This is a genomic window from Parashewanella sp. 2210YD4-3 (assembly GCF_056591735.1).
Genome location: NZ_JBWQOG010000004.1, coordinates 1 through 57,671, shown reverse-complemented (window position 1 = coordinate 57,671; position 57,671 = coordinate 1). Strand labels below are relative to the sequence as shown.

General features: G+C 39.7%; 43 protein-coding genes, 1 other RNA gene and 1 pseudogene (1 of these 45 running past the window's edge). 29 read left to right on the top strand and 16 right to left on the bottom strand.

Features of this window, described 5'->3' with window-relative positions; genetic code table 11:
• Nucleotides 1-61: the 3' end of a fatty acid oxidation complex subunit alpha FadJ gene (gene fadJ, locus AC1EU0_RS07415; protein ID WP_480301646.1), read on the top strand. It extends 2,060 nt beyond the left edge of the window; 61 of the gene's 2,121 nt are visible here — the last part of the coding sequence; its start codon lies off the left edge, out of view; its stop codon occupies nt 59-61.
• Nucleotides 62-612: 551 nt separating this feature from the next.
• Here fadJ and AC1EU0_RS07410 read toward each other — a convergent pair.
• The 3 genes from AC1EU0_RS07410 to AC1EU0_RS07400 form a co-directional block, all read right to left on the bottom strand.
• Nucleotides 613-1,176 (bottom strand): hypothetical protein, encoded by a 564-nt coding sequence (locus AC1EU0_RS07410; RefSeq protein ID WP_480301644.1) that lies wholly within the window; start codon nt 1,174-1,176, stop codon nt 613-615.
• Nucleotides 1,177-1,275: 99 nt separating this feature from the next.
• Entirely contained in the window at nt 1,276-5,553 is a 4,278-nt protein-coding gene (locus AC1EU0_RS07405; RefSeq protein ID WP_480301642.1) for an EAL domain-containing protein, read from the bottom strand.
• A 197-nt stretch (nt 5,554-5,750) separates the two neighbouring features.
• Nucleotides 5,751-8,543, bottom strand: coding sequence for an insulinase family protein (locus tag AC1EU0_RS07400; protein ID WP_480301640.1), 2,793 nt, complete (start codon nt 8,541-8,543; stop codon nt 5,751-5,753).
• 300 nt (nt 8,544-8,843) lie between these two features.
• On the opposite strand from AC1EU0_RS07400, the gene sixA reads away from it, so the two are divergent.
• A complete protein-coding gene (gene sixA / locus AC1EU0_RS07395; protein ID WP_480301638.1) occupies nt 8,844-9,338 on the top strand; it encodes a phosphohistidine phosphatase SixA in 495 nt (164 codons plus the stop codon).
• A 5-nt stretch (nt 9,339-9,343) separates the two neighbouring features.
• Here the strand turns inward: sixA and AC1EU0_RS07390 are convergent, their stop codons facing one another.
• Complete coding sequence (locus AC1EU0_RS07390; RefSeq protein ID WP_480301636.1) at nt 9,344-9,736, bottom strand: VOC family protein; 393 nt, start codon at nt 9,734-9,736, stop codon at nt 9,344-9,346.
• Nucleotides 9,737-9,749: 13 nt separating this feature from the next.
• Nucleotides 9,750-10,262, bottom strand: coding sequence for an endonuclease SmrB (smrB, locus tag AC1EU0_RS07385; protein ID WP_480301635.1), 513 nt, complete (start codon nt 10,260-10,262; stop codon nt 9,750-9,752).
• A 93-nt stretch (nt 10,263-10,355) separates the two neighbouring features.
• On the opposite strand from smrB, the gene prmB reads away from it, so the two are divergent.
• From prmB to AC1EU0_RS07365, 4 genes are read left to right on the top strand one after another with little or no spacing between them, the layout of a single operon-like run.
• Nucleotides 10,356-11,300 (top strand): 50S ribosomal protein L3 N(5)-glutamine methyltransferase, encoded by a 945-nt coding sequence (gene prmB / locus AC1EU0_RS07380; RefSeq protein ID WP_480301633.1) that lies wholly within the window; start codon nt 10,356-10,358, stop codon nt 11,298-11,300.
• A gap of 16 nt (nt 11,301-11,316) precedes the next feature.
• Entirely contained in the window at nt 11,317-12,411 is a 1,095-nt protein-coding gene (gene aroC / locus AC1EU0_RS07375; RefSeq protein WP_480301631.1) for a chorismate synthase, read from the top strand.
• 6 nt (nt 12,412-12,417) lie between these two features.
• Nucleotides 12,418-13,554 carry an ATP-NAD kinase family protein gene (locus tag AC1EU0_RS07370; RefSeq protein WP_480301629.1) on the top strand — a complete coding sequence of 379 codons (1,137 nt, stop codon included), beginning with the start codon at nt 12,418-12,420 and terminating at the stop codon, nt 13,552-13,554.
• A complete protein-coding gene (locus tag AC1EU0_RS07365) occupies nt 13,548-13,823 on the top strand; it encodes a YfcL family protein (protein WP_480301627.1) in 276 nt (91 codons plus the stop codon). Before AC1EU0_RS07370 ends, AC1EU0_RS07365 begins: the two co-directional genes overlap by 7 nt.
• A gap of 33 nt (nt 13,824-13,856) precedes the next feature.
• Here AC1EU0_RS07365 and AC1EU0_RS07360 read toward each other — a convergent pair whose 3' ends face one another.
• Together AC1EU0_RS07360 and mnmC1 are read right to left on the bottom strand one after the other, a co-directional pair.
• The gene (locus AC1EU0_RS07360) at nt 13,857-16,301 is read right to left on the bottom strand and encodes an ankyrin repeat domain-containing protein (RefSeq protein ID WP_480301626.1); all 2,445 of its coding nucleotides are present in this window, start codon (nt 16,299-16,301) and stop codon (nt 13,857-13,859) included.
• Between the two features lie 98 nt (nt 16,302-16,399).
• Nucleotides 16,400-18,334: an FAD-dependent 5-carboxymethylaminomethyl-2-thiouridine(34) oxidoreductase MnmC1 gene (gene mnmC1, locus AC1EU0_RS07355; protein ID WP_480301624.1), complete on the bottom strand. Its 1,935-nt coding sequence runs from the start codon at nt 18,332-18,334 to the stop codon at nt 16,400-16,402.
• Nucleotides 18,335-18,479: 145 nt separating this feature from the next.
• Between mnmC1 and fabB the strand changes: the two genes are divergently transcribed.
• The 5 genes from fabB (at nt 18,480) to AC1EU0_RS07330 (ending at nt 24,969) form a co-directional block, all read left to right on the top strand.
• Nucleotides 18,480-19,691, top strand: coding sequence for a beta-ketoacyl-ACP synthase I (gene fabB / locus AC1EU0_RS07350; RefSeq protein ID WP_480301622.1), 1,212 nt, complete (start codon nt 18,480-18,482; stop codon nt 19,689-19,691).
• A 199-nt stretch (nt 19,692-19,890) separates the two neighbouring features.
• An RNA gene (gene ffs / locus AC1EU0_RS07345) (signal recognition particle sRNA small type) lies at nt 19,891-19,988 on the top strand.
• Nucleotides 19,989-20,229: 241 nt separating this feature from the next.
• A complete protein-coding gene (locus tag AC1EU0_RS07340; RefSeq protein WP_480301620.1) occupies nt 20,230-22,161 on the top strand; it encodes a hypothetical protein in 1,932 nt (643 codons plus the stop codon).
• A 264-nt stretch (nt 22,162-22,425) separates the two neighbouring features.
• Complete coding sequence (locus AC1EU0_RS07335) at nt 22,426-24,579, top strand: hypothetical protein (RefSeq protein WP_480301619.1); 2,154 nt, start codon at nt 22,426-22,428, stop codon at nt 24,577-24,579.
• 27 nt (nt 24,580-24,606) lie between these two features.
• On the top strand, nt 24,607-24,969 hold the full coding sequence (locus tag AC1EU0_RS07330; RefSeq protein WP_480301617.1) for a hypothetical protein: 363 nt from the start codon (nt 24,607-24,609) through the stop codon (nt 24,967-24,969).
• 16 nt (nt 24,970-24,985) lie between these two features.
• Here AC1EU0_RS07330 and AC1EU0_RS07325 read toward each other — a convergent pair whose 3' ends face one another.
• The 4 genes from AC1EU0_RS07325 to dinG are packed head-to-tail and all read right to left on the bottom strand — an operon-like array spanning nt 24,986 to nt 29,409.
• Nucleotides 24,986-25,900, bottom strand: coding sequence for a histone deacetylase family protein (locus AC1EU0_RS07325; RefSeq protein WP_480301616.1), 915 nt, complete (start codon nt 25,898-25,900; stop codon nt 24,986-24,988).
• 9 nt (nt 25,901-25,909) lie between these two features.
• The gene (locus AC1EU0_RS07320) at nt 25,910-26,572 is read right to left on the bottom strand and encodes a primosomal replication protein (RefSeq protein ID WP_480301614.1); all 663 of its coding nucleotides are present in this window, start codon (nt 26,570-26,572) and stop codon (nt 25,910-25,912) included.
• Nucleotides 26,569-27,336, bottom strand: coding sequence for a sulfite exporter TauE/SafE family protein (locus tag AC1EU0_RS07315; RefSeq protein ID WP_480301612.1), 768 nt, complete (start codon nt 27,334-27,336; stop codon nt 26,569-26,571). The genes AC1EU0_RS07320 and AC1EU0_RS07315 overlap by 4 nt, the downstream gene beginning before the upstream one ends.
• Complete coding sequence (dinG, locus tag AC1EU0_RS07310) at nt 27,337-29,409, bottom strand: ATP-dependent DNA helicase DinG (RefSeq protein ID WP_480301611.1); 2,073 nt, start codon at nt 29,407-29,409, stop codon at nt 27,337-27,339.
• Nucleotides 29,410-29,830: 421 nt separating this feature from the next.
• Between dinG and AC1EU0_RS07305 the strand changes: the two genes are divergently transcribed.
• The 9 genes from AC1EU0_RS07305 to AC1EU0_RS07265 all read left to right on the top strand — a co-directional run bounded on the left by AC1EU0_RS07305 (nt 29,831) and on the right by AC1EU0_RS07265 (nt 42,034).
• Nucleotides 29,831-32,182 carry a DNA polymerase II gene (locus AC1EU0_RS07305; RefSeq protein ID WP_480301609.1) on the top strand — a complete coding sequence of 784 codons (2,352 nt, stop codon included), beginning with the start codon at nt 29,831-29,833 and terminating at the stop codon, nt 32,180-32,182.
• A gap of 187 nt (nt 32,183-32,369) precedes the next feature.
• Nucleotides 32,370-33,545 (top strand): porin, encoded by a 1,176-nt coding sequence (locus AC1EU0_RS07300; RefSeq protein ID WP_480301608.1) that lies wholly within the window; start codon nt 32,370-32,372, stop codon nt 33,543-33,545.
• Nucleotides 33,546-33,892: 347 nt separating this feature from the next.
• On the top strand, nt 33,893-36,748 hold the full coding sequence (locus AC1EU0_RS07295) for a TonB-dependent receptor domain-containing protein (protein WP_480301607.1): 2,856 nt from the start codon (nt 33,893-33,895) through the stop codon (nt 36,746-36,748).
• Between the two features lie 338 nt (nt 36,749-37,086).
• Nucleotides 37,087-37,869, top strand: coding sequence for a DUF3450 domain-containing protein (locus AC1EU0_RS07290; RefSeq protein WP_480301605.1), 783 nt, complete (start codon nt 37,087-37,089; stop codon nt 37,867-37,869).
• Nucleotides 37,869-39,224 (top strand): MotA/TolQ/ExbB proton channel family protein, encoded by a 1,356-nt coding sequence (locus AC1EU0_RS07285; RefSeq protein ID WP_480301603.1) that lies wholly within the window; start codon nt 37,869-37,871, stop codon nt 39,222-39,224. Before AC1EU0_RS07290 ends, AC1EU0_RS07285 begins: the two co-directional genes overlap by 1 nt.
• Nucleotides 39,224-39,751 carry a MotA/TolQ/ExbB proton channel family protein gene (locus AC1EU0_RS07280; RefSeq protein ID WP_480301601.1) on the top strand — a complete coding sequence of 176 codons (528 nt, stop codon included), beginning with the start codon at nt 39,224-39,226 and terminating at the stop codon, nt 39,749-39,751. Before AC1EU0_RS07285 ends, AC1EU0_RS07280 begins: the two co-directional genes overlap by 1 nt.
• A 13-nt stretch (nt 39,752-39,764) precedes the next feature.
• Complete coding sequence (locus AC1EU0_RS07275; RefSeq protein WP_121838358.1) at nt 39,765-40,169, top strand: ExbD/TolR family protein; 405 nt, start codon at nt 39,765-39,767, stop codon at nt 40,167-40,169.
• A 1-nt stretch (nt 40,170) separates the two neighbouring features.
• Nucleotides 40,171-40,785: an energy transducer TonB gene (locus AC1EU0_RS07270; RefSeq protein WP_480301599.1), complete on the top strand. Its 615-nt coding sequence runs from the start codon at nt 40,171-40,173 to the stop codon at nt 40,783-40,785.
• Nucleotides 40,786-40,789: 4 nt separating this feature from the next.
• Nucleotides 40,790-42,034, top strand: a complete 1,245-nt coding sequence (locus tag AC1EU0_RS07265; RefSeq protein ID WP_480301598.1) for a tetratricopeptide repeat protein — start codon at nt 40,790-40,792, stop codon at nt 42,032-42,034.
• Nucleotides 42,035-42,081: 47 nt separating this feature from the next.
• Here AC1EU0_RS07265 and AC1EU0_RS07260 read toward each other — a convergent pair whose 3' ends face one another.
• Nucleotides 42,082-42,591: a nucleotidyl cyclase domain-containing protein gene (locus tag AC1EU0_RS07260; RefSeq protein ID WP_480301596.1), complete on the bottom strand. Its 510-nt coding sequence runs from the start codon at nt 42,589-42,591 to the stop codon at nt 42,082-42,084.
• Nucleotides 42,592-42,699: 108 nt separating this feature from the next.
• Between AC1EU0_RS07260 and AC1EU0_RS07255 the strand changes: the two genes are divergently transcribed.
• The 4 genes and pseudogenes from AC1EU0_RS07255 to AC1EU0_RS07240 all read left to right on the top strand — a co-directional run bounded on the left by AC1EU0_RS07255 (nt 42,700) and on the right by AC1EU0_RS07240 (nt 45,781).
• Nucleotides 42,700-44,529 carry a DUF885 domain-containing protein gene (locus AC1EU0_RS07255; protein ID WP_480301594.1) on the top strand — a complete coding sequence of 610 codons (1,830 nt, stop codon included), beginning with the start codon at nt 42,700-42,702 and terminating at the stop codon, nt 44,527-44,529.
• 60 nt (nt 44,530-44,589) lie between these two features.
• On the top strand, nt 44,590-45,123 hold the full coding sequence (locus tag AC1EU0_RS07250; RefSeq protein WP_480301593.1) for a GNAT family N-acetyltransferase: 534 nt from the start codon (nt 44,590-44,592) through the stop codon (nt 45,121-45,123).
• Nucleotides 45,124-45,160: 37 nt separating this feature from the next.
• A pseudogene (locus AC1EU0_RS07245) lies at nt 45,161-45,388 on the top strand (RNA-binding S4 domain-containing protein); the annotation flags it as partial.
• 6 nt (nt 45,389-45,394) lie between these two features.
• The gene (locus AC1EU0_RS07240) at nt 45,395-45,781 is read left to right on the top strand and encodes a ribonuclease E inhibitor RraB (RefSeq protein ID WP_480302042.1); all 387 of its coding nucleotides are present in this window, start codon (nt 45,395-45,397) and stop codon (nt 45,779-45,781) included.
• A gap of 64 nt (nt 45,782-45,845) precedes the next feature.
• On the opposite strand, the gene AC1EU0_RS07235 is transcribed toward AC1EU0_RS07240, so the two are convergent.
• Entirely contained in the window at nt 45,846-46,004 is a 159-nt protein-coding gene (locus tag AC1EU0_RS07235; RefSeq protein WP_480301591.1) for a hypothetical protein, read from the bottom strand.
• A 151-nt stretch (nt 46,005-46,155) separates the two neighbouring features.
• On the opposite strand from AC1EU0_RS07235, the gene AC1EU0_RS07230 reads away from it, so the two are divergent.
• From AC1EU0_RS07230 to AC1EU0_RS07220, 3 genes are read left to right on the top strand one after another with little or no spacing between them, the layout of a single operon-like run.
• Nucleotides 46,156-46,923: a TSUP family transporter gene (locus AC1EU0_RS07230; protein ID WP_480301589.1), complete on the top strand. Its 768-nt coding sequence runs from the start codon at nt 46,156-46,158 to the stop codon at nt 46,921-46,923.
• 9 nt (nt 46,924-46,932) lie between these two features.
• Nucleotides 46,933-48,075 carry an exonuclease SbcCD subunit D gene (locus AC1EU0_RS07225; protein ID WP_480301587.1) on the top strand — a complete coding sequence of 381 codons (1,143 nt, stop codon included), beginning with the start codon at nt 46,933-46,935 and terminating at the stop codon, nt 48,073-48,075.
• Complete coding sequence (locus AC1EU0_RS07220; RefSeq protein WP_480301586.1) at nt 48,075-51,131, top strand: AAA family ATPase; 3,057 nt, start codon at nt 48,075-48,077, stop codon at nt 51,129-51,131. The genes AC1EU0_RS07225 and AC1EU0_RS07220 overlap by 1 nt, the downstream gene beginning before the upstream one ends.
• On the opposite strand, the gene AC1EU0_RS07215 is transcribed toward AC1EU0_RS07220, so the two are convergent.
• The gene (locus AC1EU0_RS07215; protein WP_480301584.1) at nt 51,096-51,521 is read right to left on the bottom strand and encodes a hypothetical protein; all 426 of its coding nucleotides are present in this window, start codon (nt 51,519-51,521) and stop codon (nt 51,096-51,098) included. The two genes, AC1EU0_RS07220 and AC1EU0_RS07215, sit on opposite strands and share 36 nt — an antisense overlap.
• A 160-nt stretch (nt 51,522-51,681) precedes the next feature.
• Here AC1EU0_RS07215 and AC1EU0_RS07210 point away from each other — a divergent pair, with 160 nt between their 5' ends.
• Complete coding sequence (locus AC1EU0_RS07210) at nt 51,682-53,334, top strand: phosphoethanolamine transferase (protein ID WP_480301582.1); 1,653 nt, start codon at nt 51,682-51,684, stop codon at nt 53,332-53,334.
• 21 nt (nt 53,335-53,355) lie between these two features.
• Here AC1EU0_RS07210 and AC1EU0_RS07205 read toward each other — a convergent pair whose 3' ends face one another.
• Together AC1EU0_RS07205 and AC1EU0_RS07200 are read right to left on the bottom strand one after the other, a co-directional pair.
• The gene (locus AC1EU0_RS07205) at nt 53,356-53,790 is read right to left on the bottom strand and encodes a DUF3010 family protein (protein WP_480301580.1); all 435 of its coding nucleotides are present in this window, start codon (nt 53,788-53,790) and stop codon (nt 53,356-53,358) included.
• Nucleotides 53,791-53,805: 15 nt separating this feature from the next.
• Complete coding sequence (locus tag AC1EU0_RS07200) at nt 53,806-55,146, bottom strand: DEAD/DEAH box helicase (protein WP_480301578.1); 1,341 nt, start codon at nt 55,144-55,146, stop codon at nt 53,806-53,808.
• Between the two features lie 230 nt (nt 55,147-55,376).
• Here AC1EU0_RS07200 and AC1EU0_RS07195 point away from each other — a divergent pair.
• Nucleotides 55,377-57,671 (top strand): retention module-containing protein (locus AC1EU0_RS07195; RefSeq protein ID WP_480301576.1); only part of this gene is annotated, 2,295 nt, incomplete at its 3' end.

Genomic DNA, 57,671 nt, shown 5'->3' with positions numbered 1-57,671 from the left:
ATTCGAACCTTGTGAATTGTTAGTAAAAATGGCGGAAGAGGGTAAAAAGTTTTACGCCTAATTTTTATAGTCAAGAGATCTGCGTCAAAGAATTGACAAAAAGCGGCAATAATAAGCCGCTTTTTTATTGCCTGCCGGAAAATTGTCGTTATTAATCAATTTGATATAAGTGATAACAATATAGATAGTTAACTCTGCCATTACTGGTGGTAACTCTGTTTTCCGTCATACCTGCGAAGGCAGGTATCCAGCGACTTTACGATCAAAGGAAAATAGGTGGTCAAAGTACACTTTCTCTGAAGGCTTGTTTGAGTTACTTGTTTTAGGGCAGAGAAGGGTAGTGATGTGTCTACTTAAAGGGGTTGCTATAACGAGGTTAGGATTTGATGGTATAGAGAGTGTAGATGAGCTGTTAAAAGAGCAGCTACGCTGAGGGTTGATACCTCAGCGAATGCTGATGCTTTCATATTGATTCCAGTTCGGAATTAGCTCCACCAAGCTTTTGCAGAAACAACTTCAAGTTCTCTCAAGCTCTTAGGAAGCTTCACCTTATGAGTTTTTGGCTTAGCTAAACCCATAGAGATAAGGATATTTCTTAGCATAGTGAGCTCCTTAGGCGGTTTGAGAATGTTTAAGGCGCATACCTGGGTGAGCAGCCGTTTCGATGGCTTTAAGGCGCATGCCTGGGTGAGCAGCCGTTTCGATGGCTTTAAGGCGCATGCCTGGGTGAGCAGCCGTTTCGATGGCTTTAAGGCGCATGCCTGGGTGAGCTGCTGTTTCTATGTCTTTAAGGCGCATACCTGGGTGAGCAGCCGTTTCGATGGCTTTAAGGCGCATGCCTGGGTGAGCAGCCGTTTCGATGGCTTTAAGGCGCATGCCTGGGTGAGCTGCTGTTTCTATGCCTTTAAGGCGCATACCTGGGTGAGCTGCTGTTTCGATGGCTTTAAGGCGCATACCTGGGTGAGCAGCCGTTTCGATGGCTTTAAGGCGCATGCCTGGGTGAGCTGCTGTTTCGATGGCTTTAAGGCGCATACCTGGGTGAGCAGCCGTTTCGATGGCTTTAAGGCGCATGCCTGGGTGAGCTGTAATTAAAGCTTCTTCACTGCTAGTTGTACTTGATGGTGCAGCCAAATTTGCTGCTGCAATAGCTGCTAATATGATGATTTTTTTTAACATAATTTTCCCAAAGCTGTAAATATAAATTCATATTTATTTAGCACATGTCGTGCCAATAAATGCGTCAATTTATTGTTTGGAAATTTATGCTGTTATATTCTAACTAGTAGTTTTTTGTTTCAAAAATTTAGTGAGTTTATCCTTTGGCAACGGCTTACTAAAAATGTAACCCTGTATCTCTTCACACTTTAAAGCGCGAAGTGCAGTTAATTGATTTTGCTCCTCAACACCTTCAGCAACCACTTTAAGATCCATGTTATGGGCAATAGTGATAATTGAATCTACCATTTTAAGATCACGATCGGATTTATCAATGTCATCGATAAATGATTTGTCTATTTTAATTGAAGATATCGGGAAATCCTTGAGATAAGTTAGGGAGGAGTAACCTGTACCAAAATCATCTAAGGCTAAGCTTATTCCCATACTGCGTAGTTTAGTCATTACTTTAATGGCTTGCTCAGGATCTTGAATTACAGTACTTTCAGTGATTTCAATCTCAAGATGTTTAGATTCAAGTTCAGAATAATTCAGAACTTGGGTGATTCTTTTTTCAAGATCAGGCAGGGCAAATTGTCGAGAAGATAAGTTAACGGCCACTCGACCTTCAAAGCCATGTTCAATAACCAACTTTCTAGTCGTTTGGCAAGCTTTGCTAAGTACAATTTCGCCAATTTCTACAATAAGCCCTGTTTCTTCAGCAATCGGAATAAATTCTGCTGGAGAAATAAATCCGTGAACTGGGTGTATTAAGCGTACCAAGGCTTCCATCCCAGACAATTTATTGGAACTTAATGAAATTTTGGGTTGGTAATAAACCTCAAAATAATCATTTTTTAATGCTTCTCGAATTTGATTTTCAATTTCTAGTTGACGAACTGCACCAGCATTTTCGGACTCTTTATAGAAGTTGAAACTATTACCACCACTAGACTTTGCTGAATACATGGCGATTTCTGCTGATTTTAATAAATTATGTTCGTTGGTTTCATCATCTGGATACAGCACAATGCCAATACTGGCACCAACAACTGCTTGATGAGATTTTAAAGCTACGGGCTGAACAAAAGTTTCAATAATTCGATTTGCAATAGCTGCAATATGGTTAATATCTGTCAGCTTTTCAATTACAATCGCAAACTCATCTCCGCCAAGGCGATACAAGGTGGCATCATTATCCAATGCCTGTTTCATTCGACTTGAAACCTGTTGTAGCAATTCATCACCAAGTGCATGACCCAATGAATCGTTGATCTTCTTAAAATTATCAATATCCAAAACCAACAGTGAATGGTTTGCTTTACGAGTTACTAAGTTGGTTAATGTGAGTTGTAAACTGTCGCGGTTAGGCAAGCCTGTTAGATTATCGGTAGAGGCGATGTGGCGCATCTCTTGTTCTTGAGCTTTTTTGATTGTGACATCAGAGAATATCGCCACAAAATGGCTGGCATTATCCTGATGATCGTAGATAGTATCGATACTGACATCCATTTTAAACAGGCTATCATCGTCGCGTTTGGCATCAATTTCACTGGTCCAGCGACCATAATTAGTAAGCATATGCTTTACTTGGTGAGTAAAACTCTCTGGGTATTGAGTGAATTTAAGTTTTTTGCCAATTAAATCATCGCTGGAACAACGAGTGATTTTACAACAAGCTGAATTGACTTCGATAAACTCAAAGTTTGCATCAAGAATAAACACACCTTCAGAAATATTTTCGATTGCGGTACCAAACAATTTCAATTGTTCTTCATTGCGTTTGAAGTCATTGATGTTTTTAATGGTTCCCGTCATACGAATAGGTGAGCCGTCATCTTCGCGCTCAACGACTCTGGCTCGGTCTAAAATCCAAATCCAGTCACCGTTTCTGTCTCTTACTCGATAAGGCACTTCAAAAATATCAGTTGAAGCATTTAGGTGCTCACTGAGCATCTTATTCACATGCTTTCTATCCATTGGGTGAATATTATGACCTTGCTGTTCATTTTCCGAGCGCTGGCCTATTTCAGGGAAGTTAAGGTTTTGCCATACATTGGAACGAAAAATTTGCCCTGAACGAATATCCCAGTCCCACATTTCGTCACCACTCCCCCATAAAGAAAGCATTAATCGTTCTTCACTGAGAGCGATTTTTTTCTGAATCTCACGACGTTTTTTGAGTAAAATCACTATTAATATTAGTATGATAAAGAACAAAATGAAGTACCCTATCTTAGCAGCTTTACTAAGCCACCAAGGCGGGGTGATTTGTATTCGAATATGTTTAACATTGCTTTCGATGTTAGTAATTGAATCAATCGCTTTTATATTAAAAACATATTCACCTGGAGATAGGTTCGTATAAGTTGCAGAGTGTTCCTCGTTTGCAGTTATCCAGTTAGGGTCTATACCTTGCATTTTATATAAATATTTAGCTTGAATATTTGGTGATGAAAATCTAAAAGTGAAAGGGTAATCTGAATGAGAAAATATAAACTCTTTAGCTTGGCTTATATTTCCTGAAAAATGATTTTTAAAAACTTTTTTATTAAAAACCATTAGTGAAGATATAGAGATGGTTGGCTTTTTCTGGTTTTTTACATAAAAATCAAAGTCTGAAGGAGTGAAGTAACTTACTCCACTAGTTCCACCTATTAATAAACTATTATTGCTTACTTTAATTATTTTAGAAGAGTTATATTCTTTTTGTGAGCCAGAATTAGTGTTGAATACATATGGTTTTAAATTGTTTTTTATATATATCACTTCACCTTGTGAAGCTGCCACGACAAAATCAGCACCACAGAAAACACTATAGATGTTTTTGTTATTTTCATAGATACTTGAGATTTTCATTGAATTCAAATCTATTTTTTTCAATGAAGTGGTAGTGCCAAAGTATAGGTTCGATTTGATATCACAACTCGAAAATACCAACTCGTTATCAATTCTTTCGTTGTTTTTATATAGGCCTTTGCTAGTCGATATAAAAAAATCTTCATTTACTTTATTTATACTTAAAATCGTTTGATTGTTAAAATTTATTTCTTTAAGTAATGTTCCCTTTAATTTTTTATAGACATATACTGAACCATCGTCAGTGCCATAATAAATTTGTTTGCTGTCTTCATTTTTTGATGTTATTTTTTTATTTAATAATAATTTTTCAGGTTTATTTTTTTCTACTAAGAAAAGCCCTGATTCAGTAGCAATTAAATATTTGTTATCTACTATGGATATATATTTGTACCCATGCTGTTTTGTGATAACTCTTTGAGATATATTAAAATTCTTGTCAAGTTTTAATATTTTTTTTTCATTGGTTGAGATAATTATACTGTCATTGTTTTGCTTAGTTATATTCCAAACTGGATTAGTTATGTTAGATATTTTTTTTAAAAGATTTTTGTGTTTGTTAATCGAAAGATAACCATTACCAATAGTTCCAATGTGAAAATTATTATTTTTAAAATAAGCTGTTATTATTGGGACGTCAAAAGAGAATGAACCTATTGTTTTTCTTTGTGTTAGGTTTTTTATTCCCTTACTGTTTATACCAAATAGTTCATTGTCAGCAAAAATTATTTCTTCATAATAATCTTCACTGATTTTTTTTACTACTTCTCTGTCTATAGTATAAGTACCAGAATTTGAAGAATAAGTTAACTTATTATTGTTTTTTGCTATTGATAAAACTTTCTTACTTATGAGCTCAAATTTGCCTTTTGTATAGAGTGATAAATCTCTTGAGTAAGTTAAGATGGCTGTATAGTCTTGGAAAATAAAATAATCCCTTACTCCTACTTCGGAGTTATAATCAAATAGAACTTGCAGATGGCCTTGATCTTTTGAGTAGATATACCTATCAGTAGAAAGTGTGAGGCTATCATTTTGTTCTTTGATTGCCCAAATTGGCTGGTCTCCTACAATATTAGAAAAAACTTCATCAAAAGTATCACTTTTTTTCTTATATTTAGCTAAACCACTATCAGTTCCAACCCAAAGTGTACCATCATCATCTACAAACAAACTGCGAATAAACGGACTAGGTAATCCACTATCGCCCGCGAAGTAATGGGTAAATTCAGTACCATCAAAACGGTTTAATCCATTGACTGTGCCTACCCACAAAAAGCCATCTTTATCTTCCACAATCGAGGTAACAGTACTTTGCGATAACCCCTCTGCAACCCCATAAGTTTCAGTGTTGAGAATAATGTGCGAATCAGGAATTTCGATTAGATCTGTTTCTTCAGTTTTAGATATTGAAGTGTCTGATTTTTGTTCAGTTGATGGTTCTGATTTTTCAAATGAAGCTTCTGCGATGTTATCCGAAGCATGGGTGATCCCTGAGAGGACAAGTAAAAACAAGGCACAGATGTGTCTGAAATGCATAGTTATCTTTTTAGTTATTGTTATTGGCTAAACGAGTACGGTAAAACACAACACTTTTTCAGATTATTATGTATTTGTCAAAGCTATTGTATCCAATTGACAACATTTGTTACGACCTTGAAATATTGTGTCAAAAAATGGCTAAACAACAGGATTTTGACACGACTTCTCTATGGCTAAATTATGTTTAACATTCGTTACAAGCTGAAGCGTGTCGAGAGATGCTTAAATGATATAAGATCTTCAGGAATGGGTTTAGTTGCGGGGACTTGCTGGTCTTGATGCTCTTCTCCACATGAGTAAAGCACTATTCTATCTTTGTAATTTGTCTTCATTTTTTCGACTAGAAAACGGATCAATTCTGCTCTTGTTAAGTGATTTATTTCATTCACCACCTGTTCACGCTGATTAAATTGATAATCTTTGTTGCCAATACTGGTCCAGTATCTTTGGCTGCGAGTTTTTAGGTTTGGATCGTGCTCCATGATTTGATTGATTAATCCCTCTTTTGTTTTCAACCATGACTCATTGGTTAGTTGCATAACTGTGTATGAAAAATCGCTTATAAAGCTGTCTATCTCTTCTAGTAATATTTTAGGGCCACTGTTAGGGGACTGGATATAAAAAATCATTCCGGGATGACGATTTAAGGGGAGGTAATTTGTTCCTACCATATATCCTAATTGTTTTTGGGTTCTCAGCTCATGGAAAAACGGTGATGACATGGTGTGATTGAGGAGACTAAAAAGTGCCATATTCAAGGTGTTCGTATGCTCTGACTGAAAGTAAACTAAAATGGCGCTATCCTGATGTTCAGTACTCACTTTACTCACCAACGTGCCTTGGCCTTTTAAATTTACTAATTCCCGCTCACTTTCTGGGCTTGGTGCAGAGACTAAATGCAATACTTCGCTTAAGTGATCGCAAACGTCTTTAGCTTCTTCTTGTAAATAGTCACCGTATAGAAACCCTTCTAAATAAGTGGCTCGATAAAACCGCTCTACATGTTGATGAAGTTTATCTAAAGTCGCGCACTCAATTTCATCAGCTAGCTTCAATGGCTCATAACTTCTCAACTGTACGGTTGAAGTTAATGCTGAAAATAGCTGAGAAATAGGACGAGTATTACTGATGTTTCTCCAATTTCTTATTAATTGCTTAGTGACTCGTTCAAAACGTGTTTGGCAAAAATTTCGTTCTCTGGCTTTTTCAATAATCAACTTGAGTAAATCTAGCTGCTTAATCGTAAAACCGCTGATATGGAGTGTTAAGCCTGCTTGATGTGGATATATATGATAGTGAATACCAGCTACTTCGGCATCATAGGTAAACTCAGAGAGATAATCCAACACCATTTCTATATATAAACGTGTATAAGCGGCATGAGTTTGTGTATCGCAAGCATGTAAGGAGTCAATTGCTAGATAAATATGGCCTTTAGGTACATTGAATTGCTGATCTTTCTGGTACCAAAGCCTGAACCCTTTACCGTCTTTTAAAATACTCGGGGTTGTGAGTGGATAATCCGTTAACCTTGGTCGAGCCTTTTCGATAATAAAAGGGTTTTTGGGTGGTAGGACTAATTCAGCTCTAACTTGAAGGTTATTACATTTTTTTATTAGCCATTGGCTTACTTCATCAATTCGGTATTCAGCCTTATACCATTTGCTACAGATTTGAGCTTGAACTTCAGGAGCGATAACTTGTAATCGCATATTTTCTGGCTTGAGAAAGTCCAGCAGCGTTTTGGCTTCTGAGACATTTAGCCCATCCATACGATAATCACCATAGATGACATCTTCTACAGGGTAATGCTGTAAATTGATACTGAGGTGACTCACCAACTCAATCGCTTTTACAGGTTCTTGGTAATCAAACGCTTGTTGGAGTATGTTTGCTCGTTCTTGGTAGCGCCATTTTTCTAACCCATGTTGTTTAATGAGTTCTAGGTATTCGAAAGTGGTTATAACTATGTCATCAATATGATCTAACCCTTTTGCTGTTAGCTGAAAAAGCAGTGAGAAATCTTTGAAGTTATAGCCGGAAGCTCCACCACCAGCTGACAAATTGTTCACCCATCCTTTTGATTTCAGGTATGAGAGTAGGCTGCCTTTTGTTTCGTTACCGAGCAGGTGGCTGATAAAGGTGAGTGGCTTACGAGGGTAATGTTCTTCAATGTTTGGTAATAGAAAGCTAATGGTTAATCGTCGCTGGCTTTTAATTGGAACAACACTGATTTTGTTTTGTAATTGTAACTGATCGTATAAAGGTACTTTAGGATAGTGCTTGACGATAAATGTATTTTTGATTCCTGAGAAATATTTTTGTGCTAACGCTTCAATTTCATCCAAACTGTTGGGCGAAATTAGGCACAAGGTCATAATGTTTGCGCTGTATTTAGTGCGGTAGAAGTCAAGAAGCTCTTGTCTTAATTCATTTTCGTCACCACCCAAAGTCACTAAGTTTCCAACCGAAAACTGAGTGAAAGGGTGTTCATGGTTGCAGGTTTCTTTTTCAACCTCATAGACGCGGCGAACATCATCTTTGAGTTTTAAACTGAACTCAGATTCGATGGCATGTCGTTCTCGGTCTACGTATTCAGGATCAAACAATGGCGAGATAAAAAATTGACTGAAGCGATCTAGCAAAGCTTCAAAATAATTAGGAACGATTGAAGATAGGAAGTTTGTATGTTCACTGCCAGTCCATGCATTGTTGCTGCCACCATAGTGGTTTACAAATTCATTGAATTCACCACTTTTTGGGTATTTTTCAGTTCCTAGGAATAACATGTGTTCCAGAAAATGAGCCATACCTTCGCGATCAACAGGGTCGTCGAAATGACCAACATTCACAGCCATAGATACGGCGGACTGATTGGTGTTGTCATCTTGTATCAAAAGTACCTTGAGTTCATTGTCGAGAGTGATAAAGCGATACTGACGATGATCATTGGGACTGGTAATGATTGAACGATGTTCAGTGGTCAATGATTATTCCTGTTAGTGTAAAAGCGCAAAAGAGAGTTCAACCACAATATATAGTGGTTCCAGTTTGTCTATTTCGCAAATTATGGCGGAAATATTTTTGTGCGATGAGCTCGTCGTTAAGGTTGGTTATGAAAATTATAATGAGCTGACTTTAGACGTTACTGTGATAGAGTCCGGATTTCAACCAAATAGTTATTTGGTTTTTTAATTTCACATTTTTATAACTTATTCGACTTTTGCCAATCTCTTTTTTGAAGTTACAATTGGGTTAATAATTTATAGAATGGGGTAACACTAACTATGGTGCTACGCCATTTTGAAGACGAGATGTTTATGCAATTTTATTTGATGCGCCATGGTGAGGCGAGCTTTGAAGCTAAAACCGATGAAGCGCGTGTCTTAACTTCAAATGGGAAAGCTCAAGTTGCCCAAATGGGGCATTGGCTTAATGAGCAAGTTGAACAATTTGATTTAATTTTAGTTAGCCCATTCTTAAGAGCCCAGCAAACTTGGGACGTGATAAAAGCGTCACTTGGCTGCAACCCTCGCAGCGAGACGCTTACTGAGTTGACCCCTGATGCAGATCCTAAGCGTTGTGCTTTAGCTGTTGAAGCTTATGCCCAGCATTACCAAGCCAAAAATACTTTAGTAATTGCACACATGCCGTTACTTGGTTACTTAGTCAGTGAGTTGGTTTCTGAGCTAGAACCACCTTTATTTTCGACAGCTGGTGTTGCTGTAGTTGAAGTCAGTGATACAAGGTCAAAATTAGTATCTAAACAAAGCCCAAATTAATCTGACTATTCAATTTTTCCTTCAGGTGGCTGCCAAAGTTCGACTTTGTTGCCATCTGGATCAATTACCCAACCGAATTTACCAAACTCAGAGACTTCGGTTTCTTCCATCACATTGCAGCCTTCTGATTTCAAAACGTCGAGTAAGGTAAATAAATCATCAACACGATAATTTACCATAAATCCAGCTTGGCTTGGCTCAAAGTATTTTGATGTGCTATCAAATACACTCCATACGGTAGCGCCGTCAGGTGTTGGGTTCTTTTCATCATGCCACTGAAAGCTCGTTCCGCCCCAGCTTTGTATATCAATACCCAAGTGCTTTTGATACCAAGCTCTCAATTGTTCCGGGTTACCAGATTTTATGAATACACCGCCAATTCCTGTTACACGTTTCATTTAATAATCCTTTTTATTCGATATCAATTAAGACCAAAAGAGCAGCATCACTTCCCCATTCCTTTGGCGCTTGATGAAAAGCTAACACTTTCGGGTGTTGAGCTAACCACATTGGGAGTTGCTGTTTTAAAATACCAGAACCATAGCCGTGCATTACGCTGCAACATTCAACCCTCTGTTTGATACAAGCGCGAATCAATGCGGCTATTTCAAGTTTGGCTTCGGTTTGTCTCATACCATGTAAATCAAGCAATAAATCAGGCACAAAGTCACCACGACGTAACCGTTTTAATAAGTGATTATCTACGCCACTTTGTTTCCAACGCATTGGCCCTTCATGTGGAAGCAAAGGCTGATAGCTGTCAGAGAAAAAGCTGTCAGCATCAATTTTTTGCTCACGTTGAATCGTCACATTCTTTGATTTAGTTGCTTCTCGAAAGTGTCGCTTATCTTGTTTGAGGGGCTTTACTCCTTTCATCAGATCAGCAAAACTTTCCATATCATTAAGTTTGTCTTTGTTTTTCATTGCTTGGTTCTATGAGATAAGTGACGATATTTTACTGAATCCTAAGCCAAGTTGACATAGAATATCTGCAATCGTGCCAACTAGGAGTGAGTTTTGGACAGAATTTATGTGGAAGAAGCGGTAAATGAACTGCAAACCGTAGGTGATATGCTTAGATGGGCTGTCAGCCGTTTTAACGATGCCAATATCTATTATGGCCACGGAACAGATAATGCTTGGGACGAAGCCATTGCTTTGGTTTTCCACGCTCTACATTTGCCTCACGACATTGGGCAGCAGGTCATTAATACTAATTTGCTGACCTCAGAAAAACATAAAATCGTTGATTTGATCATTCGTCGTGTCAATGAGCGCATTCCTGTCCCATATCTAACTAACAAAGCTTGGTTTTCGGATTTAGAATTTTATGTTGATGAGCGTGTCTTAGTACCGAGATCACCGATTGCAGAAATGATCAGCAATCGTTTTGGGCCTTGGTTATACAATAAGCCTGTTAACCGAGTATTAGATCTATGTACAGGCAGTGCTTGTATTGCCATTGCATGTGCTTACGAATTTTCTGAGGCCGAAGTTGATGCGTTGGATATTAGCGACGATGCTTTAGAAGTTGCTCAAATCAATGTTGAATCTCATCACTTGATGGACAGGGTATTTCCGATGCAATCGGACGTATTTTCGTCAATTCCTAAAGGTCCACAATACGACTTAATCGTATCTAATCCTCCTTATGTGGATGCCGAAGATTTATCCGATATGCCTGACGAATATCATCATGAGCCTGAAATTGGCTTAGGCTCAGGGCGTGACGGCTTAGATCTCACTAAACGGATTTTGGCTAATGCGGCTGATTATCTAACCGAAAATGGCGTATTAGTGGTAGAGGTTGGTAACTCAATGGTTCACTTGATGGAACAGTTCCCTGAAGTACCATTTACTTGGGTTAACTTTGAACATGGCGGCGACGGTGTGTTTGTACTTACACGAGATCAACTGATTGAGAGTGAATCGCTATTCACCATTTATAAAGACGAAAATTAAAACATCAAGGAAAACCATGTCAGGAAACAACATTGGAAAGAATTTTGTCGTAACGACGTTTGGTGAGAGTCACGGTATCGCGTTGGGATGCATCATTGATGGTTGTCCTCCAGGTCTTGAAATCTGCGAGCAAGACATCCAATTGGAGCTTGAACGTCGCCGCCCTGGAACATCACGATACACCACGGCACGTCGAGAGCCCGATGAAGTTAAAATTCTTTCTGGTGTGTTTGAGGGCAAAACCACAGGTACATCGATAGGCTTGTTGATTGAAAATACCGATCAGCGTAGTAAAGATTACTCCAACATCAAAGATAGTTTTCGCCCCGGACACGCGGATTACACTTACCAACAAAAGTATGGTTTACGTGATTATCGAGGTGGTGGTCGTTCTTCGGCAAGAGAAACCGCCATGCGGGTTGCTGCTGGCGCAATAGCCAAAAAATACCTCAAAGAAACACTGGGTATTGAAATCCAAGGTTACTTATCTCAGTTGGGGCCAATTACAGCTGATGTCATCGATATTGAGCAGACCTCGCAAAACCCATTCTTTTTTCCTGATGAAAGCAAAATAAAGCAGCTTGAAGATTATTTAAAAGATCTCAAAAAGCAGGGAGATAGTATTGGCGCAAAAGTCAGCGTAGTGGCGACGAATGTTCCTGTGGGGTTGGGTGAGCCTGTATTTGATCGACTTGATGCTGACATTGCACATGCATTAATGAGCATTAATGCGGTAAAAGGTGTGGAGATTGGTGATGGTTTTGGTGTTGTAAATCAGAAAGGCTCTGAAGGTCGCGATTTAATGTCGGCTAAAGGGTTCCAATCTAATCATGCCGGTGGTGTGTTAGGAGGCATTTCTTCAGGCCAACCTATTATTGCCCATATTGCGCTTAAACCGACTTCAAGTATTAGTGTTTCTGGTGAAACCATGGACATTAATGGTAATGATGTCGATATTGTCACCAAAGGCCGTCATGACCCTTGTGTAGGTATTCGAGCTGTGCCAATCGCTGAAGCCATGTTAGCAATAACACTAATGGATCATTTTCTGCGTCATCGTGCTCAAAATAGTGATGTTTCAACACGAACACCAATTCTAGGAATGGAATAAGCAAATATGAAATTTCGACTTGGGATGCTTGTTAATCCCTTCGCCGGACTAGGTGGTAGTGTTGCTTTAAAAGGAAGTGACGGAGTTGCGGACCAAGCTATAGCTCTTGGAGCTATCCCTAAAGCGCATTTGCGAATGGCAGAAGCGTTAAAAATATTATTACCTCATCAAGATAGAATCCAAATTCTCACCGCCAGTGGTGAAATGGGAGAGTTGGTAGCCAAAGAGCTTGGATTTGATGTAGAGCTTATTTACCAAACTTCTCAAACGCCAACCTCGGCCGATACCCATCAGGTTGTTGAAATACTCAATCAAACAGAAATTGATTTACTCCTGTTTGCTGGTGGTGATGGAACCGCACGAGATGTGTATTCAGTTGTTGATGATACCAAACCTGTATTGGGTGTCCCAGCTGGAGTAAAAATACACTCTGGAGTATATGGTGTAACACCAAAAGCCTCTGGTTTAGTTGTTAAAATGCTACTCGAGGGCGAGCTGGTTAGCTTAATGCATGCCGATGTTATGGATATTGATGAACTGGCTTTTCGAGAAGGTAAAGTTAAAGCCAAACGCTATGGCGAAATGCTAGTACCTGCCGAGCCTAGATATGTGCAAGCGGTAAAAATGGGCGGTAAAGAGGTCGATGAGCTGGTATTAGCCGATATTGCCGCTGATGTGATAGAGAATATGGAAGATGAGCTTTTCATTATGGGCTCGGGTTCGACCGTGGCTTCTGTTATGGAAACCTTGGGAGTTGAGAACACTTTACTTGGTGTTGATCTAATTCAAAATGAATCCCTACTAGCTTCAGATTTAACCGCGCAGCAACTGCTCAATCTTACCGAAAACCAACCGACTAAATTAGTTATAACTTTGATTGGTGGGCAAGGACATATTTTGGGGCGAGGGAATCAGCAACTTTCTTCTGAGTTGATTCAGCGCATAGGTAAGGAAAATATTATAATCCTAGCCACTAAAACTAAGCTAAAAGCACTTGAAGGACGACCGTTAATCGTAGATAGTGGCGACCCAAAATTAGATAAAGAACTCAGTGGCTACTACCCAATTACCACTGGTTACCACGATAGCGTGATGTACCAAGTAGCTGCACCAGATGAATTGGAGAATGAAATTCGATGTTAGAACAATATGAAATGGCTTTAGATAACTGGATTGAAAATGTCGTTTCTAACGGTGACGATGATGCCTTATTTGCCAGTGGCTATTTACAAGGTCATATTGCAGTTGTGCTTTCAGAGTTAGAAGTCGAAGGTGACAGCTCTTTGCCTGCATTGGATTCAAAAATTGAAGTATGTATGGAACTTGCAAAAGATGAATTGGAAGAGAGTGACTTGCAATTGGTCAAGTCTGCATGGTCTGAGTTGAGATCAGGCTTAGAGCGACTAAAGTGAAGCACGAGGAGCAGCTTTAAATGTTGCTGCTCCTTACTGCATTAATGCTTTTTGGGGATTCATCTTTTGTTGACGACATTTATAATAGCTTGCCCACTTTGCTACAAGTTCTTCTGGTTCATTGTGAAGTAGATGTAAACTCCTATCAAATGCTGATTCTTTAGTAACAAGTGTGGCAAACCAACTTTTACTTGCAGCGGATAGAGCGCTTTTGACTTCTTTCTTAATCTTATCTGGTTGCAAGCTGCTAGGCTGATAGGTGATTGCTAGCTTTGATGAATTTTCTGAAGGGCTAAATAATCTACCACTAGCATTTGCGCTAGTAGTGACTAGAGTATCAAATCTCCTTCTTTCTTCCTCACTTTGTATTGCAAGTTTTACGTTATAGCCGATGCGAGAAATACCCACAAATTGTTTCAGCGTTGCCGTTAATTCTTCATCCAACAGGTTCGTTGCTTTTACCACGGCAGTGCTCTTGTCAAACTTATAATAGCTGTCAGACAATTCCCCTCTTAAAAAGAGGCCGAGTTCATCAAGCCCTTTCATAACTTTAGTGTCTGTAAGCCATTGTTCAGAGATTTCATCTGATGGAATCGTAAGTAAATGGTGAAGTTGGTCGGATAATGACTCTTTATCTCCTGTGTGCACTTTATCTAGCATCCATCGAACTTGACGTAATTGAGCAAATTTTTCGCTGTCAGAACCGTGTGAACGAGTAGTTTTTGCCAAAGCCCCTAGAAAAACAGTTTGATAAACATTTAAGCCGTTTTTGGGACATATTTCATTAATCGAAAATCCCGCACTTAAAAATAGTGCAAAGATATCAGAGTTTCCGCTTTTTGCTGCGGCAAACAGTGGGGTTATTCCCGATTGGTTTGGCTGCTTAAAAAGAGGGTTGTCTTTAACATTCTCTTTGATTGCATGTAATGCGACAAAATTGACTTGCTCGACTTGGTCTTTATCCGCAATATCAGTCCGTTGCTGTGGAGCTAACATTAGGTCTGTAACTAATGCTAAATTTCCTCTTAAACAGGCAATGTGTAAAGGAGTATTCCCATCTTTATCTTGAATATTAACTAATGCACCTGCATCAAGTAAGGCATCTACAATCCCAGACTGTGCAAGATTAATGTTTCTGTGAACAAGGTTATTGCGGTCGTATGATTCTGCAGTTAAAAGATGTAAAAAAGTTTGTCCATTATGATCTTGGCAATTGACATTAACGCCATATAAAAGAAGCAGCTCAAGCATCGCAAGTGAGCCAACCAAATGTATAGCAGATTGCTGTTTAAAAAGTGTATTTGACTTTAGCCTTATATCAGCACCGTTATGCAGTAATAGTTTGACTACATCGAAATTGTTTAATAATACAGCCCACATGAGTGGGCTGTATTCATTTGTCAACCCTCCACAAGATTCTTGCTCAACCCTGTATGCCCATGTATTTACTTTACCGGGGAAACAGTTTAATAATCTAAGTAAGATATGATTTTGTCGAGTAGCAATAGACCAATGAATTAAAAAGCTAATTTCATCGTCAAATGCATGAACCACCCCAACCATAAGCTGACCACTTATTAATTTTTTAGTTCTCATCAAATCAGCAAAATGGTGTTGATTGTATTTGTTTATATCAGTTTCGAGTAACAAGCCTTTCTGCAAGTAAGCTTTAATATGCGGTTCTTGTTTTATATCATGTTTATACTTTTCATAGGGATCATTTTTAGAATGAGTAGATGAATAAGAAAAATGCCATGCAAGTGAAGTGTCTTCTCGTTTCGAGGGGCGATGTGCACGTAAAAAGATATCTACAATTTCGACTTCTTGTAGTTCGAATTCTTCAACTTTAGATTGTGCGTCACGCTTTTCTGTTAATGTTATATATAACTTAAATGATTCCTCAGCAATTTTTTGGTCAATGGCATTGTCAGGGTATTTATCTGGGTGCAATAAAAAGCAGAGTTGTTTACGAAATGCTCGTTTTGTTTGTGAGGCCTCTGAGTTCAACCATACTATATTTTTTATTTCTAGAGTAACTGCCTCAGGGAAAGCTCCACTTTCTTTGAGTTCTAACAGCTTTTGATAAACTTGATTTAACTTTTTATTAGTTGCAGTTTTTGGGGGACATGGATTTGTTTGTATGTCTTTGGCGTGGTGCTTTATCTCTGCCACTTCTACTTCTAGTGTTACTTGGTTTGTACTATCGCCTAGTTTAGCGTTCGTAATTTCTTGCTCACTAATGGTGTTTGCTTCTGGTTTTACATCGACCAAAGTCCAGTCGGAAAGCTCATCGGCTTTTTGGGTTGCTTGATGAGCTGAGTGAGAATGAAACTCGCTAACTTCGGGGCAACTGGCTGCAGGTGCAAAATTGGAAACAGGTGATAGGGAATCACCTGAATCATTGAGATTGACTTCTGTGAACTCAAATAATAATGCAGTTTTTGCTTTATTTTCTGTTTCGGTGATTGCAGTGGCCATTGTGTATACAAAAATATATAGGTAACACTGAATCTAGCACTTAATGGGCTATACCGTAATAAAGCTAAACAAACCTTAATTCGGTGACCTTCACGGTATTAATTTAAAGGCCGTCCTTTGATTAATTTTCGCTTCCATAAGCGATTAGGATTTACTTTTTCAAATAGCGTTGGGCTAACAGGTGGTAGCTCATTACATAATACGGCAGCTAGCGCCTCTGCAGCCAAAGGGCCTGAACATAATCCTCTAGAACCTAATGCTCCCAAAATGTATAGGCCATCAAATACTGGCAGTGACATTTTTTGCCAATAGTCAGCAACTTGTTGTTTTCTCTTAAATGGCTGCTCAGTTTCTAGTTGTTGTATAGCCTCAAAGTTAGGGGCTAGCCCGAGCATGGGAAAGTGATCTCGTGTTACTAAGCGAACACCAACCCTTGCATCCTGTTCAGTAACATCAATGTTATTTACCCATTTTCTATTCGGGTAGCTATCTTCCATTCGTTGTTTATTTTGTTGCTGCTCAAACTCGGAGTAATGAGTGTTCTCAGCGCCTTTTACATAGCTAGCACCTAAGCAGTGATGCTGATTATGAGCGGGTGTCAAATAGCCATGGGCACAAATAACTGTTTTCAATTTTGAGAGTTCATTAGTGGATGGAATATGGCTTACTTGTCCTCGAAAAAGGCTGGCTGGCAAATGACGCGTTTGCTCAAAATCAGTTAAACCGTAACCTGATGCGTTGATGACTTTTTGGTAGGGACCGTAGCTTTCATTATCTGAATGCAATATCCAGCCTTGAGGTGTTTGCTCTAGCTTAATAACCTGAGTGTTAAAGTGAGTGTTCACCTCGGTCAGAGCGCTAGCTTTGTTTAAGGCAGCTCTAGCAAAGTCGGCTGGACAAACCCATCCTGCTAAAGGGTAATATAAACTGTCTTTATCAAGTGAAACACCTGAAATTTCGTTGGCCTTGTGGGCCGAAATGGATTGTAAAATCTCTTGAGGCCAATCACTGCCATTTACAATTTTTTGTAAGCGAGTAGTAGAACGTTCATCGTGACCTGATTGCACCACACCACAAAAATTATGGGCAATGCTAAACCCTTGCTGATGCAGTGACGATATTCTTTGGCGACAGAACAGAAATGCTTGCTGGAAATATTGACTGAGTAGATCATTTTCTGGTGTTAAAAGAGGGTAGAGCCCTCCCTGTTTGTTGCCAGAAGCCCCTTGGGCTACAGAGTCATCTTTACAGAAAAATTCAATAGACTTTCCTCGCTCAGCCAGTGATAAGGCTAAGTTAACACTCGCTAGACCGCCACCAATGATGGCAATTGAAGATTCAATATCTGAGTTTTGTTTGAGTGTTCGAGCGTTGTTTTCGTTGACAGAATTACCCGCCATAAATTGCAAATAACGGGATTGCAGTAGCGTCTTGTCAGCTTGATTTGGCAAGAATATGTTAGCATATGGCTGGCAGCTACTTACCATTAGTTGAGCAAATTCAGCGTTTATCTCAGAAACATTTACATCGGACGAAAGTTGCCAACCATCAATTTTTGTAGCGCTTAGTCTACTCAGCTCAATAAAATCATTCGTTGACTCGTGGGCATAGCGATCTAATAGCAGCTTTCCGTCATCAAACTTTAATCGTTGGCAACCTAAAATATCAATCCATTGAATAGAGTTCAGATCATCGAGAACCTGCTGAAAGTGTGGGGGGAAAAGCTCGAATTCTGTTTCAAGTTTCAGTGATAAGTGCTCAAAACCCAACAAAACCATTTGGATTGACTGTTCTGGGTAGTAGGTTCTTCGAATATACTCTAAGCAAGCTATTTCGAGTGAACACTGGTTACCAATATGAGCAATAGTGAGCAAAGTGTGTGGGGCTGCATTGTCAAATAAGCTTTGTTGAAACTCCAATAATTGTTCAGAATACTGGGGATATTCTGGGTAGTTAGCTTGAAAAAACTTGATTATCTCAGCAGGATAGCGCTTAATTGTGGTCATTTCACCAGCTGTTGTTTGGTGTGTCACAGAACTTACCTATATTCAATGAGTAGCCAGATTCTAGGCGGTATTTTACCCTCGATTATGGAAAGCTGACCACTTATTAGTGACAAAACGGATATTATTGTCGCAGAAATTAGGTACTGGTACGTACAAATTGGATAGTTAACACATGAAAAGAGTCGTCATTAGTGGATTAGGTGTTGTTTCAAGTATTGGTAACAACAAGCAAGAAGTCACTGAATCATTAAAAGCTGGTAAGAGTGGTATTACTTACTCAGAGCAGTTTGAAGAAATGAACCTACGCAGTCGCGTATGGGGTGATATCAAATTAGATCCAAGTGAGCATATCGATCGTAAAGCGCTTCGCTTTATGGGTAATGCTGCAGCATACGCTTATATCGCAATGCAACAAGCGATTGAAGATGCGCAATTGACTGAAGATCAAGTGAGCAATTTTAGAACTGGTATTGTTGCAGGTACTGGTGGTGCTTCTTCATCAAACCAAGTTCAAGCTGCTGATACTCTTCGTAATCGTGGTGTTAAACGTGTTGGTCCTTATGTTGTACCACGTATTATGTCTAGTACTGCATCAGCTTGTTTGGCTACACCATTCAAAATTAAAGGTGTGAACTACTCCATCAGTTCAGCTTGTGCTACCAGTGCCCACTGTATTGGTCATGCAGTAGAGCTTATTCAACTTGGTAAGCAAGACATCGTATTTGCAGGTGGTTCAGAAGAAGTTGATTGGACTCTGACCATGGGCTTTGATGCAATGGGTGCGTTATCTACTCAAAATAACGAAAATCCAGAAAAAGCTTCTCGTACTTATGATGCTGACCGTGACGGTTTTGTTATCTCTGGTGGTGGCGGTATCGTAGTAGTTGAAGAGCTTGAACACGCTCTTGCTCGTGGTGCGAAAATTTATGCTGAAATTGTAGGTTACGGCGCAACTTCTGACGGTTACGACATGGTTGCTCCATCTGGTGAAGGTGCAGTACGTTGTATGCAAATGGCTATGGCTGATGTTGATACACCAATTGATTACGTGAATACTCACGGTACATCAACACCAGTAGGTGATGTTCGTGAACTTGAAGCCATTAAAGAAGTCTTCGGTAATGAATGCCCAACTATTGCATCGACTAAGTCTTTAACTGGTCACGCACTAGGCGCAGCAGGTGTTCACGAAACTATTTATAGCTTGATTATGCAAGAGCAAGGCTTTGTTGCTCCAAGCATTAATATTGATAACTTAGATGAAGCAGCAGAAGGCTTACCAATTGCTACTGAGTATCAAGAAAAAGAGCTTAGCACTGTAATGACCAATAGCTTCGGCTTTGGTGGTACTAACGCAACTTTAGTTTTGAAAAAGTACAAATAGGCTAGATTGAAATTTAGCTTAAAAAAGCCCATCTTGAATGGGCTTTTTTATACCTTTAACTTTTTATTAGGCGATAAAACACGCATTTAACTCTAATTTTATTGTTTTTATTGGTTCTACTCTTGAACCGAATTTAGGGATAAGAGATAATTCGCCCGTCTTCAAAAACACCTTATCTTTGAAGAATTCAATGGTGACCCTAGGGTCCCCCCGCAATGATACCTTGTGGATTCGGTCAGGCCTGGAAGGGAGCAGCCGCAGCAAGCGACTCATGTGCCGGGGTGTTGGCTCTAGGGAAGCCTCCAAATATCTCAATTATATTTGGAGGCTATTTTTAGTTATCTATTAATCATTTCTCATTTCAATATCTATCTTCAAACTCTTCTTAACGAATAATACAAAGCTCAACACATATCTAGCTTTAAGCTAACATCTAAACTCTAAGTTAATCTTTGTTAAATTGAGCCCTAAGCTTTCTAATGTCAGCTAAAGTTTAGTCACAAATCCTCCAACCTTTTTATCGGTAGAGTATTGCCTTATGTCAACATTATTCGCCTCTTCATTAAGTGATATTTCTATCACAAGTTCATTTCAGAGTGATTGCTGCTTTGACGTTGAAGGAATGCCTGCAGAGGGGACTGATAAATATCATTGGGCAAGGTTTGAAAATGAAAACTTAGCTAAAAAAAGAAAAATGAGAGCGTTTTTTCAACTCTGCCAACCTCAAAGAAACGCAGTCTCAAGAGTGCAAATACCCACGTCTGAACCGCTTGGGTTCGCCGATGAAGAATTACTTATGTTTGACTATGAGGTTAAATCGCAAAGTATTCCAAGAGCAAACTGTAAAAGGGCATTTCAAGAGCGTGCGTTGATGATGTTAGAAGCTGAGCGTCAGCTTATGATGGAGGAATTTGAGCACGAGAGACGTAGTTTTCCTGCTATTCATGGTCCATCAGAATTAAGTTTTATACCAATCCACCAACCCAAAAAGTTATCAACAGACACCGCTTTTGAAAAAGCTGCAGAATTAATGGGAGGGGATAATCCCGCACTTTGGGAACCTGAGAAATTTGTTAACAAAATTATCGAACGTACTGAAGATGATTTGTCATGGCAAATTGGTCAAGTATTCCTTGAAAAACTCAAATCTGGAGAGCCGCTTCCTGTTATCGGCTTTAAGCGTACTTGTGCTGAAATGAGATCAGATATAAACCGATTTTTAAAATTAAAAGAAGTTTCGGATAAAAATAAAGATGGGTTAAGACAATTTTTGGTACAGCTATCCGAAATCGAAAAGAATGGATATTCCTATCACGATTCATTGAAAGCTTGCTTGGTGTTCCCATTATTACAAGCTCTTGTATATAACGATTGTAAAGATAAAGATTGCTGGAAGAAAGATATTGAGGCTTGTGGTATCGCGAGGCTGGATGCTCGATATAGAGAGCAGGGATTTATTGAAACTGCCTCAACTCTTGATATTTTAAACTTACCTTTTGATTTACTTTTTTCAGAAAATCACACTGACATTGAACAAACCCAATTGGATGTTATTGCCAGACATCTTTCTGCTACAACAGGAATACCTAACACATGCTATTATTCAACAAAATTACTAGTAAAAGATTTCTCAAAAAATTGGCAAAAGAAGATTTATTTTCCTTCTTTTGCCCCTTTAAATGACGTTAATTTATCACTCTGCGCTCATACTCCCTTTGTGCCTTTGGGATTCATAAAAACAGTTAAAATTGATCATGATAATGGGAATATGTCTTGTGCCTTTTTTCCTTATCACGACTTACTTCATGAGTCTGATATAAAATCAGGGGCTTGTCAGTATTCTCAATACTATACTGTATTGGAATTATATAAATGCGGATTGCCAATATTACCTAAATCAATAAGTTACTGTATAAGAGGATTTGCTTTTTTATGGTGGCATGAAGAGAAGGATGATTTTACTCGTCATAAACCCACTGCTAATCTGAATCACCGTATATTATGTCAATCAGCATGCCAAATCGGTAGCTATGCAAATACTCGCTGGAAAGACTGGAGTCGTAGTCACTTAACGGCTTTGAAAAATGATGCGTTAATTAAAACAATGCTTTTTTTAAATAAAGGAGGACTGACTAGAGTTAATGAACGAGAAAGCCTATTAAAGCTATCAGAGTCCGAGTATCAAACCCTTAGAAAAAGGTTCAAATTTTGTCACTCCAGTCATTTACTATCAGCGGAAAATAAAAGAAAAAGACAGAAGTTACGTGATGATTTAAAACAACATGCTCAAAGTGTCTATAGAGAGAAAAGGTTCAATAATCATGGTTGGGATACCCCAAAAAGCTCTAACTGTATTGCTACCCTGTTTGACAGAGATTGGTCTAAGAACGCTCTCATAGAAAAAATAGAGTTGATTAATGTTTTCATGTTCAATAGTGCAGAACATATATGGAAAAAATATGGACTTTAGGCTTTATAACTGACTTGGTTTAAACAAGCTTGGTACTGTTTATATGCCAAGAGTTCGCTTCATATCTTTTATTAATAAAAATTTTGTTAAACAATGACGTTACTAACGTTTGGTTCGTCAGCATCTACTATTGTGTTTTTTCGGTTTCTAAACAAATTTCAGGTGAATATTAACCTTTGCTGACAATGTCTAGATTATATTTGTCTTAAAATTTATCAAGAATATATCCTACAAGTCGTTGTATATTGGCATTGTTGAGGATGTATGTCAGCAGACGCTTCAGGGGTTAGTGTCAGTCCAGTTTCTACTGCTTTTCAAGCCGAAATAGTTACCGCAGATCACCCGTCTGTCAACGGTAACCAGTCGGTTGATTCCAATGAAAGAACACCTTTTTTACATGGAGTTCTGCCTGTAGGCTCTGTTCAAAGGACTCGCTCACACAATGAGATTGCACGGGCACGTTGGCAAAACGCGGTATTTGATATCCAGCAAGTCCCTTTACCTGAATTGCTTGAGCAAGCATTTACAGATCTTCAAAGAGAAGAACTTGAAGCCATTGATGCCGCTAGGAAAGTGCTAGAGGGCGAAGTGGCTTTAGGACGAAAAGAGTTTTTTTTAAACTTACTCAAATCTATTGTAGTGGCTGCAGGTTGCTCAGTTGCGTTTTATTACGCTTTTGCGAATGGAGATATAGAACTAATGGTAGCTGCAGGGCTACTGACTGCGGTTTTTACCTTGGCGGCGTTAGACAGTATTAGTGCATTAATCAATTGGCGCCGTCTCGCGTCAAGTGGTAGAGGTTTACCTTTGGGGGCTGATGCAATTGGTAATCTGACATATCCTGTTGCGGCTTGTCTAACTTCTGATGAAAAAGTTCGCCAGACCATTGCTCGTTTAACCTCTTTAGTCGTCAATGGAACCTTACGCTTAGGTACTGGTATTGTGGGGGGGGCCGCACCATCTAATTTACTTTCTGCCAAAAATATCATTGATAAAGGCAACACGCTAATTACTAAGGGTGAACAATATATTGGAAAGCATATAAATGGTCTTGATATCACTATCTCAAAATTAACAGAATTGAAAAGAGTGGCTAGAAAGGAAAGGAAAGAGGCTGAAATATTCAGAAATCGCCTTGAGACTTTATATGCTCAATACAAGCATCAAAAACAAAGTTTACAAAATTTCCGCAGTGAATTAGTAAAAATACTGAATGATGTAAAAGCTCAGGTACGTGAATTACGTTTACAGGTCAGGGATGACTTTGAGCTGGCTAAAGCTTGGATGGATTGTTGGAGAAGTTTTCCTAAACATACTCAGCAATTATTTCCTGAACTTCTGAAAATAAGCCAGAGCACTTTAGAAGTGTTACACCCTCAACTAACTGAAGATTCTGATGAAAGCACGTACTTGCTAGGAATTGACCCTAATAGCTTGAATTTTCAACCGGACGGAAGTCAACCTTTTGTTGAGCATGCAGGTAGAGAACTCGAATTGGCTGAAGAGGAAGTACAAGCTGCTCATAAAGCATTAGAAGATGCGAGTGTTCATTTTGCGGGGAAGAATATTTGTTTCAAAGCATTTAAAATGCCGTTTGCAATAGGCGGATTTTTAGGTTTAGGTGCTGCTGCGGCTCTTACTGTTGGTTGGGCAGGCACTCCAGTTGTTGCTTTTATGTTGGGCAATTGTGTTATATCAGTAATGGATTTAGACAAAGCGATTGCAAATTATCGTCAGATAAAAAAAGAAGGACAACCTTTGCCAATTGGAGATGACAGTATTGGGTTTGGTTTTTTTGAGTCCTTAAAGGCTATAGGTGTTGAAGAAAAAAAAGCTGAAAATTGGGCAAAAAAAACCTCGACATTGGTGCGATTTTTATTCAGCTCTGGTGCATCAGCTACACAAAGCGATGTCATGGAAAAAGTCAAACAATTTGAAAACGTTACCGATAATGCTAAACCCATTCTTGAAGAAATCACCGATCTTGAAGAGCAACAAAAAAAACTTGATAAAGAAGAGTTAAAGTTACAAATAAAACTTAACGAGCTTGAACGAGATTTAAAAAAGGCATCAAAAATTGAGCTTGAAGCTTCAAGTAAAGCACATTTAGCACGTCTTGAGAATATTCAACGAGTGGCAAAAATAAAGGTTAATGTCCAGATCGCCCTGCTGTTTTATTACTCAGAACTAAAAGCGTTATTACCAAATGAAAATCTCGCTTTCTTACAGCAGTTTATTCTACAAATAAGTAAAGTTTCATCAAGTACCGAGCCAGAGGTAACGCATGTTTTAAAAACGATATTTGATTCACTTCCTGTAGAAGTTCAGAATGACATTAGACTGCAAGTTAATGTCGAGGCACTGCTTGAGAACCCTAAACACATGGCTCTTGAACAAGATGCGAATATGCTCGTTTAAAGTCCAATAATTAGCTTAGGGGTGAAGATGGCAACATCTGGTGTAATTGGAACTGTATGCTGGAAGCATCAGGTTGGTAAAGAAAAGTTTTATGATTTATCCCAAATAACTTTAGATGAGGCAAGCCATTGTATTGATAGAGGCTCGCCAGAGCTGATAGAGTTTATGTTACTTGAAACCAAAACGTGGAAAACGGTTAAGCATTCAATGCTTTTTGCAGTAAAGGAAGAAGCGAACAATCAAGGTGAATCATTTAAAGTGATCTTAATATCGCGAGATAAATCAATAACAAAATTTATGACTAAAAACGCACAACATGAATTAAGCTGCTATTTATCCGAAAGCCTGAAAGAATATCGAAAAACCAAGAGGGGTAAAAAGCATACATAATGCCCCAATAACATTTTTATAAAGTAGAAGCGCACAATTTTGTAGCTTGCTCAATAAGATGTAAATGCCGCTTTATCAATGCTTGCTTATCTCGACTATAGCCACCGCCAATTACCGCTGCTACAGGAATGCCATGTTGACCTGCTGTAGTGAATACTAACTCATCTCTTTTGGCTATACCTTTATCGCAAATGTTCAGATAGCCCAAATCATCATTTTGATGGATATCAACGCCAGCGTCATACAAAATAAGATCAGGCCGGTGAAGTCTGATAAGTAAACTTAATGTTTCCTCCACAGTTGTTAGATACTCATTACTTGAGGTGCCTTTTTCAAGTTCAATATCATAGTTAGATTGCGCTTTTATAGCGGGAAAATTCTTTGCACAATGCAAGGAGCAAGTAATGATTTTTTCGTTATCTTGCGCCATTGTTGCTGTGCCGTCTCCTTGATGTACATCACAATCAAAGATAAGTACTTTGTCTATATTTGGCTCAGTTAAGGCTTGAGTGGCAGCATAAATCAAATCATTGAACACACAAAAGCCACTACCGAAGTTGTAATGAGCATGATGATAACCTCCCGTAAGATGTATCGCTTTGCCATGCTTAATGGCTAATTTGGCTGTTAGGGCTGTTCCTGCAAGAGAGTGGCGACTTCGAATCATCAGTTTTTCACTCCAAGGAAAGCCGATACGCCTCATGGCTTTTGGATCTATAGTATTTGTGAATAACTGGTCGACATAATCAGGACAGTGAATGGTTTTAATATCGTCAATGTTTACTGGTGTTGGCGAGTGAAATTGCGTGGGCACTGCTAACTTATTATCAAGCAAATGCCGATAAATATCTCTGTATTTGCTGGTGGGGAAACGGTGATTATTAGGTAAATCCAAGTCGGAATATGAAGAGTGATAAATCAGGGGGAGCATAATAAAAAATTAGTAACCTTTTTTAGCATTCGGTCGTTCAAATAGCGCAATGCGTTCTTCAATGTAGCTAATGGCTTGACGGCACTTACCTAAGCGCTTTTGTGTTTCTAAAATTTCGTGCTGTAATTTGAGCTTTTCTCTGCTTGAACATGTCGACAATTGTAAATTGAGCGCATGAATTTTTTGTTCAATTCGTGACGCCCAGTTTAGGTGTTTGTTTAGTTCATCATACAGTTTGTGAGAGTTTTGCATGACATTATTGGCAATCCACTCAAAGCCGCTGTTTTGATGTTCTCTTTGTTGCTTATTGATATATCTAGCTCTAGATGAAGCTTTAGTCTGACGAGCTGCTTTTAGGTTGATGTTTGTCGTCGCTAGAGCACGTTTTACCGCAGAAAATTGGTCGTGTATTTGCTGGCAACTTATCTCAATCGTTTCTTTATTTAAACCCACTCGAAGACGCTTTTCTAATTGCTGAATTTGGGAACGAATTTGTTGAATACAGGGCTGAAGTTTTGCTCCTGTCTGCAAGAAAAGTTGGGTGTTAAATCTGTCGGTATTTTGTAAAAGCTTACATTCGCCTTGAGCTAGTCTGGCATCATGTTGCAGTACTTCTTGCTCTAGTTTATCTAGTTGCTGTGCTAACTTGCTGATCAAAGCTAATGAATTCACAACCAATTGCTCCATGCTAGGTGAATGGACATGATGATGACAACACTGATAAATAGTGGCTTGATCAAAGTGGAACCAAACTGAATGGCAAAACGTGCACCTATAAATGAGCCAAGCATCATAAATAAGCCCATTGCTAGCCCAATGTCGTACATTACATCAGACTGTAGCATAAATACTACTAAGGCCGTGATATTACTCACTAATGTCATGGCTCTCGCAAGCCCACAGCAATTTAAAGTGGGAAGTGAATACAGTCTTGATACTGTAATTGTCCAAAAGGCACCAATTCCGGGGCCAGCAAAACCATCATAGCCTCCTAGAAAAAAACCGCTCAGCCATTGTTTGATTTTGTTGGGTGAAGTTTTAGGTGAAGCTTCGTTTTTACAACCAATCGCATTAGGGCTGAATAAGGTATAAAGTGCAACGGCGATAATGATGGCTGGCAGAATAAGTTCAAGCCAATAATTATTGATGGCCAGTACTAATAAACTCCCACACACAGCACCAATAAATGTCGCAATTGCAGTGTGATACCAAAGTGATGGAGTAAAAAACTGCTGCTTAAAGTAAGTCATTGCCGATGTGAACGAGCCAAAACAAGCGGCGAGCTTATTGGTGCCTAAAGCAACATGAGGCGGTAAGCCTACAGATAGTAAAGCTGGTATCGTTAGCAAGCCACCGCCACCAACGACTGCATCAATAAAACCTGCTGCAACACTTACGCCAGATAAAATCAGCCAATGACTGGTTTCTAATAACATTTACTCAATCACTCTACGAAAAGGTGGCAGCGCATCTAACAGTGATTTGCCATAGCGCTTGGTTAATAAGCGTTTGTCAAGAATGGTGACACGTCCATAATCTTGTTCTTTTCTTAATAGGCGACCACAACTTTGAATAAGCTTTCGAGAAGCATCGGGTACGGTTAACTGTAAAAACGGGTTACCACCTTTGAGCTTTATGTACTCAGCATGGGCTTGTTCAACAGGCGAAGTTGGTACTGCAAAAGGTAATTTGGTGACAATTAAATTAGTTAAGTAGTCGCCGGGTAAGTCTAGCCCTTCTGAGAAACTACCAGTACCAAAAATAATGCTGGGTTTGTTGTTATCACAGCGTTGTAAATGTTGCTTTAAAAGCTCTTGTCTTGGAGAAGAACCTTGGATCAATAGCGGTACTTTTAGTTTTGATTCTAATAGTTCACTGACTTTATCCATCTGCCAATAGGACGCAAATAAAACCAAAGTTGCGGTTTCGTCTTCTACCAGTTCTAAGATTTTATTGGCTAACTCTTGAGTAAAGTGATCATCAGTTGGTTCACATTCCATCTTAGGAATGTACAAAGTGGCATTGTTTTCATAATCAAAAGGCGATTGTAAAGCCAAGTAGCGGCTTCCATCATTTAAGGTTAAGCCAACTTGATGACAAAAATGATCGAACTTATTTAACGCGCGAAGCGTTGCACTACATAGCACAACCCCAGCGGCTTTTTGCCACAATAGGTTTTCAAGCATAAAGCCGACTTCAATAGGGGAAGCTTGTAGTAAGTAATCACCTTGTTTAGCGGATAGTAACTCAGCCCAGCGAGCAGATGGAGCACCTTTGGCTGAATCTTCCTTTGCCATGGCCCTCCAAAGCTTACTCACGCCTTCTAATCGCTGCATCATAAATCCAGTTTCGGTGAGTAAAGCTTCGGCTTGATGCTTTGGGATTTCGCCATCTTTTATTGCTTCGTTTAAAACGCTTTGTATCTTGGCAAATTGCTTAACGGCTGATTTTGACACAGTAGCTAAATTCTCGGCTGGTATTTTGAGTTGCTCAGGTATTTTTCCGTGTTCAAATCGCCAGCGAGATTCTTGGTTATTAAACAGCTTTAAATGAGTGTCAAAAAACTGTGCAATAAGTTTCGATCCTGACATCATCTCAGCAATGTGATCTTGTAAATTTTGCGCGGGTGAAATGACGGAATCACTTTTTATTTGATTTTGTAGCTTGGAAACCGTTTTCATCAACTTTTCTAGCCAATCGGCCGTTGCTTTTACGGTAGATTGCGCACTACTAAAATCACGGGCAACAGAGGGCAAGTGGTGTGCTTCGTCAATCACGTAATAGCTATCTTCTGGATCAGGCAATATTACGCCACCGCCAAGTTCAAGATCTGCAAACAGTAGGCTATGGTTAACGATCAGCACATCCCATGTATCCATTTCATCGCGTGCCGAATGGAACGGGCAAAGTCGGTGATTAGGCTGCATGCGATGACAAGAATGTTTATCAGAAGATATTTGTTGCCAAAGGTGATCAGGAATAGGGCGCTTTAAGGTGTCAATTTCACCGTTCCATTTTCCCTCATGGAAATCTTTTAATAACTGTCCAAGCAATTTGATTTGCGACTGATCAGGTTTAGTCTGCCACATCGCAACTTGACCACCAGACTCAGAGCCAATCATCATTTCTAGCTTTGACAAACACACATAACGTTGACGCCCTTTAACCAAGCCAAACTTAAAGCCTAACTCAGCTTGTTGGTGGAAAAATGGAATATCCTTATGAAGTAGTTGTTCTTGCAGAGCTACGGTTGCTGTTGCAATGATGACTTTCTTTTTTTGTTCTAAGGCTAGGGGGATTGTGCCCAATAAATAAGAAAGGGATTTACCTATTCCTGTTCCCGCCTCAACCACAACAATTCGGCGGTGCTTATCATATTCGCCGGCAAGGGTTTTAGATATTTCCGCTACCATGTAGTTTTGCTCACGACGAGATACAAAGTTCGGTAACGCGGCAGCAATGTCTTTGTATATAGCTCGAATACGAGTTTTAATTTTGGTTGTGAGCATAAGTAAGTAGCAGTATTGTCCGTTATTGGTTCAGCAGTTTCAGTTTTATCTAAAAACTACATTCCATTACTTGAAAAGTATATATAGCTAAATCAATATAAAATGACATTCTCAGAGCTTTCTGTGGGGGCACAATTTGAGGCGCATCAATGCAATAATGTAGATACCTTATAAATTGATGTAACAAAAAAGTGTGCCTCCACAGAAGCTCCTTACAGGCTGGTTTAAAAGAAATTTATTCTGCGTTAAATTGATTCAACGTAGAGCAACTATGTCCTCATCAATTTGCCTTGCCTAAATTTCTTTTAATTCCAGCTGAGTGCGTCATTTTATATTGATTTAGCTATAGCTGTATATATTAACAGGTTTAGTGCAAAATGCTTATTAGAATTTTTTGGTTTGCACTTTGGTGACCGTACAAATGCCCCAGCAAATTATCACAGGTAAAGTATTAACTCGTCGATTGAAAAATCACGATAAACAGAACTTTTTGGAATACTTTATAGCAACTGAGCAAGGCTGTGTTCAGGTCGATGTTGCTTCGGCTGATTGGGTTTGCTTTTGCCATCAAAGTGATTTGCTTGAACTAAAGAAAGTCGCATCTTCTGTTCATTTTCAGTCTCAAACTGTCGAGCTTAGAAGTTTCGCACTTCAACCTGTATGTGCACTGTATGTTAAGTCTAGCCGAGATATGACCTTGCTGAGGCGCATTGCAACTGAATATAACATTGCGTTATTTGAAGCGGATATTCGGCCCGAACATCGTTTTCTTATCGAGCGCTTTATTGCATTTGATGTCGACTTTGTTGGTCAATTTGAACCCTCAAATGATGATACGGCTAGATTTATTGCTGAAAAAGCAAGGAAAGCGATAGAGAAGACGGACGTTAAGTTAAAAAGCGTATCGCTGGATTTTGAATGTGCAATGGATGGTGAATTGTATTCAGTTGGACTTTATAGTGAAACGCATCAATCCATTTTTATGGTGGGGGAAGAAGTTGAAGGCAGCCCAGAATATTTACATTTTGTAGACGATGAGCGGCAGTTAATCTTCGCATTATTGGATTGGTTTACTGAGCATGACCCTGACATCATTATTGGTTGGGCTGTGGTGACATTCGACTTAAGCTTATTATATCGTCGAGCTAAGCTTCACGGTATCCCTCTCACATTAGGACGAAATCGCAGCCTGCTAACTTGGAAAGTCGAAAATAAGCATCGCCCAGAAACTTTGTCGCTACCCGGAAGAGTCGTTTTAGATGGTATTGACTGGCTAAAAGCGGCGTTTTATCAATTCGATAGTTTCTCTTTAGAGTTTGTATCTCAGCAATTGCTAGGAGAAGGCAAAGCAATAGATGAAGTAAAAAATCGTGGCAACCGAATTACTGAATTATTTCATCATGATAAGTTAGCACTGGCACACTACAACCTTACTGATTGTCGGTTAGTTTGGGAGATCTTCGAAAATACTCAGCTATGGCAATTTGCTATTGCCCGAAGTGAGTTAACAGGCTTAGAGCTTGGTCGAGTTGGGGCATCTGTTGCTGCATTTAATAATTTGTATCTCCCTCACTTACATCGTAACGGTTATGTTGCACCTCAGTTTCCAGCAAGTCAGGGCTTAGAGAGCCCCGGCGGATATGTGATGGATTCAGTTCCTGGTTTATATAAAAATGTGCTGGTTTTGGACTTTAAAAGCTTATATCCATCCATTATTCGCACTTTCTTAATCGATCCCAAAGGATTGATTGAAGGGCTGCAGGCTGAACCGAAAGATAAAGTGTCAGGTTTTTTAGGAGCCGAATTTCATCGACATAACTCCATTCTACCGAGTCTAATTGCCAACCTTGATGCGCAACGTGATTTAGCCAAAAAAGAGCAGAATCAACCACTATCTCAAGCCATCAAAATTATCATGAACTCAATGTATGGGGTGCTTGGCTCGACTGGCTGTGTTTTCCATGATGCAAAATTAGCAAGCTCAATCACCATGCGTGGTCATGAGATTATGAAGCAAACAAAAGTGTGGATAGAAGAGCTAGGTTACAAGGTGATATACGGGGACACCGACTCTACATTTGTCTGGATTGAAGATATTAACGCTAACTTTGCAGCGATAGGGAATGATTTAGTAAAAAACATAAACCATAAGTGGAAGAAAATACTACAGAAAGAATACGAACTTGACAGTTTTTTAGTGCTTGAGTTCGAAAAACATTATGAACAATTTTTCATGCCGACATTACGAGGTTCAGAGCAAGGAAGTAAAAAGCGATATGTGGGGCAATATAGAGATAAAAATAAGCAACTTACGCTGTCGTTTAAAGGCATGGAAAACGTCAGGCACGATTGGACTAAAGTCGCAAGAAGAATTCAATTCGAATTGTTTGAACGACTATTCACTAGAAAGCCATTGAGTCAATATTTGAGTGACCAATTAGTAAAGTTGAAAACAGGTGAGCTAGATAACGAGCTAATTTTTAAGAGAAAACTGACTCGGCCTCTGGTGGATTACACTGCTAAATCATCGCCTCATGTAAAAGTAGCCCAGCAACTGCTAGCGTTAACTGGAGATGAGAAATACAGTAAACGTGGCTGTAAAATCGAATACATCAATACATTATCAGGCTCAGAATCAATACATCATAAGACTGCACCTATCGATTATGATTACTACATTGAAAAACAAATCAAACCGATTGCAGAGCCCATTTTTGCAGTAACAAGCGAAAGTTTGGGGCAAGTGTTAAGTAATCAATTAAGCTTGATTTGAATCTTTCCTTAACTTAGGCCTTTAGGCAATAGTACTGTACTTAGCCAAACATAAATTAATGAAAATGGTGGTTTATATATACCGCATAATGCGTCATTTAAATTAATAAAGTTTAATTTCAATAACTTGGTGAGCCTATATGCTTTTGATATAAGAGCGAAACATTTAACTGTATAGGTCACAACATATGAAAAAATCCTTATTGGCAACTGCTGTAGCGGGTTTAATGCTATCGCCTGTTGTATTTGCTGCTCAGTTATATGATAACGGCAATACATCAATTACAGGCTCTGGAGCAATAGGCGCCGCAGTCGTAAACACTAACAGCAAAACTGAAGTTATTAATGGTGGTAGTAAAGTTCATCTCGATTTCGCACACAAGTTGCAAAATAATTGGAATGTCTTCGGCTCATACGAATGGGGCGTTAACCTAGCTGGCCAACCTGAACTTAAGGTCAACAATGATGCTTTAGTTTCAGATCAAGAAAGTGATTTTTTCTACAATCGTTTAGGTTTTGTCGGTATATCTCACCCGGTGTACGGTAGCTTAGCTATCGGTAAAATGTATGGTGCATGGTGGGATGTCGTTAAAGATACTGACAACGGTGCTATTTGGGATGGATTAGCAGCAGGAGCGTTAACTTATAAAGGTGATGGTGGTGTAAATGGTGTTGGCCGCAGTGATCAAACCATTCAGTATCGAAATACCTTTGGTAATCTTAGCATTGCGATTCAAGCTCAAGTTAAAGAAAACTCTTTCAGCATTGACCCTACTTCTGAAGATTCGCCATTTCCTACTCATGCTTTACCTGCGGAAATAACCTACAAAAATACCTACGGGATTGGCTTACGCTATCAAGTGGTTCCACAAGTGACTGTAACAGCAGGCTATAACCGAGGAAAATTCGATATTGATTATGGCGCAATCACCAATATCAAGAAACCAAATGATGCAGATAAAATCTATGGTGGCGGAATAGTATTCGGTGACTGGACTACTCCAGGTTTCTATGCCGCCGCAAATTATAATCAAACGACATTCCATGATGTTGATAACATCGGGCGCATGATCCCAAGCTCAAAAGGTGTTGAAGCCGCAGCATCGTATTTAATGGATAACGGCCTACGTTTTTATGTTCAGTACGATGTATTAAATGCAGGAGATGATTATAAACAAGCCTATGACGGTGACACCTTCAAACGTGCCAATGTCATCGGAAGTTTACAATATCAAATAGACCCTCAAACATTAGTTTACCTAGAAGGTCGGATTGATAAGAGTGACTTTAAAGGTTCACACCAAACAGCAATGACTGCATCAGATGATGATGGGGTTGGGGTTGGTATTAAGTATAGTTTTTGATAACTTGTAAAATAAGCATAACAAAATCTCAAAAAGCTGGAATCACCTTCCAGCTTTTCTATTTTAGGCTTGGATTTAAGTAAAAATTCAATAAATACAATCTTATAATCATATCTTGATTATCACCGTTATTTATCTTCTCGAATACAATGAAAAACATTTTGTTTCAAACCTGAAATATTTTAGCCAATAATGTTGCTTAAATGTTTCAAATGTGATTTTATTGCCTTATTCAACAAATTTATGTGACGTAAGTTGCAGTTTTAAGTTGAGTGAACTACCGAATGTGAAGCAATTCAAAAAAGGTAGAAAACTATAAAGACATAAAATGTCCAGGGAGATAAACAATGCTTAAAAACAATTTATTAGCTAAATCAGTGAAATTCGCACTGATTGGCGGTGCTGCTACTGCGGCACTTACTTCTACAGCAGTAGTTGCTGAGGAAGAAGGCGCAAAAGTTGAGCGTATTGAAGTAACAGGTTCACGCATTAAACGTGCAGACCTAGAGAAATCTAACCCAGTTACAGTCTTTACAAGTGAAGATATCGTTGCTTCCGGTGTATCAAATATTGGTGAGTTCCTAGCTAACGCTCCACAGGCGGATTTGTCTGGTTTATCACAATTAACAAACAACACTAACGCAAATGATGGCTCTCAAACCATTTCATTTAGAAATATGGGCTCACAGCGTACATTGACTCTTGTCGATGGTAAGCGTTTCCTTGCTCTTGGTGGTGGTCAAGTTGATATCTCACAAATTCCAGTGTCAATTGTAGAGCGTATCGATATTCTTGCTGATGGCGCGTCTGCTGTTTATGGTACCGATGCTATTGCTGGTGTAATTAATATCATCACTAAAAGTGGCTTTGAAGGTGCTTCAGTTCAAGTCGGTACGGGTGGCAATTTTAAAGGTGATGGAAAGCGCAAAGATTTTGGTTTCGCTCTCGGCACGACCACAGAGAAAACTTCGTTATTCTTGAATGTTAATAAAACGGAACAAGACCCTATTTTTGCTGGGGACCGTGAACTATCGAAGTACCCTCGTGCTTTCACGCCTAAGTCTAAAGGTAGTGCATTTGGTTTGTTTGGTATTTTCCGAACTGAAGATGGCTTTAGAACTTTAGACCCAGCAAAAGAAGGGCAAGGTTTAAGAACGAAAGACGATTTTGAAGCATTTGACTTTAAAAACGGTAAGCACAGATATAACTATGCCCCTACTAACTATCTTTTCTCACCTTCTGATCGTTTAAATATTTTTACAAAAGCGACACATGAGCTGACTGATGATATTCAAGCTTTCTTTATGGGTACTTTTAACCAACGTAAGTCTGTAACGCAAATTGCAGCTGTACCTATTGTAGCCGGTTTCTCTGGTCCTCAGTGGGAAATCCCATTTAGTAAAGACAGTGTATATAACCCATTTGGCGAAGATTTGAATTCTTGGGGTTTCCGTACATTACCAATCGGTCCTCGCACAAATATCCAAAACTACGATACCTATTTTGTAAATGGTGGATTCCAAGGCGAATTTGAGCTAGCGGATCGTTCATTCTCTTGGGATGTAGCATACTCTCGCGGTGAATCAACCCGTACATCTCGTGGTGAAAATTATGTAAACCTTGCGAACTTACGTAAAGCAGTGGGACCATCATTCATCGAAAACGGTATTGCAAAGTGTGGTACTAAAGATAATGTAATTGCTGGTTGTGTACCGCTAAACGTATTTAATGGTGAGACTGGTTTTACTAAAGAAATGGCCGACTATATTGGTTATAGCTTCGTGTCAAATGTTGAAACAGGCGTAACGAACTTTACTGCTAACCTTTCTGGTGAAGTGCTTGAGTTGCCAGCAGGTTGGTTAGGTGCTGCGGTTGGTTATGAAAGACGTTCTAACACGTTTTCTGATTCGCCTGATGCGCTGATTGCTTCTGGTTTAAGTTCAACAAACTTCCGTGAGTCAACGAATGGTGAGCAAACTGCAAATGAAATGTACTTTGAGTTGGTAGCACCAATTGTTTCAGATTTGCCAGCTGTTAAGCACTTAGAGTTAACGGTAGCTGGTCGTCGTTCTGAATTTACAAACAGTGGTACAGTCGGTCCAAGATTCGTTGAGTCTGATTTTGATAATACAAGTTTCAAATATGGTCTAACATGGCGTATTTATGATGACTTAATGTTACGTGGTAACTACTCGGATACTTTCCGTGCTCCTTCAGTTAATAACTTATTCGCTGGAGGTGGTGAGGGATTCCCTAATGCGAAAGACCCTTGTAACAATGACGAGTGGGCAAGCCAAAATTCTGCAACCCAAGCAAGATGTATTGCTGCAGGTGTGCCAGCAGGAGGTTGGGAGCAACCAACGACTCAGCTTCGTTCTTTGAACGGTGGTAACCCATTCCTTAAACCTGAAGAGGGAACAACTAAAACTGTTGGTTTAGTATTTAATCCTAGTTTTGTCGAAGGGCTTGAAGTTACTGTTGATTACTGGAATATTCAACTTCAAGATGCATTGTCAACTGTTGGGGCGCAATCAGTTTTAAATCGCTGTTTCAAACAAGGTGAGCAAGCATTCTGTGGTTTTGTTGAGCGCAAGTCAGATGGTAGTATTTCTACGGTTCGTACTTCACAGTTTAACTTAGCTAAGCTTGAAACTGATGGTTATGACTTCAACATCATCTATGGTTTCGAAACTGATGGCATGGGTGAGTTCAAATTCAAACTTAATGGTAGCTACACTGATTCATATAAACGTGCTGGCACAGATGAATCACTAAAAGAAGCAGAAAATCAAGTTGGAGCAATTGATTCTGATATCTTTAGACTACGTGGAACAGCAACTACAACATGGACTTATGATGACTTAACAGTTACTTGGACAATGCGCCATCTAAGTGATTTAACTGAGTCTTGTGATGTAACCGCTGCAGAAGTTGCTGATGGACGTGTAACTCGTGATATTTGTAACCAACGTAGTCTTGCAAATGATGAGTACAAAAATGGTTTCAATCACATCGGTAGTGTGACTTATCATGACTTGTCGGCTAGCTACGCGCTTCCATGGGATGCTACAGTTCGAGCTGGTACTCGTAACTTATTCCGTAAAGAGCCGCCAGTTGCATTGAATCCATTTGCTAACTCATTCTATAGTGCTCATGATATTCCAGGTGGTGAATGGTTCCTTAACTATAGACAGCAGTTCTAATCCGGTTTTAATTTAAAGCCTTAAGTTAAAAAAACCGAGTCATTTTGACTCGGTTTTTTTATGCTTTTCCTAAGTTAATGACGGCTTAATGTTGTCAGTATGTTAACAAAAACAATTATATTACTTAATTCCCACCTCTGAGTTTAAGAACTATTGACACTCGTCAACCTTTTATGGAATTATGCCTTCGGGTCTATGCCTAAGGGTATAGAAAAAGGGAAAATAAAAACAATCACAATAGAAAGATGTACTTACGTGATTGCATGAAGTATTAAAACAAACACTCTGCAATATCAGTAGGTTAACACTTTTTAATTAACAAAAATTGGTTGGGAACTATGTCCAAGGTAAGCAAGAGAACTAAAATTGCTTCAGCGTTAGTCGGTGTACTAGCGATTGCAAGCAGCAACCTGGTAGTTGCAAATCCTCTGAGCGATGTCCAGAAAGCAGACGGTAAAATTCATACTTCTGCTGCGGCTTCTCAGAAGAAAGTTGATAAGTATTTTGATCAGGCACAAGATCTGCTTATCCAGTATGACTCTGTTGCGGGTGAGCGTGAAACGCTAAAAGACTACAACGATTACGTTGCTAAACTAGTCGCTGACCAAGAAACCACTATGGCAGCAATTCAAAGTGACATCGACGGTGTTGATGCACTTCGTCAAGGTGTAGTACCACTTATGTTTAAGATGGTAGATGCGCTAGACAAATTCGTAAAGTTAGACCTTCCGTTCAAAGTTGAAACTCGTACTGAACGAGTTCAACGTCTTAAAGATCTTCTTGACTCTGCAGAAGTAACGCTTGCTGAAAAATACCGTCTTATACTTGACGCATACAGCATCGAACGCGAGTACGGTACTACTACAAGTGCTTATGAAGGTAAGCTAAAACTAGGTAGTAGTGAAGTATTGGTAGACTTCCTACAATTCGGTCGTGTTTCTCTAGTTGCACAGAGCGTTGACCAAAAAAATGCTTGGGTTTACAACAAAGAAACTAAGTCTTGGGATGAGTTAGATGATGGTTACCTACGTAACATCACTAAAGCTATTCGTCAGGCACGTGGTCAAGCTGCACCTGATATGTTCGCTCTTCCAATTCCAGCTGCGGAGGCCGCTAAATAATGAAAAAGTTAATTACTTCTGCACTGATTGCCGCTAGTTTATCTTTAACGGCAGGCATGGTAAGTGCGGCTGACGCACCTAAGTCTGTAGATCAACTTTTAAAGCAGGTTCAATCTGATCGCGCAGCTAAAGGTAAAGTTGATAAAAAACGTGAAGCGGAGTTCCGTGCGGAGCGTGCAGATAAAGCTTCACTACTAAAGAAAGAAAAGCGTGCTTTAGCTAACGAAAAACAACGTGGTAAAGACCTTCAACAACGTTTCCTAGACAACGAGCGCCGTATTGCTCAACTTGAAGCTGACTTAGTAGCTGCTCAAGGTGACTTAGGTGAAATGTTCGGTGTTGTTAAAGGTGAAGCAGGTGATTTCGCTGGTAAACTAGCCTCTTCAAACATTTCTGCTCAATATCCAGGTCGTGACAAGTTTGTTGCTGATTTAGGTGCGCGTAAGCAGCTTCCAAAAATCAATGAGCTAGAAAAGTTCTGGGAAGATCAGCTATTTGAAATGGTCCAGCAAGGTAAAGTTGTTAGCTTCAACGCTGACGTAACAGGCCTTAACGGTGAAGTTACTAACACTAAAGTAACTCGCGTTGGTCCATTTAACCTGTTAGCTGATAACCAGTATGTGGTTTACAACGATACTCTAAACATTATCCAAGACCTAGCTCAACAGCCTGGTGGTCAGCAAGTATCAAGCGTAGAAGACTTCCTTGGTTCTACTTCTGGTTACACTAAACTATTCGTTGATCCAGCTCGTGGTAACCTACTTAAAGTATTCACTGGTAAAGCTACTTTAGAAGAGCGTATCGAAGCTGGTGGCCCAATTGGTTACATCATTATCGGTATTCTAGTTGTAGGTGCACTGATCGCACTATTCAAACTAGTAACTTTGTATGCTACTGGCGCCAAAGTTAACGCTCAGCGTAAAGACATTAACAACCCAGGTAACAACCCTCTAGGTCGTGTACTTCAAGCTTATCAAGCGAACAAGACTGGTGATGTTGAAACTCTTGAGCTGAAACTTGATGAAGCTATCCTAAAAGAAACTCCTTCTCTAGAAAGTGGTATCTCAATCATCAAAGTATTCGCTGCTATTGCACCTATGATGGGTCTACTTGGTACAGTAACGGGTATGATTGCAACCTTCCAAAGCATTCAGTTGTTCGGTACAGGTGATCCTAAGCTAATGGCTGGTGGTATCTCAATGGCTCTTATCACGACTGTACAAGGTCTGATTGCTGCACTACCTCTAATGCTTCTACACGCTATTGTTAGCGCAAAGAGCAAGTCTGTAGTACAAGTTCTAGAAGAGCAAAGTGCTGGCCTAGTTGCAGAGCACGCTGAGAAGAGGGCTCAATAATGATGCTATTCCTGATGGACATTTGGGATTCCGTCAGGGGCTTCATGGCCGCTGGAGGCGACGTCCTCTGGCTGGTTGCGGGCGTACTATTTCTTATGTGGGTGTTGATGCTTGAGCGCTACTGGTTCCTAAACTGGGTTTCACCAGCTAAGCACAAAAAGATCATCGCTGCATGGGATGCAAGAGAGGATTCAACCTCTTGGTACGCACACCGTATACGTGAAGCTTGGGTATCCCAAGCCAAACAAGAGTTAAATGCGGGAATGCTTATCATCAAGACACTGGTAGCGGTATGTCCAATGATTGGTCTACTAGGTACAGTAACAGGTATGATTCAAGTGTTCGAAGTGATGGCAGTTCATGGTACGGGTAACGCTCGTATGATGGCAGCTGGTATTTCAATGGCAACCATGCCGACAATGGCGGGAATGGTCGCAGCGTTATCTGGAGTATTCTTTAGTACTCGTTTAGACGCAAAAATGAAAATCAGCATTGAGAAGCTAAAAGATAGCTTGCCACACCACTAGAGAGAGATTGAATATGGCACGTAAAAAGCATTCCGGCGTAGAGGATGAAGCACAGATCGATATGACTCCAATGTTGGATATCGTATTCATCATGCTTATTTTCTTCATCGTGACAACGTCGTTCATCAAGCCATCTGGTCTTGATTACGAAAAACCTGAAGCAAGTACGGCTCCAAGTCAGCCTTCTTCTAACATCTTCATTGGTGTAAGTAAGACAGGTGTGATCAAGATGGAAAACCGTAACGTAGATATTGAACGTGTAACAGCAAACGTTGAACGTATGTTGGCAGAAACACCAGATGCTGCGGTAATGATTGAAGCCGATAAGCTAGCTGAACATGGTATCGTGGTTAAAATCCTTGATAGCGTGAAGAAAGCCGGTGTAGACAAAGTGTTTGTATCAGCAGGGAAGGATTAATATGTTCCGAGGAATAGTATCTATCATTATTGGTGGTGCTGTTACCTTTGGCCTGTTTGTCTTCATGGCATTCTTGGTAGGTGGCGGCGCAGGCCGCCACGCTGAGAAAACTGAATCACCACAGATTCAGATAAGCATGGAGAGGCAGGACTCTCAGGTACAGGATAAGCCTAGGGTTAAACCTAAGCCACCAACACCACCGGAGCAACCACCTAAGCCTGAGTTACCACCGCCAGATACGTCTAGTAGCATTGATACAAGTTTAAGTTTTAACCCGAATGGTGTTTCTACAAGCGCTTCTCGTGGTGGCTTTAAACTTGGCAACATGATGACTCGTGACGGTGACGTTACTCCAATTGTACGTACAGCACTAGAGTATCCACCTCAAGCGGCTCGTGACGGTAAAGAAGGTTATGTTGTATTAGGTTTTTCTATCAACACCGTTGGTGGAATCGAGGACATTAAAGTTCTTGAAGCAAAACCTAAGCGTATCTTCAACAAAGCGGCGCGTCGTACTTTGAGAAAATGGAAATACAAACCACAAATCGTTGATGGGAAACCTCAAAAACGTACTGGTATGAAAATCCGTTTGGACTTTACGTTAGATAAAGGATAATAACATGGCAAAGTTAAATAAATTTGCAGCTGCTATTATGCTTTCTTTTGGTGCTTTAACTGTAGCAACATCGGCTGTTGCTGCTGACAAATGCCCAATCGAAAAACGTAAAAACCAAGCAGTTGGTCAAAGTGTAGGTAAAAAGATCCAACGATCTTACAAAGCCTATACTGAAGGCAACATCGATGAAGCTTTAGCAACTTTGCTTGAAGCGTCAGCGAAGAAAGATTTTGATAAAGCGTCAGTTGCTCGTATGTTGGGTAACTTTTATGCAGAAAAGAACCAACTAGACAAAGCATTTACACAGCTGAAACAAGCGGCTGATTTAAATGTCTTAGGTGGTACAGAGCATGCTGATACGCTGAAGCTAGTTGGTATTTTGGCGGTTCAATCTGAAAAATTCCAAGTAGGTATTACTTACTTTAAAAAATGGTTGGACTTTACTTGTAAGCAAGATGAAGACGTTTTCCGTTTGTTAGCGGCTTCATATTCTCAAGTTAAAGATTGGGATAATGCAATCAAGTATGCTGATCTTGCTATCAAGCACGCTAAGAAGCCGAAGAAAGATTTTTATAACGTTAAAGTTAACGCTTACTACAACAAGAAAGAGTTAAAAAACGCAGTAAAAGTTCTTGAAACGGCGGTTGAGATTTTCCCTGGTGAAGGTTCATTCTGGCGTCAGCTATCTCAATTTTATCTAGCAACTGAGCAATACAAGAAAGCCCTTTATACTTATGACTTAACGTATAAAGCAGGTTTCTTAACAGCTGGTTCGGGTATTACTCGTTTAGCACAATTGCAAGCTCGTTATGGCGGTCCTTATCACGGTGCTAAGTTGCTTGAAAAGCATTTGAAAGCCGGTGATGTTAAAAAGGATAAAAGTTCACTTCGTGTCATTGCCGGTTTATTCCAAAGTGCAAAAGACATGAAGAATGCGGCCGAATACTTTGGTCAAGCAGCTGCAACTGATAACGACGCTAAGCTTTATTTAAAGCAAGGTAGAATGTTGTCTAGCATTCAACGTTATTCAGCTTCTATCAAAGCTTATAACAATGCTATCAAAGCTGGACTAAGTAATCCTGGTGAAGCGTATTACGAGCTTTCTCTTTCTTACTTGAATCTTAAGCAATACAAATCATCGCTTAAGAATATCTTGCTTGCTAAGAAAGACAAGAAGACTAAGAAACACGCGACGTCTTTTGAAAAGTACATAAGAGAAAAAGCGCGTATCAATAAAGTTACCCTTTAATTTCTTATTCTTATAAACAAAAACACCTCCGATTGGAGGTGTTTTTTTTATTCCCAATAAATCACTTCTTCAGGTTTTCGTATGTTTTCTGGTGGTGATTTTATTGCTCGTTCAACTTGTTCTATTAAGCCATCTGATTGCTTGTTGGTAGTAGGTGTGCAATGGCCTGCAATCACTCTACAATCAAACCTCTGGTTAAACCGCGCTTGAGAGTCTTGTTTAACTTCTGTAATGGCTACATATACTCTTTCTAGCACGGCTTGTAATCCATCAGTATCTAAATCGAATAGCCCAACCGTAAAATAACCCTTTTCACTTCTAGCCAGTAAATCATTGCTTCTTATAAAGCTACTTTGCAGTTTGACGGAAAGAATTTTAAGTACTGAATTTGGATTGCTTGTTTCATCCATGTTTGGACATAGATACAATAAGGCCAATCCTTTTTGTTGTGATAGATGTTTTTGCCATTCTCGGTTAAAAGCTTCAATAAAGTAGGCTTGGTTATAGACGCCAGTTTCTTGGTCCATGAAACTGGGTTTCCGCCATGAATACAACATGCTTTCTCCTAAAAGCATTCACGCAATAGCATCAAGTATAGATGACAATTTTGAAATATCACTTGAGATGATGATTTCAAAAAACAAACTAAATTTAGGGAAATAAAAATGAAAAAGTCTCTTCTTTTTATGGCGATAAGTTCAGTGTTAACTTTGTCTGCCTGTCAGGATAATGACGTACAAGAAACTCAAGTGACATCCAAAAAGCAAGCTTCATCGGCTGTTGCTAGTAAGCAACAACCAGCTGAAAAGGTTTATCTTGATCTGGTCGACAATTACTTTAAAGATCAACTTAAGTTAAACCCGTTAATGGCTACTTTTGTTGGAAATAATGATTATAACGATGAATTTGGTAGCGATTTAACCGAAGAATATTTAAAAGCACGACATGACCTAAACCAAGGTTATTTAGACAAGCTTAAAAAGATTGACCGTGATAGCTTACCGACAAATCTTCAATTCAGTTACGACTTATTTGGTTATGACCGCAATATGGAATTGATTTCAGAAACCTATCCGTCGCGTTGGTTACCGATGAATCAGTTTTATAACACCGTTATCACTATGGTTCAGTTGGGAACAGGCGAAAGCGCTCAACCGTTCAAAACAGTTGAAGATTATCAAAATTGGTTGTCTCGTCTTGATGGATTTATTGAGTGGACTCAACAAGCTCAAAAGCGTATGAACCAAGGCATTGAGAGTAAAGTCGTACTTCCACGAGTTTTAGCTGAAAAAATAGTGCCACAGCTTCAAGCTCATATTGTTGCCAAGCCTGAAGACAGTATCTTTTTTTCGCCAATCAAAAACATTCCTGAAAATTTTACCGACTCACAGAAAGCTGAGTTAACGGCGTCTTATAAAAAAATGATTGCTGAAAAGTTGGTTCCAGCTTTAGCTTCATTAAAAGACTATTTTAAAGATACCTATATCCCTAAAACACGTGCGACTGATGGTTGGTGGGGATTGCCTAATGGTAAAGCTTGGTATCAACATTTAGCTAACCAGCACACAACCACCAAAATGCCCGTTGATGAAATTCATGAAATTGGATTATCAGAAGTGGCTCGTATTTTATCTGAAATGGATAAAGTTCGTGAGCAAGTTGGCTTTAAAGGTGATTTAAAAGCATTTTTTGCGCACCTATCGTCAGATCCTAAATACTTCTTTGCAGAGCGCCAAGACCTAGTTGATGGTTACATGGGACTTAAAGACAGTATTAACAAAGAGCTGCCTAAATATTTCAATGTAATGCCAGAGGCGGATTACATTGTTAAGCCAGTAGAAGCGTTCCGCGAGCAATCTGCTGCTGGGGCATCTTATCAATCTCCTGCTGTCGATGGTTCTCGTCCAGGGATTTTCTACATCAATACCTATAATTTAAAGGCTCAGCCTAAGTGGGGTATGACTACATTATCACTTCACGAAGCGGCTCCAGGGCATCACTTCCAAATAGCCATTAAGCAAGAACTTAAAGGTGTGCCACAGTTCCAACGCTTTAGTGGGTATACAGCTTTTGAAGAAGGTTGGGCGCTTTATGCAGAATACTTAGGTATGGAAATGGGCTTGTTTAAAGATCCATACCAATATTTTGGTAAGCTTTCTGATGAAATGCTACGTGCTATGCGCCTAGTTGTTGATACTGGTCTGCATGCTAAAGGCTGGAGTCGTGAACAAGCAATTCAATACATGAAAGATAACTCGCCAATGGCTGAATCTGACATTACCGCTGAAGTTGAGCGTTATATGGCCATTCCGGGGCAGGCATTATCGTATAAAATTGGTCAGCTAAAAATCATAGAGCTTCGTGAACGAGCAGAAAATGCATTAGGTAATAAATTTGATATTAAGGCTTTCCACGATCAAGTTTTGACGACAGGTTCACTGCCGATGGCGGTAATGGAAGACAAAATTGATAGCTGGATTGCATCTAATCAATAACTTATGTAATTTGGTTACCTCAAGGCGACAATGAAGTCGCCTTTTTAGTCAGAGGAAGCCATGAACCTGCCTTCAAGCCTGAATCTCACATATCGTGTGCCGAATGAGTCTGATTGGGATAACTATTTAACGTTAAACCTGTCGCCTGAGGTTAATCGCTATATTCGTGAAGTATTACCAGAAAGCGATATTCGCAGCCGTTTCAATATTAAAACCCAACCTTGGACTTTTAAATCGGGTGGTTGGCTTATGTTGGTGATGGAAGATACCCAAGGAGAGTTTGTTGGATACAATGGCTTTCATTGTTTTGATCTTGAATTAAGGCATGTTGAAGTGGGGTATATGTTATCTCCACAACAGCAAGGTAAAGGTTATGCTACTGAAAGCTTAAAAACTATTACCAAGTGGGGAAGAGAGCAGTTTGATATTCATAAATTTGTTGCTTATTGTTCTTCTCAAAATATCAGTTCGCAACGAGTCCTCGAAAAGTCAGGGTTTCTGCAAGAAGGTTTATTGCGAGAAAACATTAAAATAGGTCAAAACTGGAGTGATGACTATGTTTATGGATTATTGTCTAGGGAAATCCCTCGATAAACCAGTATAATCCCTTTTATTTTTCATTGGTTAATTCATGTCTGAAATTGAAACACTTGAACTCCGCTCAGGTGATGAGTTTATTGAGCTTTATAAGATTTTAAAAATTCAGGGGATGATTAGTGCTGGAGCTGAAGCTAAGCACGTTATTTCTGAAGGTTATGTTCTAGTAAATGGTGAAGTTGAAACTCGCAAGCGTAAAAAAGTGGTTGCGGGTGATGTAGTAACGTTTAACGGTGAATCGGTGATGATCACCTCACAGGAGCAAGTGATGTCATTTCCAGATGATGATAACGGGCAAATGCTAGCCGCTATGGCGGATGCGGGAATGGATCTATCTAAGCCACAAAATATTGATTTTTTCTTAGTATTCGATGAACAGCGTGATGCTGAAACAGCACTTGAAGATCTTGTTAATTCTGATCGAGAAGGTGAAGTTGAATTGTTGTTCAATGAAGAATCGACAAAGTGGGAATTGATTGTTTCTATTCATATGATGCCTGAGTATGATGCCATCATTGCTACTGAGTCAGAACTTCATACTTATGCTGAAGAATATGATGGTATCTCTGATGGTTGGGGCGTGATGCAACATCAAGAGGGTGATGATGAATTCGCTGATGACGAGCATGAGTGTGGAGAATCTTGTTCTCACTAGCTTTCGACTCTGTTATATGTCATGCCTGCGCAAGCAGGCATCTCGAGTATTTGTGAGAATATAATCAATAGTTTTTACTGATCTCATCTTCATCAAATTTAGACTTCTTTTTTTTGGCTCTAAAGTCTTTCTCTTTTTTCCACTTACGTTTTTCTTGCTTTGCCTCAACGTGGTCACTATCTTCATCCCACTCATCTTTATCGAAGCGATAATCCTTGCTCATAACTAAACCTTTAATACTCCTTGATTAACGCCACTTTGGGCGCAGCTCACTAATAATTTTAGATGTGTTTTTAAAATAGCTCAAAAAGTTTACCGTTTGATTTCATTAGTTAAGACGTATAATGCACGTTCATATATTTATTGAGATGAGTATGGACTTTGAGCTAACAATTCAAATCGCATTAATACTATTTACTATTGCGGCATTAGCTGGCTTTATTGACTCCATTGCTGGTGGAGGTGGCTTGTTGACGATTCCCGCTTTAATGTGGGCTGGTTTACCTCCTGTAGCAGCATTAGCAACGAACAAATTACAGGCGAGTGCAGGCAGCTTTTTTTCCAGTTGGTATTTTATCCGCCACGGTATCGTAAAGTTAAATACAATGTGGTTGGCTGTCGGTTGTGCCTTTATCGGTTCAGCACTTGGCGCGTTCACAGTCCAGCAGATTGATGCTGAAATTTTAAAGTTGGTGTTACCCTTTTTAATATTTGGAATTGGGCTGTATTTTTTATTTTCTAAAAAGCTATCCGATGATGATAAGCACCAAGTGCTTACTCCAACTTTATTTGCATTCACTGCTGCAATTAGTGTGGGGTTTTATGACGGTTTTTTTGGCCCCGGAACAGGAAGCTTCTTCGCTCTAGCCTTTGTCATGCTGTACGGTTTTGGGTTAGGAAAGGCAACGGCTCACGCAAAGTTACTTAATTTTTCTACCAATATCGCCTCGTTAATTGTTTTTATTATTGGTGGACATGTGGTGTGGTTATTGGGTCTTACCATGATGGTAGGGCAAGCTCTTGGCGCTAATTTAGGCTCAAGGTTGGTGTTATCAAAAGGGACTAAGTTGATTCGTCCTATGGTAGTGACTATGTCATTAGCCATGAGTATCAAGTTACTGCTTGATCAGTTTTCTACTTAGGAGCAAAAAATGAAATTTCTGCATACTTCTGATTGGCATATCGGTCGATATCTCCATAACCAATCTTTGCATAATGAGCAGGTAGCTGTGCTCAACCAAATTATTGAGCTTGCCTTAGAGCACAAGGTTGATGCCTTAATTGTTGCTGGTGATATTTATGACCGCTCGGTGCCTCCAGCAACTTCAGTTGAGTTACTCAATAAAGCACTCAATCAAATACTCGGACTGGGTATTCAAGTAATCATGATTGCAGGTAACCATGATAGCCATCAGCGGCTTGGTTTTGGTGCTAGTCAGATGTCAGACAGTGGCCTTCATATCATTGGGCCTTTAACCAAAACACTTTGCCATATCGAGCTGAAAGGTAAAAATGGCAATGCGATTTTCTATACTATTCCGTACGCTGAACCATCACGAGTGAGAGAGTTGTTTGATTGTGAGGTCAGTACCCACGAACAAGCCATGAATGTTTTGTTGAAGCAAATACATGATCACGATAGTAAGGGCTTACCTAAGGTGGTAATCAGCCATTGTTTTATTGATGGAGCGATTGATTCAGAGTCCGAACGACCATTGAGTGTGGGAGGCGCTGATAAGATCAGTGCTACTTTATTTGAGCCATTTGATTATGTGGCCCTTGGTCATTTGCATGGGCCACAGTACAAAGGGGCTGAGCATGTTCGGTACTCAGGCTCACCGTTGAAATATTCGTTTAGTGAAACTAATCATAATAAATCCGTCACGTTGGTGGAGTTTGGCTGCGACTCAAATAAACCGGCAATTACGCTATTGCCGCTCACAAGCCCTAGAGATGTCAGAGTGATAGACGGCTTTCTTGAAGACATTATTGAGCAAGGCAAAAGTGATTCTAACTCAGAGGATTATATGCTCGTACGTTTGCAAGATAAGCATGCCATCTTAGACGCTATGGGCAAACTAAGAGCCGTGTATCCTAATGTGTTACATCTTGAGCGTGTCGGTTTATTAGCAAGCTCAGAAAAAACAGAAATCAGGCGTCAGCACATCAAGCAAAATGAAATGGATATGTTCTCCAGTTTCTTTACTGAAATGACAGGGGAGAATTTAAATAACGATCAGCAAGCGTTAATGGGCAATTTGTTGGAACAGCTACATAAAAACAAGGATAACTAATGAAGCCTGAATTATTAAGCATGTCAGCATTTGGGCCTTTTTCAGGTACTCAAGACATCGACTTCAATTTACTGTCTGAACATGCCTTGTTTTTGATCAATGGCCCTACAGGTGCAGGTAAAACCACCATTCTTGATGGCATTTGTTTTGCGTTATATGGAAAAACTACAGGCAATGAACGTGAAGGCACTCAAATGCGCTGTGATATGGCCGATGATGATTTAATAACGGAAGTGACGTTTCAATTTCGTTTAGGTGAAGATTGTTACCGTATTCGCCGTGTGCCTGAGCAAGCGCGTAAGAAAAAAAGTGGTGATGGTTTTACCCAGCAAAAGCCAGAAGCTCAGTTGTATCGAATTGAAACCGACGGCACACAAACCCTATTGGTAGAAACTAAAGTATCTGAAGCGACGACTGAAATAGAGCAGCTGATCGGATTGGATGTTGAACAATTCAGACAAGTAATGGTGTTGCCACAAGGCAAGTTTCGTGAACTGTTAATGGCCGATTCTAAATCTCGTGAAAAGATTTTTGGTCAGTTGTTCCAAACTCAAATTTATAAACGAATTGAAGATCAGCTTAAACAGCAATCAGCCTCGATTCGCCAACAAGTGCAAGATATTCGTAACCAACGTAAAGGCATTTTGCAATCGGCAGAGTTGGATTCGGATAAAGCACTTGTTAAGCAAACCGAAACGTTAAAGCCGCAACTTGAGCAAGCTGAAAAGCAAAAGCATAGTGCTCAAATGGAATTACAGACGGCAACTAAGTCGTTAGAATCGGCGCAGCAACTTAAGCAAAAGTTTGTCGAGTTTAATAACGCAAAAGAAAAGCAGCAGCAATTAAAGCAACAAGCTGAAAATATTGATCAAATCAAACATCAGCTCGAACAAGCTCATCAAGCCAGTAAACTATTACCTGTATTTAAGAATTTTAAGCAACGCCAGCAAGAACATAGTAATTCAGAGCTTCAGCTTAAAAATGTGCAACATCAATTACAGAAAATTGAGGGCGAGCTACAAGCATTTCAACAGCAACTACAACAGCAACCACAACTAGAATCTGATCTCAAACAAGCTCATATTAAGTTGGAACGATTACAACAGCTACAACCTTTAGTTATTGAGAAACAAAGCCTTGTAGAGCAAGTGCATCGCAACAACCAGCAGCTTAATATTGGAAAACAAAAAGAGGGTGAAGCGAAGCAAGCATTACAACAACTGGCAGATAATAAAGTACAGTTACAACAACAAGTCGTAGAATTACAAAAGCAGTCCAGCGCTCAGTTTGAGTTGCAAAATCAAGTTAATACACTTGAAAGCATGTTGAGCCACTATCAGCAATATCAGCAGCAACAAGCGCAAGTCAACGGTTTACAGCAGCAACTTGAGCAAGCTAAACGACAGGGATTAACCCTCAAAGCGAACTATCAGCAAGCTGAGTCAGAATATACAATGTTACAGTTAACTTGGCATCAAAGCCAAGCGGCAGTATTAGCAAGTCAGTTAAATAATGGCGATGCTTGTCCTGTATGTGGCAGTATTGAGCACCCTCAGTTAGCGACAGCAAGTGTGACACCACCAACTGAGCAGCAGTTAGACTCCGTCGCTAAAGCTGAGCAGCAAGCACTTCAAAAACTAAATGACGCTAGAAGTCAGTATTCGAGTTTGCAAGATCAATTAAAGCTGTTAAATACTCAAATGCAGCCTTTAAAAGAACAATTAGCCGACTACCTAATTCAACCTATATCAGAATGGAAAAATCAGCATAAAGCTCTGTGTGCTCAGTTGCAGCAAGCTATTCAAGCTCAAAGTAGCTTGAACCAAATCCAACAGCAATTACAAGGGATTGAGCAGCAAGAACAGCAACGACGTCAAGAATTAGAGTCATTAACTACTGAGGCAAACCGCCAAGACAAAATAGTCACAGAGCTTCAAACAAAGCTAGCATCTGTTGAGCAGCAATTACCAGACAATATAAATGATGCTGAACAACTCTCGTCCTCTTTGTCGAATGCTGAAAAGTTGGCTCAAGATTTAGATAAACATCTCAAAAATCTTCAACAACAATCGACACAACTTAATGAGCAGCTAGCGTCTGCCAAATCAGTATTAACCAGTGCCGAAGCACGAGTAAAAGAGACACAAGCTAATAGTGATGAAGCTCAAAAAGTTTTTGAGCAGCAATCATCAGATGCTGGCTTTGCAGATGGAGAGGCCGTTGAAAAATCGATCATTGACCAAGACAGGCAAGCTCAATTAAAGGAGCAAGTTGAGCAATATCAGCAGCAGCTTGCCGTTAATGAGGCTCAAGTGTCTGGGTTAAATAAAGATCTGGAAGGGCAAGAACAACCAGAAACGGCATTGCTTGAAGAGGTTGTGAAGCAAAAGCAGCAGTTATTGAAAGATAAAGAGCAAGCTTGGCAGGCATTGGAGTCGACTCGTTCCCAATTACACAATATTCAAACAAAGTTGGCTGAGGTCGATGAAACCTCTAAATCCCTAGAGCAAGAGTATGCGGTTGTGGGTACTTTGTCTGACATTGCTAACGGACAAACAGGGAACAAAATCAGTTTAAACCGTTTTGTATTAAGTGTGTTGCTGGATGACGTACTATTGGATGCCAGTACTCGATTAAGTGTGATGAGTAAGGGGCGTTATCGTTTATATCGTAAAGAGGATAAAGCGAAAGGTAATAAGGCATCTGGACTCGATTTAGAGGTAGAGGATGCTTATACATCTAAAGTTAGAGATGTAGCAACGTTAAGTGGCGGTGAGTCATTTATGGCTGCGTTATCGTTAGCACTCGCATTATCCGAAGTTGTACAAGCCTATGCGGGTGGCATTAAGCTCGATACCTTATTTATTGATGAAGGCTTCGGCAGCTTAGATCAAGACTCTTTAGATTTAGCGGTGCGAACACTGATGGATTTACAATCCACAGGCAGAACGATTGGGGTGATTTCTCACGTTACTGAAATGAAAGAGCAAATTCAGCAGCGTATAGATATTTCAAAAAACTCAACCGGCAGCGTGGCAAGGGTGGTTGCGATCTAACTTGCGATTTTGTTTTTTTATTGCGCATTTACATAAACCGTTTTTAAGAGCAGGGCACCCACCACAAGGCTTTGCTTTTAGCGGTACGGTTAGGGAAATAGCTGGGATTGAATCAAAAGAGTACTGCTCATCGTTCTGGCTAGTTTGGATATTTAACTGCTGTAATACGGTTTGCTTTGCTTGTTGCTTTATATCTTTTTTCGAAGGCAGTTTAAATTGAAGTTTGAGTTGCCTATAAGTTTCTTTTATTAATCTTTTTCGCTGCTTTTTGAGCTGTTTTTTTGAAGATTGAACGTCAAGTTTTGGCAGTGACTTCTTAGCCTGTTTTTTGCAGACTTTTTTCAAAAGCTTGTCGAACTTCTTAATTTGCTTTCGTTCTAATTTAGTCACTTCAGTACGCTCAATTTATCAATACTTAATGCATTCTAAATAAAAACTATTCTCAGTCAATGTTTTTGGGTTCACAATATCGTCCTTGATAGTGCTGCAAATCTTTAGAATTGTACTTAACTTAATCAAGACAAAAGGTTAGGGATTGTGAGGTTAAGGGATGCTATTAAAAAATTTTTTTGAGCGCGAAAAATCATTTGGGAGAGTCGTTGCATTTTTAGCTTTGTATTTTACCTTGGTACTAAATATCCCCGTTTATCATAAGTTGTACGACATTTTTGTAAAAGAACCACAGCACAGTATCGACTTTATTGTATCTATCCCACTTTTCTTTTTTTTCATTATCTATCTCGCACTTCATGTACTGGCATGGCCTAGATTGATCAAATTGGTTTTTATTCCGTTATTGATCATTTCTAGTGCAATGAGTTATGCCAGTTTCAGTTATGGTGTGATTTTCAATGAAGATATGTTGATCAATATTTTTGATACTAATGTAGGAGAAGCTTTTTCATATATAAATCCGCTTTCAATCAGTTGGGTGATGGTGTTAGGCATTTTGCCGAGCTTGATCTTAGTCTTTGTTAAAATAGAAGCCATCTCTTTTAAAAATATGGTGCTTAAAAAGCTTAAAGTGCTACTTCTTGTGGTGGTTGGGATATTCTCTATTGCGGCTATTTTTTATAAAGACTATGCATCTTTTGGTCGTACCCATAACCATTTACAGGATTTAGTGATCCCTACCGAATTTTTTTATAGTGTCACTAAATTGGTAAAGCAAAAGTACTTTAGTCCTAAGCTGTCTTACAAAAAAATTGGCTTAGATGCTAAATTGGATCCCAATGGCTTTGGTGGAAAAGTTTCTAAAAAGCCGAACTTAGTCATTTTTTTATTAGGTGAAACGGCAAGAGCGCAAAACTATCCGTTTAACGGTTACCATCGGAATACCACTCCTTATACTCAAATGTTTAAGCCTTTTGTGTTTACTAAGGTGGCCTCTTGCGGCACGGCTACAGCTGTTTCAGTGCCGTGCATGTTCTCTAATATGAATCGAACAGAGTTTGATGTTAACCGTGCTGATAACCAAGATGATGTGTTAGACATTATGCAGCGTGCTGGTATAGATGTGTTATGGAAAGAGAATGACGGAGGTGATAAGCATGTGGCAAAGAATGTTCGTCAAATAAAACTGGATACTTCGCAGGTCAATGAGTTTTGTAATGGTTCAAGTTGTCAAGATGAAGCCTTACTGCAAGGTTTGCCTTCACAAATTAAAGGAATGAAAGGCAACAAGTTTGTAGTATTGCACTTAATTGGAAGCCATGGCCCAACCTATTTTGAGCGTTACCCTAAATCTTTGGACTTCTTTCAACCAAGTTGCCAAAGATCGGATATCGAAAACTGCACTACAGAACAAATTTATAATGTTTATGACAATACCTTGAGATATACAGACCTTGTTATGGCAAAAGCCATTGATTTGCTGAAGAGTTTTGAAACTAGTCATAATGTGGCTTTAATGTATATGTCAGATCATGGTGAGTCACTAGGTGAAAATGGTATTTACTTACATGGATTACCTTATAAATTTGCACCAATAGAACAAAAGCGTGTGCCGTGGATGTTTTGGATGTCCGATAGTTTTGCCAAAATTAAAAACATTAATGGTCAGTGTTTAAGGAAGAATGCTCACAATGCCTATAGCCAAGATAACTTATTTTCCACGTTACTTGGTTTAATGGATGTATCAACTTCAGTTTACGATAAGAAGATGGATATATTCTCTGAATGTCGTGGAGAAAAAGCGGAGTGAAATAACTCCGCTGGATTGATGCTACTTCTGGTAGATTAAACGGTTTTGATATGCGTAAACGGTTTCAAAAGCCGTTTTTTGGAATTTCTTTAAACCAAGCGTATCGAAGTCTACATGTGGAGGGTTACGTTTAATTTGCTCCTTCATATCTAAGACAGAAATTAAATCGACAGGTCGTTCTTGTAATTGAATTGCCGCTTCTAGTTTAAAGCTGGTGGCACTTCCTGCAAACTTACCCTTTTGGTGACGCTCTAAAATGACGATACGATCAATTTTGTAATCTTCCATCAGTTTATTGAATGCAAAGGAGAAGTCACGAATGTTGTCAGTTTCGCTCGATTTAGATACGCTGAATGAACGTGTTCTACATTCTGGAACTGTAAAAGTATCACCTTCGTAACTTAACAAGCATAAGATGGCTTCGCCACCAGATAGTTCTACACCACAAATTCTCATTGTATTTCCTAATTATTAATCTTCGTCTATTGGTAAGTTAGCTGCTGGTTTACGACGCATAGGCGCATCACCAATATCTATTGAATTGGCAAATCGATTGTCCCGTTTCTGGGCTGGTTTCGATTTTTTATTTTGCGGTTTACGTTTTGCAGAAGCTTTTGCATATGGCTTTGGCGCTTTTGCTTTGTTTTTAGGCTCAGGTTTAAAGCCTTTAAATTTGCCTTTTAACTCTTCGAATGTTGAAAAGTCGAAAGTTTTGCGCAGGAAAGTCTGGACTTTTAAGAAGCTTTCCCAATCTTTTGGCCCAACTAGAGATATCGCATCGCCTTTAGCACCTGCACGACCCGTTCGTCCGATACGATGGACGTATTCTTCGGTCATCTTTGGCATATCAAAATTCACAACCAAAGATACATTCAGTAAGTCTAATCCTCGAGATGCTACATCAGTAGTAACAAGGATTTGGTAGTGGCCTCGGCTGAATTGATCCATTATTTTGTTACGAGCACTTTGATTTAACTCACCGCTCAGAGCGATAGACTCAAAGCTATCTTTATTCAATTTATCTGCAAGGCGTTGAGTATCATTTCTCGTCGCGGTAAAGATGATTATTTGTTTTTGCTGATCTTGCTTGAGAACAGCATTAAGAATGGCTTCTTTATGATCTAAATGATCACATAAATACACTTTTTGGGTGATATCTTTGTGCTCTGAATGACCGCTATCTACCAAGATGTGCTCTGGTTCTTTTAATAACTCAGCTGCAATTTCATTTACTTCATCGTGTTCTAGTGTGGCTGAAAACATTAATGTTTGACGGCGGCGGTGATCTGCGGCTTTATGTATGGCTCTAAGCTGAGGTGCAAAGCCCAAGTCGAGCATGCGATCTGCTTCGTCCAGAATCAAAAATTCCAAACCATTCAAATACAAATGCTTCTGAAATAGATGATCTGTGACTCGACCTGGAGTTCCAACAATAAAGTGAGGATCTTGTGCGAGTGCTTTAGCTTGGTCGTTAAAGTTTTCACCGCCAAGAATACTAACCGCTTTATATCGTGTATTTGCAACTAATAAACGAAGCTGACTGTACACTTGCTGCGCTAGTTCACGAGTAGGTAATAAGATTAAAACTCTAGGATCTCGTTTCGTTAATGCTTTTGTGGATATTACTCTTTGCATAGCAGGTAAAAGAAACGCTAATGTTTTACCAGAGCCTGTTTTGGACGAAGCCATTAGATCTCGACCAACCATTGCCACCGGAATGGCTTGCTGTTGTATTTGTGTCGCCTCAGTAAACCCCATGTGGTTGATGGTTTCAATTATGCGGCGGTCTAATGAAAACTCAGTAAATTGCAAAAGAATACTCCAGTATTTTAATCAAGAAACATTATACCTGAATCTCACTTTGATAGAGCAAATTTAAATGACTAAAAGTGTTCAAATAAAGTGCTAATGAATTATTTGTTACTGTTATACATTTGTTAAATGAACTGTTGACTATCAAAGGCCCCCCCTTTATATTGGCTTTTTACATTGTATAAAATCTAATCAATTCTCCGCTCAAGGATGAGCGTTTAGGGGCTAACATGGAATTGTTCACTGTCTTGAAATCAGGCAAGTTTCAGTCTGTTAATGGTCAAATTGAAGTTACTTTGGGTGATATTGAATATCGTGCCAAGGCTGGAGACTTCATTCCCAAGGGAGCAAGCATCGTTGTTTTTGATGGTGCACTATTCTCTATTAAGTTTGAAAATGGCGAAGTTCATTCAAGCTCTGAGGATTCTACCTCATCTAATGTTTCAAATAATTTACTTTCTGTCACCGATGCCAATGATATCGAAAATATTCAGGCAATCATTTTAGCGGGTGGAGATCCAACCTTAGCTATTGAAACCGCAGCGGGTGGAACACAGCAAGAAGGTGGGTTCGATTTTGTGGCCGTTGACCGAACAGGCGACGAGACCATTGCTCAAGCAGGGTTTGATACTTTTGGGGTAGCCGGAGGAAACCCTAACGTAGATTCTCAAGACCAAAGCATTGTTTTATTTAATTCAGTTCTAGCTAATGACTCAAATACCATTACTGAAGATCAAGTTGCCGTAGGTAATGTATTGGCAAATGATTTAGATCCAGATTCTGATCTATTGGTTTCCAATATCTTAATTAACGGTCAAAGCTTTGCAGCCGGACAGAGTATTCAGCTTGAGAACGGAAATTTGGTTGTTAATGCCAATGGTAATTACCGTTTTGAGCCTGATGCAAATTGGAATGGCACATTACCTTTAATTACTTATACAACTAATACAGGGGCATCGGCCACACTTACGATAGTGGTTACTCCGGAAAATGATGATGTAAATGCATCTCCTGATAGCTTTTCGGTACCTGAAGATGGCTCAGTGATATTAAATTTACTATCAAACGATACTGCGCCTGACGGTGGGTTGGCGATTCAATCCGTTAATGGTGTCGCTCTTACCGGAGCAGCTCAAACTATCGCAGTCACCAACGGCCAAGTGTTAATCGCTGCTGACGGTACTATTACTTTTGAGCCAACGGCTAACTACAATGGCGAAGTAACTTTCAGCTATGTTGCACAGGATGCCGATGGTGATACCGATGAAGCCAATGTGAGCATCACAGTCTCGCCACAAAACGATCTGATTGATGCCATTGATGATAGTTACGACGTAGTTGAGGACGGCAGCGTCACGTTAGACCTTCTCGCCAACGACATCGCCCCAGATGGCGGCAAAGCTATAGTCTCCATCAATGGAGACACTGTGACACCGGGCGTAGCCCAAACGATAGCGGTTACAAATGGCAATGTACTCATTGCGGTAGATGGAACCATCACCTTTGAACCAACGGCTAACTACAATGGCGAAGTAACTTTCAGCTATGTTGCACAGGATGCCGATGGTGATACCGATGAAGCAAAAGTGACCATTACTGTTGAGCCAGTCAATGATGACCTTGTGATCAACACTAGCAACGTGTACATCTCAGAAGAAGGACTAGAAAATGGTCTTCAAGACGATGAAGGTGTCATTGACCAAACCAACAGTGTGACCGACTCCGGTGAAATTGTTCTGACAAATGTGGACCGTGATGAACTTACGGTGCAACTGAGTGGGCCTGATGTGAACCTCACCTCAGGAGACAATGCAGTTAACTGGCAATGGGATGACAGCAGTCAAACTCTGATTGGCTATACCGGTAGCAATCCGGATAGTAACCAAGTGATGACCATCAAGCTCAATGCACCAACGAACACCACGGGCGGCACATGGACGTACGATGTCACCTTACTGCAGCCATTAGAACATGAAAATATCAACGCTGAAGATGTCGAATCTCCGAACTTTAGCGTCACCGTCACCGACAGCGAAGGTAATGTCGACACTGGTAGCTTCTTTGTGGTGATAGAAGATGACAGTCCATCGGATGCTACGGAAGTTGCAGTGGATGTTGTTGAAGTGAATGGTGGAACTGGGCCTGGTCCTATTGGTATTGCGAGCGGCACGCTTGATGCTGAATGGGGTGGAGACGGAGAAGGTGGTTTAATCATTCAGCCTTTCACAGAATCAGGGCTTATTACTTCCTCTGGCCATGAAATTACATTAAACCAAAATGGAAATGTGATCACAGGTATCGCTGAGGATGGCGACTTATTGTACGTGGCATTTGAGTTCACTTTCAACCCAGACATCGGTAGTTGGGAGTTTATACAGTACCACCAAATACAAACGCCATCGGATGGCGACTTAGACTTCTTTGTCAGCATCACCGACAGAGATGGTGATGGCAGTACCGGGCACATCACGGTCAACCCACTCATCAGTGGTTACACCGATGATGATGAAACGCGCAGCCTAGAT

Bases quoted from the DNA above. Each gene is read 5' to 3' on its own strand.
- AC1EU0_RS07300 (WP_480301608.1), top strand. From the start codon at position 32,370: ATGAAAAAATCCTTATTGGCAACTGCTGTAGCGGGTTTAATGCTATCG.
- AC1EU0_RS07315 (WP_480301612.1), bottom strand. From the start codon at position 27,336: ATGTTATTAGAAACCAGTCATTGGCTGATTTTATCTGGCGTAAGTGTT.
- AC1EU0_RS07330 (WP_480301617.1), top strand. From the start codon at position 24,607: ATGGCAACATCTGGTGTAATTGGAACTGTATGCTGGAAGCATCAGGTT.
- AC1EU0_RS07335 (WP_480301619.1), top strand. From the start codon at position 22,426: ATGTCAGCAGACGCTTCAGGGGTTAGTGTCAGTCCAGTTTCTACTGCT.
- AC1EU0_RS07225 (WP_480301587.1), top strand. From the start codon at position 46,933: ATGAAATTTCTGCATACTTCTGATTGGCATATCGGTCGATATCTCCAT.
- AC1EU0_RS07270 (WP_480301599.1), top strand. From the start codon at position 40,171: ATGTTCCGAGGAATAGTATCTATCATTATTGGTGGTGCTGTTACCTTT.
- AC1EU0_RS07405 (WP_480301642.1), bottom strand. From the start codon at position 5,553: ATGCATTTCAGACACATCTGTGCCTTGTTTTTACTTGTCCTCTCAGGG.
- AC1EU0_RS07250 (WP_480301593.1), top strand. From the start codon at position 44,590: ATGAACCTGCCTTCAAGCCTGAATCTCACATATCGTGTGCCGAATGAG.
- AC1EU0_RS07265 (WP_480301598.1), top strand. From the start codon at position 40,790: ATGGCAAAGTTAAATAAATTTGCAGCTGCTATTATGCTTTCTTTTGGT.
- AC1EU0_RS07210 (WP_480301582.1), top strand. From the start codon at position 51,682: ATGCTATTAAAAAATTTTTTTGAGCGCGAAAAATCATTTGGGAGAGTC.
- smrB (WP_480301635.1), bottom strand. From the start codon at position 10,262: ATGAAAAACAAAGACAAACTTAATGATATGGAAAGTTTTGCTGATCTG.
- AC1EU0_RS07370 (WP_480301629.1), top strand. From the start codon at position 12,418: ATGAAATTTCGACTTGGGATGCTTGTTAATCCCTTCGCCGGACTAGGT.
- AC1EU0_RS07205 (WP_480301580.1), bottom strand. From the start codon at position 53,790: ATGAGAATTTGTGGTGTAGAACTATCTGGTGGCGAAGCCATCTTATGC.
- AC1EU0_RS07230 (WP_480301589.1), top strand. From the start codon at position 46,156: ATGGACTTTGAGCTAACAATTCAAATCGCATTAATACTATTTACTATT.
- AC1EU0_RS07260 (WP_480301596.1), bottom strand. From the start codon at position 42,591: ATGTTGTATTCATGGCGGAAACCCAGTTTCATGGACCAAGAAACTGGC.
- AC1EU0_RS07390 (WP_480301636.1), bottom strand. From the start codon at position 9,736: ATGAAACGTGTAACAGGAATTGGCGGTGTATTCATAAAATCTGGTAAC.
- fabB (WP_480301622.1), top strand. From the start codon at position 18,480: ATGAAAAGAGTCGTCATTAGTGGATTAGGTGTTGTTTCAAGTATTGGT.
- AC1EU0_RS07365 (WP_480301627.1), top strand. From the start codon at position 13,548: ATGTTAGAACAATATGAAATGGCTTTAGATAACTGGATTGAAAATGTC.
- dinG (WP_480301611.1), bottom strand. From the start codon at position 29,409: ATGCTCACAACCAAAATTAAAACTCGTATTCGAGCTATATACAAAGAC.
- AC1EU0_RS07285 (WP_480301603.1), top strand. From the start codon at position 37,869: ATGAAAAAGTTAATTACTTCTGCACTGATTGCCGCTAGTTTATCTTTA.
- AC1EU0_RS07410 (WP_480301644.1), bottom strand. From the start codon at position 1,176: ATGTTAAAAAAAATCATCATATTAGCAGCTATTGCAGCAGCAAATTTG.
- AC1EU0_RS07235 (WP_480301591.1), bottom strand. From the start codon at position 46,004: ATGAGCAAGGATTATCGCTTCGATAAAGATGAGTGGGATGAAGATAGT.
- AC1EU0_RS07275 (WP_121838358.1), top strand. From the start codon at position 39,765: ATGGCACGTAAAAAGCATTCCGGCGTAGAGGATGAAGCACAGATCGAT.
- AC1EU0_RS07220 (WP_480301586.1), top strand. From the start codon at position 48,075: ATGAAGCCTGAATTATTAAGCATGTCAGCATTTGGGCCTTTTTCAGGT.
- AC1EU0_RS07240 (WP_480302042.1), top strand. From the start codon at position 45,395: ATGTCATTTCCAGATGATGATAACGGGCAAATGCTAGCCGCTATGGCG.
- AC1EU0_RS07340 (WP_480301620.1), top strand. From the start codon at position 20,230: ATGTCAACATTATTCGCCTCTTCATTAAGTGATATTTCTATCACAAGT.
- sixA (WP_480301638.1), top strand. From the start codon at position 8,844: ATGGTGCTACGCCATTTTGAAGACGAGATGTTTATGCAATTTTATTTG.
- AC1EU0_RS07295 (WP_480301607.1), top strand. From the start codon at position 33,893: ATGCTTAAAAACAATTTATTAGCTAAATCAGTGAAATTCGCACTGATT.
- AC1EU0_RS07360 (WP_480301626.1), bottom strand. From the start codon at position 16,301: ATGGCCACTGCAATCACCGAAACAGAAAATAAAGCAAAAACTGCATTA.
- AC1EU0_RS07325 (WP_480301616.1), bottom strand. From the start codon at position 25,900: ATGCTCCCCCTGATTTATCACTCTTCATATTCCGACTTGGATTTACCT.
- AC1EU0_RS07280 (WP_480301601.1), top strand. From the start codon at position 39,224: ATGATGCTATTCCTGATGGACATTTGGGATTCCGTCAGGGGCTTCATG.
- aroC (WP_480301631.1), top strand. From the start codon at position 11,317: ATGTCAGGAAACAACATTGGAAAGAATTTTGTCGTAACGACGTTTGGT.
- AC1EU0_RS07305 (WP_480301609.1), top strand. From the start codon at position 29,831: ATGCCCCAGCAAATTATCACAGGTAAAGTATTAACTCGTCGATTGAAA.
- AC1EU0_RS07255 (WP_480301594.1), top strand. From the start codon at position 42,700: ATGAAAAAGTCTCTTCTTTTTATGGCGATAAGTTCAGTGTTAACTTTG.
- AC1EU0_RS07290 (WP_480301605.1), top strand. From the start codon at position 37,087: ATGTCCAAGGTAAGCAAGAGAACTAAAATTGCTTCAGCGTTAGTCGGT.